Source organism: Pedobacter vanadiisoli (assembly GCF_042684385.1).
Classification (GTDB): Bacteria; Bacteroidota; Bacteroidia; order Sphingobacteriales; family Sphingobacteriaceae; genus Pedobacter; species Pedobacter vanadiisoli.
Genome location: NZ_JBHULL010000011.1, coordinates 115,343 through 173,013, shown reverse-complemented (window position 1 = coordinate 173,013; position 57,671 = coordinate 115,343). Strand labels below are relative to the sequence as shown.

Genomic DNA, 57,671 nt, shown 5'->3' with positions numbered 1-57,671 from the left:
CAACAGGAGAGGTAACTGCTGTTTTTCCTACCGGTTTACCTGTTGCTTTTGCATTTGTGTCTGTTTTCTTCTGAACCTGATTGGCTTTTAAAATGCTGTCGGTTTTGGCAATAGAATCGCTTTTTATTTTGGCCGAGTCGACAGTCACTTTTGGAGAATCGATAATAACAGGTGCTGCTTTTGCTACCTCGGTTTTTCTGTTAAAAATCTCAGGCTTAATTAAATACGTAATGGCAGCAATAATCACCAAAATCAAAATAACGATGGTTACTTTTAACCAGGCAGACATACCGGGTTGAGGTTCCTGATCGTGTACAATCGGATCGTGGCCAAAACGGTTCGGATGCTCGGCATGTTGCTCCTTAATAAAGGCAGGTGCTTCTATTACTGGTTCGGTATGTTTAACCTCTTCTTCCAGGTGAAGGTAAGTTTTTGGCGCTTCAGTTTCTGTCCGCAGTGAGAAACGGCCAGTATATTCCCTTTGCGGTACAACTGTTTCGATAGCCTCAGCCGGATCTTTTTCCCCTTCCGATTCCGGTGTATGTCCAAAACGTCCGGGATTTTCTTCGTGCTGCTCCACAACAGATTCGGGAACTTCAACTGTCGGCTCATCAACAGTTGCCAGAGCTTCAGGTACTGTTGCATTTTCTTCTACTTCACTTTCTGTTTCAACAGGTGATGTAGTTTCGTCAACCTGAGGCTCTTCTGAAATATTTTCTACTTCCTGTTCTGTTGTATTTTCAGGAGTTTCTATTTTATTTTCCTGCTCAGTAAGTGGTGCAGCTTCAGCTGCCAGTTGTTCAGCGGCGACATTTTCTATTTCCGATTCCGGTGCATGTCCAAAACGGTTTGGATGTTCTTCATGCTGTTCCTTTATAAAATCTGGTGCTTCGGTAATTTCTTCTGCATGGCTTTCTGAATGTTGTAAAGTATGTTTAAGGTCATCCTTTACTTCATCCAATTCTATATTTTCAATTACAGGATGATGGTAAGATTTATTTTGGAATGGAGAAGGTGCTGCTGGTGCTTCGGCAATTTCATCATACACTTCTTCCTCATCTTTCGTTAAATCTGCTTTTAATTCTTCTGTTGCAGTTTCTGGTAAAGTGGGCAGGCCGTAATACTCAGATCCATAATTGATGTTCTTTATCGGTTCGAAATCAAGTCCCTGTTCGGTAAAAAATAAACGACCGGTTTTATCCAGTTCGATTTCATGGTCTAACTCCAGTTTTTGGTTTACCTCATTAACAAACTGTTCAATATAATATTTGGCACTCTCATTAGAGATATTTCTCTTAACGGAAATGAAATCCACAAGGGCTTCTTCTCCGGTTACTTCGGTCGAAAACTGCAGTGTATATCCGGGAGGTAAAAACGTTTGTTTTTCCTTATCGTATCTTCCAGGGTATTTTTTTTTATAAAAAGTGCCCAAGCCGGTAATACCAACTTCTTTGCGTTGTTGCAAGAGTTCTAATAGGTATGATAAGATATCCATTCGGATAAAATTAAGCGTTTTAAAATTAAAAATTGTATTCTACCTTTAAATAGTGTTAAGGGTGTATTAAACATCCTATCCCAAAAAGGAAATAAAACGGGTACAGTTTTGTTATTTTGATCCTGAGAAAAATCAATTTTCTAAACCAATACCTGTATCCGTGCAAAGATAACGGTTACAAAGATAGAAATGGTATGCTAGTAAGCAAATGGCTAAATCGATATAATAGCGAATTCGGAGATAAGGCCTAAGCAACAGAAGCGTTTTGCGGTAAAAAAGCTTGTGTAGAAATAAAGATTGTGTTATCAAAATAGGCTGTATCATATTAACCTTGCAGTATACTACAACTTCTACAAAGTGTCTTTATCCTGAATTTATTCGAGGATATTTCCTGCTCATGTAAACGTTATGCTCGTCCCATCAACGAACCTTATATACCATTTGATCTTTGATACAGCCTATTAAGTTTTCGCGTTAATTTATAGGTGTAGGGGCTACAAACAAGGAACTGTTGTAGACCAATCGCTACTCTCCATGTTCAGTAAACTAGCGGTGTGGCCATGTCCGGTTGCATCGGCCACAGTGGTTCCGGTTCCTTCATCAAATTTCCAATAAGCCTCTAAATTGGCACTCGTTGCACTCACACTGCACTTATTGGCCGAAATTGCCGACTGTGCCAACGCTGATTTCCAAACCCGCAATTCGTCGAACTGGCCGTTAAAACCACGGTTGGCATCCCAGCTTCTCGAAATCTGGAATGTGCCATTGGCGACGATAGTACCCGTTGCACTCATGCTGGCATCTAAAGTTCCATTGATATAGATTTTCATAGTTGAGCCATCATAAGTGGCTGCAATATGATACCAGGTATTGGCACTTAGTGCGGTGGTAGAATTTAGTTTTTTAGGCGTTGCACCACCTGTATTGAGCACAAACTGAACTTTATTGTTGGCTAAACCGGCATCACCTAAACGGAGCAAAGCCACATTGGCGTCGCTCACTTCGACACCCATAATGGTGGAGATATTTGGAGCAGTAGTTTTAAAGGCTGTTGGCTTAATCCATGCTTCGTAAGTTAAGCTGGTCCCTGCAAGGTTAAAGGTATTTGAATTTAAGTACTCATTTGTACCATCGAAAATCAATGAGCGGTTTGCAGCTGGTGGAGGGGTACCTCCATTACCATCAATACAATTTGGTTTCACATCAGTTGAAGCACCGTAAAGTACGTTAGACATGGCAGATAATTTAGTTTGTGAATTGTTGGCCACATTGTAAACCATCGCACTGGCCAAACCATTGTTTTTTACATAGGTGGCTACTGCAGCCTGGTCGCTATTGCCTAAATCGGTACCTAAGCCTAATTTACTTTTTGGCACACCGGCGTTGATATAAGGCTGCAAACGACCAGCGTAATTGGTCGAGAAATAAGTTTGCTCAAATACATAATCTAATATATCACCCAGTTTTTGGTTGTTATAGGTAGAAGTAAAATAATTGGCCTGGTTAAATGCAGCCATAGTAATGAGTTTGCCGGTCCCCATGCGTGCCCTGAGTGCTGCTGCAGCAAGAACCAATGAACCATCATTTGCGGTACAGGTAGAATATTCATCATCAATATCAATTCCATCTAAACCATATTGCTGTACTGCATTGGCGCACTGAATGGCAAAGGCATCGGCCTGGGCATAAGAGGTAAAACAGCCCCAGCCCGCATTTTGATGGTTTCCGAGCACATCGAGTAGAACTTTTATTCCTAACGATTTAAGGTAAGCTACCTTGCCAGAATTTAAAGTTTCCTGTACCTGTGGATTGAAGTAAAGCGTAGGTGTGCCATTTACCGAATTGATATTGGCTGCGAAAATTACAGAAATACCAAATAGCTGGTTGGCAGAAGTGCCATAGGTATAACAACCCGGATTTACAAAATTGTTGCTGTTTACTTCTACATAAGCGGTCATGAATGGACCGGTTAATGTCAGGGCAGAGGCATTGGTTGCGGCTCTGGCTGTTCCCTTGGCGTTAAGTAGGTTGTCTTCTTTTTCAGAACTAGCTTTTTTACAAGCATACAACAAGGCGAAAGCTGTTAACAGCAGTACGCCGAAAACGGTTAGTTTTCTCATAGGTTTAAAAAATTTTGGTTAGAAATTGATTTTATAAAACGGTAGGATGATGCAAATCACCCTACCGGTAATGCTCGTTGTGATTAGAAATTTCCTTTATTCACATCCCACCATAATCTGGTACCGCCATTGTCAAGTCCACCTAAAAGGCCAACCGCTTTAACAACCTCGGCGCTGTTTCCGTTACCATATTCGGTTGCAGGATATGGTAATCTTCTGATCTGGGTTTGTGTATTTATAGCTCCACTGCTGTTATTATTAGCTACAGTGAATAATTTAGGATAACCTGTACGTCTGTATTCGCTCCAGGCTTCCTGTCCGTCAGGGAAAATGGCCAGCCATTTTTGGGTGATAATCCGTTCCAGTTTTTGTTCATTGGTAGCTGTAGGGTCCCATTTAATGGTAATATTACTTACCGCTGCAGCATTATTTGCAGGGTTTTTCGGATCTGTATAACTAGTTTGCTTGCTGCTTGCATCAGCAAGATAACTGCCAACGGCAACATTCCATTGCTGGAAAGATGTGGTAATACCCGTTTCATAATTGGTTTGCGCATCTCCGGCACCGGTCCAGCCACGTAAGGCGGCTTCGGCTTTCAAAAACCATACTTCTGCAGCGGTCATTAAAATCTGTGGTGCTTTTTGTCCGATAACTGATTTCGTCGGATCTGTAGAATTCAGGCTGGAATAGGTTTTGTATCCTGGTTTGCCCAAACCGTTAGATGAAGTGTTTGCCCCCGATCTGATCCCCACATATTGGCCCTTAAATAAGGGATCGGTAGCAGGTGTAGCATAAACAGGCAAACGCGGATCATTATACCCCACTAAATAGGTTTGCAAGGCTGCACCCAACGCATTATCGCCATCGTAAGCAACGGTAACTATCCATAAGTCATTATCTCTTGTGCCAGACTGTGCTACTGCAGCATTATCTGCTGCAGTGGTTAATAAACCACCAGGTGCACTCAATGCTTTTTCACCCTGTAATTTGGCTGTAGTGGCATCGGCTTTAACAATACGCATAGCTAAACGTAAACGTAAGGAATTGGCCAGTTTTAACCATTTTACAGGATCACCTGCATAAATCAGATCACCTTTGTCGTAAAAAGCAGTTTTGCCCGGATTTGCGCTGATGTATGCCTGTAAGTTATTGGCTGCTGTATCTATTTGCTTAAAAAATGCATCATAAATTGTTTTCTGATCATTGTACGGTGTCGAAACCAGTGATGATCCGGCCGTAGTATACGGAATAGGACCGAACTTATCCGTTACCCTGCTCATGGCCATTACCTGAACCAAAAGGGCAATTCCCCAGGCCTCGGGCGATTTGGTTTTAACCTGGCTCTGACCAATTTTGGCGATCGGCGCCATTACATAATTGTACTGGTCGTTAAAACCGGCACTATTCCAGCCATCATTCAGCGAGTAGTTCATATTATTAATCCCTCCGCCAAAAGGTGTAGGTGCCATCATATAACCACTAAAGGCATCAGCACCCAGGTTTTGTGCAATCTGATAGTTATGGAAAATCTCCTGCTCAATCGGGCCAATCGCCGATTTTAAAAGCGAAGTGGTCTGCTCAGGAGAAAGTGCTGTCGGATTGGTGTTAAAATCTTCAAAGTTTTTTGTACATCCAAAATTTAAGGCCATTAAAGATGCCAGCAAAACAGCCGACAATCCTTTAATCCTGTTATTTGATGATTTATATATAGTTTTCATGTTGTTTTTTGAATAGAATTAAAATGATACGTTTAGATTGAAACCTAAACTGCGGGTAGCAGGCTGGTTAAAAACGTCTATACCCGATAAGCCATTCCCGGTTGACATGGTGATCTCTGGATCGAAAGGAGCTTTTTTATAGAAATAAAACAGGTTTCGGCCGGTAACAGAAAATTTAACACTTTTAAATGTTTTACCAGTTAAAGGCAGGGTATAGCCTAAAGCAGCTTCTCTTAAACGTACAACCGTTGCACTATAGATATATTCGCCTGATACGCCTGATCTGCCACCAACAAACGAATAATAAGCTTGTGGGTTAACTGTTGTTGATACTGCATTACCTTTGGTGTCTACTCCATTAATTTTAACACCACCCTGAGCCCTTGCATTACCGGTCGCTTCAGATACACCTGCTTCGTCCATTAAGGCTTCGGTAAGCGATAATACCTGACCGCCGAATTTGCCGTCAACCAGGAAACTTAAGCTAAAATCCTTATAATTGAAACTGTTGTTCCATCCCAACTGGAATTTTGGATTAGGATTGCCTACGTAATTAAATTCTGTACTTTTTAGCGGTGTATATGGCGAAGCAGTGGTCCCATCTCCACCTAATATGATGCGGTTCTGTGCATCTCTTTGCAGAGTATAGCTATAAATATCGCCATAAGAACCACCTACTTTTAACCTCGAAATATAAGAAGTATTACCGGCACCAGTTAAATCTACACTGTTGATTTTATCGGCCGAAGCGATATCGATTATTTTGTTTCTGTTTAATGAACCGTTTACTGAAGTATTCCAGTTTAATCCGTCACCTTTTACAACATCGGCACCTAAAATAAACTGGAAACCTTTGTTTTCTACATTACCTGCATTCAGGTATCCTGTTGATACCAGTGAAGAAGGAGGCGCAACTACAGGGATATATTGGTTTTTGGTATTGGTTTTATAGTAGGTGAAGCTGAAATTAATTCTGTTTGATAAGAAACGTAAATCGGTACCAACCTCGAATGATTTTGTTCTTTCAGGCTTTAACTCCCTGAATGCTGCATTGGTATTAAAATTTAACGCACCGTCTGATTTTAAGGTGTTTTGGATAAAAGTAAGATACGGAGGTACAGTATTTCCAACTTCTGCATAAGTGCCTCTTAATTTGGCATAAGTAATGGCTTCAGGAAGTTTGAACATCTGCGAAACGATAAATGATAAACCTACTGATGGATAGAAATAAGAATCGTTTGGTGTATAAGATAAGTTAGAAGACCAATCGTTTCTGCCGGTTACAGTTAAGAAAGCCCAATCTTTATAAGAAATATTGGCGTTACCAAATACGGCCTGTAACTGGCTATGGTTAGGAACAATTGGTACCACATTACTCAATGTATTTCCGGTAAAGGTACCCGGCAGGGCAACAATGGTGTTAGCTGGCGAAAAGAAATCGACTGCCGAAAGGTTGCCTGCCAAAGATAAACCTGAAGTTTTCTGATCGTTAATACTTCCACCGATTAATCCATTCACTTTAAAATCAGATCCAGTCATCGGAACGGTAAAATTGGCAATTGCATCTACATATTTCTGTACATAAGTTTGGTTGCTCTGTGCAAAATAACCTGTTCCGGTAGAGTTGAAATTGGTTGCAATACCCGAATACCTACGGTTTTCATAATCATCCGTAGTGCGGTCCATATTTCCCCTAACCTGTACATTTAACCATGGAGCAACATCGTATTTAACACTTCCACTCAATAAAAAACGGTTACGGATTGATGTATTTGGGTTCAAATTAGTTAGCCACCATGGATTTTGGTTAATGTCTTGCGGACCGCCCAGCCAGTTTTGGCGTGCGCTGCCTGTATTACCAGCCAATAAATACTGATCTTTATATGGGGTAATATCAACCCCTCTGGGGAAAAGGTATAAACCCAATAATGGATTTAAATATAAACCTAAAGAAGGGCTGTTGTTGATCCGTTGATTGATGTAGTTCACACTTCCATCTACCGTTAACTTATTATTGAAAAACTTGGCCGTTTCGCGGAGGTTTAAGTTGTTCCGGTTTAACTTATTGCCCGGTTGAATACCACTGGCATAGGTGTTTGAATATGAAAAATAGGTTTGTGCTATTTCAGAACCGCCCGATAGATTTATCGCATTTGAGGTATTAATCCCCGTTTTGAAAAAATCTTTTAAATTATCCGTTGTATTGCTGATTCCTCCACCCCAGCTATCCCTTACCGTCGTAGATGATGGTCCGTAACTGTTCTGGAACTTTGGCTCGTAAGCAATATGATCAATGGTTATGCCCGATGAAAAACCTATTTCGGTTTTACCCGCTTTTCCCTGTTTAGTAGTAATTAAAATTACACCATTCTGTGCCTGACTACCGTAAAGAGCCGCTGCTGATGCACCTTCTAAAACCGTAATACTTGCAATATCATCAGGATTAAGGTTAGATATACCATCGCCACCATCCTGACCGCCTCCAAATACACTGTTCTGCTGGCCATTGGCATTACCGTTATTACTGATTGGTACCCCATCAATTACATATAGGGGCTGGTTATTTCCACTTACTGAACGGCTTCCTCTTAAAATTACTTTTGCCGAACCACCAACACCCGATGCACTTGGGCTAATGGTCAAGCCTGCAACTTTACCGTTAAGGGAGTTCATTAAGTTGGGGCTCTTTACTTTTGATAATTCTTCGCCCGATACCTGTTGCGTATTATAGGTTAATGATTTTTCTGATCTTTTTACCCCTAACGCCGTTACTACAACCGTTTCAAGATTTTTAGAATCAGGGGTTAAAGTAACATCAATTGTACCCTGCGCCCCCACGGTAACTTCTTTGCTCTGGTAGCCGATAAAAGAAAACACCAAAACATCGCCTGTTTTAGCGGCAATACTGTATTGCCCTGAGGTATTACTTTGAGTGCCGCCCTGTGCTCCCTTTATGGTAATGGTTACACCCGGTAAAGTTGCGCCGTTTTCGTCTTTTACGGTCCCTTTTATCACATCCTGGTAAACCGAGTGGTAGGAAACTGACCGTTTAAAATGATCTGCTGGAGTAGCTGCATACAGACCCGCCGATGCATAAAGCAATAAGCATGTGAGCTGTAGAGATTTTTTCATATTCATTATGAATAATTTTGAATAAGTATTTGGTTAATTATTTTTCGCCTTACGGATTTCCGTCCGGGCTGTTTTATAGATAAGAGTATTATGCTCACATAAATTGCCTACAAGAAAATTGAAATATTTTAAAATATTTTTTTCGTGGCGATATGGAGTGTCTTAAATTTCTCTATTGCGATCAGGCGCTCTGAGCGGTACCATTTACAGATGTGAAGAGGAAAGTTGGCTTTAGGGGTAAGAAATAAATAATCTGCACATAATTGCTCATCAATTGAAGAAGCTTTTTTGGATAAATGACCAAAATAATACGGATTTTTATAATTGAATATTTTTATTACCTTACATTTGATTCATCAAACTAACCAAGTTGAAAGCAGCTAAGCCAGATCTAGTCGTTTTATGGAATAAGATTTGCCTCGAGGATGATATAAAATCTTTTGAGCAGCTTTACCGCTTTCTGTACACCCGGTTAATCAGATTTTCTATTTACTATGTGATAGATAAACAGGTTGCAGAAGACCTGGTTGCAGAGGTATTCGTTAAATGCTGGGAAAACAGGACCACAAGTGCCCACGTGCTAAACCCGGAAAGTTACCTTTTTATCGCGGTAAAAAATCAATCGCTAAAGTACCTTAAAAAAAATTCCTCCATTACGTTTATCGATTTAGTTGATGCTGAAGATGATGTTTCGGTAACAACGCTAACGCCGGAGTATATTATGGAAACCAAAGAACTGCATCGGCAACTTGATTTTGCCATTGCAGGTTTGGCACCACAGGCGGCCACTGTTTTCAGGTTAATAAAAGAAAGCGGAATGAAGTACAAAGAAGTGGCAGAGCTGTTGGATATCTCACCCCGAACCGTGCAGACCCAATTGTTCAGGGCCATCGCAAAACTCCGTATGGTATTGCTGCCTTTAAACGATAAGGGGACCGACGAAAAAAAACTGGGAAAACTGATCTCCCTGATTATCTTAGCAAGTAATTATCTTTTTTATATTATTTGTAGGCAATTTTAACGGAAAAAGGAACATACAATAAAGGACGGGAAAAAATGACAGATCAAAGATTTACAGAATTGCTTGGAAAACAATTGGCCGGTGAAATTTCGCCGGATGAATCTGTAGAACTGAAATCTATTTTAGCTGACAATGCCTCCTTTAGAATGGAATATGATCGCTTACAAACTTATTTTGAAGCTGAAACGGCTGAAGATGAAAATATTGATCAGGTATTTGACCGGATCAGATCCCAAATTACAGTTCCAGGTGAATCGGATTTAAAAGTTGTCAGAAATAAGCCTTACCACACCTGGTTAAAAATCGCAGCAGTTATAGCTGTTGTTATTGCTGGTATACTGATATACAGCAGAGAAGCTATTTTCTTTAATAAAACAGGCCAATTGGTTTTAACACAGGTGATAACCAAAGCCACAGAGGTGAAAACCATCATACTGGCCGATGGCTCTACTGTAAAAATGAATTCGGGAAGCAGCTTAAAGTACCCAAATCATTTTACTGCAAATACCAGAGATGTTTACTTATCAGGTGAAGCATTTTTTGATGTTAAAAAGGATCCCGAACATCCTTTTATTGTACACACAGAACAACTGGCTGTAAAAGTGCTGGGTACTGCATTTGATGTTAAAGCTTACCAGAACGATACTTTTACCGAAACTACCCTAATCAGGGGGAAAGTATCTGTCACAATAAAAAATAATGCAGCACAAACTTTTATTTTAAAGCCAAACGACAAATTTACGCTTACAGGTGGTAAAGCAAGCATGGGTCAGCTCAGCCACTTTAACGATACCGACCGTATATTGGAAACTGCATGGACAAACCATGAGCTTATTTATAAAAACAATAGTTTTGACGAAGTTGCTAAGCTTTTTGAACGTTGGTACGGTGTAAAAATAGCCTTTAAAGATCCTGGGCTGAAAACGGTTAAATTTACAGGGCACATAGATAAGGAAACCCTTACTGAAGCCTTAAATGTATTAAAGCTGATCGAAAATTTCAATTATTCAATTGAAGGCAAAAATGTGTATATCTACCGTTAACACAAACAATTAAGCAATGTATATTTGTAGCCATGAATTGTGCGCAGAGAACCATATTGTTAATTGCATTGATGTTTCCGCTATGTGCCAGTGCGCAAACCAAAGTTACCTTAAATTTTAATAACGCAAGTTTTGAGCAGGTTGTAGAAGCCATACAGCAACAAACTATTTATCATTTCGCCTACAGCGAATCTAAAATCCCTAAACATCAGGTATCCATTAAAGTAGAAGAAGAAGAGGCCATAAAGGTAATCGGTCAACTTCTGCTGCATAGTGGTTATGGCTACACTGTTCTTCCCAATAATTTAATTGTAATCAGGAAAGATACCGAGGTGAAAACAGGATTAGATAGTGTCCGTTTTTTAAAAGAGGTAGTAATTACAGCCTTGGGTATCGAAAAAGATAACCGGAAAGTAGGTTATGCCCTCACTACTATTAAAGGGTCCTCTATTACCAAAGCAAGAGAAAGCAATATGATTATGATGTTGCAGGGTAGGGTAGCGGGACTGAATATTGTAGGGGTAAATGGCGGTCCCGGGTCTGCGGCACGCATACTGATCCGTGGTGTTTCCAGTATGACGGCTGCCTCTCCGTTATTTATCGTAAACGGAGTGCCCATAGATAACAGCATCAGGGGCAGTGCAAATGAATATGGCGGGGCCGATTATGGCGATGGAATTAGTAATATCAACCCTGATGATATTGAAACCATTACCATACTGAAAGGTTCGGCCGCTTCTGCTTTATACGGTGCCAGGGCTGCAAACGGGGTGATCCTCATTAATTTGAAAAGTGGTGGGGAAAATGCTAAACCAAAGCTTGAATACAATACAAATTTAGCCTTCGATGTGCCGGTTAATTCAACCGGTTTTCAATATCTGTATGGACAGGGTACTCAGAACAAGCGTCCTGCCGATAGGTACAATGCCATTTCAACAGGTTTATTAAGCTGGGGCGAAATAATGGATGGCAAATTAACCGCGCAGGTTGATGGTTCTATGCAACCCTATTCGCCTGTTAAAAACAACATCCAAACCTTTTACCGCACCGCCCCCGCTTTTATTAATACACTTTCAGTGGTTGGCGGAAATACCAGAAATAATTACCGTGTTTCGGTTTCTAATCTAGATTACAATTCTATTTTAACCAATGGATCTTTAAACCGTAAAACATTAAACTTTTATGGTATGGTGGCATTAAGCCCTAAAATATCGTTAAGTTTTACCGGGAATTATATTTACGAAAAAAATAAGAATAAAAGCTACCTCAGTGATGGTCCTTTAAACGCAAATTATGGTATTTCGGCGCTTGCCACAAGTTTAAATCAATCGATACTGGCGCCAGGTTTTGACGCACAAACGGGCTTTGAAAGCCGGTGGAATGCAGATGAATATAAAACCAACCCTTATTTTTTAATGAATAAGCAGGCAGATCATGCCAATAGAAACCGCTACATCACTTCTGCCGTATTAAAATATAAGCTGGCCAGCTGGGCATCATTTCAGGGGCGGATAGGTTACGATTCGAGTAAAGACGAGGTGGTGAGTGTGCTACCTACCGGGATCGCATTTTCAATTAACAGGCAGGGCGGAATGAATGCTTACGATCAAATCCAAACTTCAGAATTAAATAGCGATATTTTGTTCAGCGCTACCCGGAACTTCGGCGATAACTGGAATCTCGAATTTTCGGCAGGTGCAAATTACCGCGAAAGAAGGGGGAACAGCGAAAAACTGAAAGGATCGCAGTTTAAAGTGCCTTATCTTTATATTCCCGAGAACCTGATTACGAGTACAAAAACGCGGACCATTTCCAGAATTGTAACCGAATCGGCGTATTATACAGCTGATGTGAGCTATCAACGTTATCTTAATTTTTCTGTTACCGGACGTTACGATATTTATTCCACCTTACCTGCAAACAACCGGGGTATATTTGTACCGGGTGTATCAGGAAATTTTATTTTTTCGGATCTATTGAACTGGAAAAGTCTGGATTTTGGTAAACTGCGTTTAGATTTTGCCAAAACCAGTGGTGAACCCATCGTACCCTACACTACACAAATCTACTACACCGTAGATAATCAGGTAAACGGCACTCCTGTTGGCAGCTTTTCCGGCGATTTGCCCAACTACAATCTAAAACCCTTTACCTTAAACGAAATAGAAGCAGGCCTCGATCTTAAGTTTTTCAACAGCCGTATCGATATCGATTTTACCTATTTCAATCGCACTACCCGAAATGAAATTATCAATGCAAAACAATCTGTTACCACAGGCTTTACTTCGGCTTATGTTAATCTTGGCGAAACCCGCAATGCAGGTATGGAACTTGCATTAGGTTACACCCCCATCCTCACTACAACCAGCAAATGGAAGGTTAACTTTAATTTAACCAAAGTAAAAAATACCCTACTTTCTATTGATGGAAACAGTAATTATACCCTTACAGGCACATACAGGCCCTTAAATGCCAATACGGCCCTTGTGGTAGGTAAACCTATTACGCAAATCATGGCTTATGATTACCTGCGTGATGCCAATGGGAATATTGTTATCGGATCGGATGGAATACCCAAAAGAGGTAATTTTATCCCAATGGGCGGTACCATGCCAACTTTATACGGAGGAATCACCAATAGTTTTAATTACGGGCAATTCAGTTTTTCTTTCCTGGTCGATTACCGTTTCGGTAATAAAATCCTATCGGCAACAGAATACTACAGTTATGTACTTGGTTTAAATAAGGCTACTTTGCCAGGCAGGGAAACAGGCATTGTGGCCGATGGAGTGATGGAAAACGGACAAAAAAACACCATTAATGTTCCGGCTTATGCCTATTACCCGGAACTTGCTACCAATATTTCGGCCTTATCGGTGCTTAACGGCAGTTTTATTAAGTTGAGACAGGCAACAATTGGCTACACGTTTAGCGAACGTTTCTTAAAAAAAACGCCATTTAGCAATATAGCGGTCGACCTGGTGGCGCGGAATCTGTTTACCCTCCTTAAATATACTAAAAACATAGATCCTGAGTCGCAGTTTTCCCCTACACTTGGTTATGCAGGGATAGAAGGGGCCTCGTTACCGGCAACACGTATGTTTGGGATCAATTTTAATTTTAAATTCAAATAAGGTTAGCCATGATAAAGTTGTGTATAGTTGGTTTTTTGATCCTGATTTTGATGGGCAGCTGTTCCAAGACGGCGTTGGATCAGATTAATACAGACCCAACCAAACTTACCGAACGTAATTACGATCCAAATAGCCTGCTTGCACAGGCACAGTTAAAATACGCCAATTTGGGTTATTATCAGCTTTTGTACCAGAGTACCATGATGCAGTTACTTGCCTCAACCTACTATTATTACAACAACGGCGATAAGTATATCAATGTAGGCAGTTTTACCGATTATCAGGGGCGTATTTTTGATGAAGGGTATACAGATGCTTCCTATATCAGGGAGATGCAAAGACTGGCCAGGTTAAAAGATACCGAAGCATATAAAAATCTAATCGCGATAGGTGATATCATGTTTGTGCTAATTTTGCAAAGAATTACCGATACTTATGGCGATGTGCCATACTCGCAGGCGGTTAAAGCAATGCAGGGTATTAAGTATCCGGTTTATGACCGTCAGGAGGATATTTATACCCAGATGCTGGCTGACCTTGAAGGTGCCATAGCCAAATTAGATGCAGAAAAACCCGGTCCAACAGCCGATCTTTTTTACAAGGGAGATATTAACAAATGGAAAAGATTTGGGTATTCTTTAATGCTGCGGCTGGCCATGCGATTAACCAAAGCTGATCCGGAAAAAGCCAGAATGTGGACCGAAAAAGTGGCAGGCAAAACCTTTACCAGCATTAATGACAATGCAATTCTTTTAACCGATGCTTCTTCTTTTAATAGCCAGAATGGAACATCACTTGCTTTAAGAACCTATTCAGATTACCTGGAGGTTCGGTGGAGCAAAACCTTAATTGACCAATTACGGAACAGCAGCGACCCCAGGCTGGGCATTATAGGCGAAATACCAAAAGATGGTCTGGCTAAAAATGCAGATCAGGATCTGGGCGGAAATACAGATGAGGCCATACAACTGGGGATGCCAAACGGGTACGACCTGCTGGGTGGCGATACCGATATCAGCCGTTCGCCAGGTTATCCGGGTGGTACCGGTAGTGCCAATGATTTTGCCCCGCTTGGTAAATATTCGAGGCCACGTACTGCTTTATACCTTAAATTAGGTGGACCGATTTTTATTCTCAGTTATGCTGAAATTGAATTTTTGCTGGCCGAAGCAAAGGTGAGGGGCTGGAATATAAACGGAGACGCAAATCTGCATTATACAAATGGGATAACCGGTGCTATACAATCGCTGGCACAGCTTGATCCTTTGGCTTCGGTAGATGCAAAAAAGATCAATGATTTTGTAAACCGGAACACACTTGACGAAAGCAACACGCAAAATGCACTTAATGCCATTAATACACAATATTGGATAGCAACCGGTACCAATTTTAATTTTATAGAAGCCTGGTTAAATTGGAAAAGGAGCGATTATCCAAAACTTACGCCGGTTAATTATAAAGGTAATGTAACCCAAGGTACTATACCTAGACGGTTAATTTACCTTTCAACAGAGGTTCTGAATAATCCCCAGAACTATAAAGATGCGGTAGCTCGTTTAACGGGTGGCGATGTTCTTACAGCAAGGGTTTGGTGGGATAAGTGAAAAACAAGTACTAACTTTTAAAGAAAGCTGTGTGTTGCATGGGGCAGTCTTGTCCTTTGCCAGATTCCCCGCGTAAAAATGCCTGTAAATATCCGTTTTTACCCCGCTGTTATAAGTACCTGATATGTGTTTTTTCTTTCCCAAGGTTAATGCCTTTAATTATGAGGTATATGCCCATAAATAAAAGAATGGCCGCAACAAGAATACCGGTTGCAACAGGCAAAAATATAACTGCAGCATTAAAAAACTCATTCCAGTTTACGCGTAAATAGACAAAGAAAGTAAGCAGTAAAAAACCTAGCAATATCAGGGTAGCAAAAAAATAACAGGTTCTGGGAGTGGTATTGATTTTCATGTATTGTTAAAATAACTAAATGGTGGAACAATGAGCAAGATTCAATGGAGGTAAGGGTTTTGAGGAATATAAACCAAACGATAACCATTTTTTTTAAGAAGGCCAATGGTTTGCTCATCAGGGAGCTGTTTAAAAATAACAGTAGTTAATACCTGTGCAGGTAGAAACCTTAACTTTACCAGTGTATCAAAAAGAAATTTCTTCATTTTGATCAGGAAAAATTGTTTACTGTACAGATTGGTTGATATCGATTCTGCTCCCTTAAACCAGTAATTTGGATTAATTTTTTTGAAGGCGACCATAGGCAGGCCTAAACCTGCAGCCAGCTTTTCAAATTCACGCTCAGAAACTTTGTACACAAAATTTCCAACAGGTTCAAATGAAAACCGGTTTTTCCATAGCTTATTTAAAAAAAATACATTTCGCGAAAAAATATTGCTTAACAGTAATAACAGCGGCATTTTAGTTATTGGGTCTTGTGGTTCTATCACCACCACACCTAATTTGGTTACCCTGATCATCTCGTACATAGCAGCATAAGGCCTTGGAAAATGGTGGTAGGACTCTTTACAGAGTACATAATCGAAACTGTTATCATGCTGCGTGAGTTTTTCTGCATTCTCTGCAGCACAGGTATTAATGATCCCCTCTTTTAATGCAATGGTTAAAAAATCGGTATTAAGATCGGTTGCCAGTGCATGGTTACCGGAGCGCAGGATGTACTGTGCATCAAATCCGTAGGCGTCTCCAACGGTGAGCCAATTCATGTATTTTTTAGCCAGGAGCGGATCGAGGCAGCTGAAAAATAGCTGTTGAAGCCAGTAGTCAACATTGTTTTTTCCTGTAGCCTTTATTTTTTTATAATGATCGCTTTTAGCACTTTCAGATGGGAAATGTTCATTGTACCATTCGTTGTGTCTGTTATAGCTTTCATTGTGGCGCATAGTTTTTTGATTTATAGAGTATACGGCCCCATCGCGCAAAACGCTTGGTAGAAAAATAAAATGCAGAAATAAAAAATAAATTAATTTTAACCCAGCGTTTTTAATACTTACTGCGTAACCTTATTAGCATACGATGAAAAAACCGCTTACCGAACCAAATGGATGAACCTTTTTTTTAAGCAGAATACTAAACTAATCAAAGGTTGCAAAGCCAATGAACGGCAGGCGCAGGAAGGTCTTTATAAACTTTACTATGCAGACATGCTGCGTATTTGTCTCCGTTATTTGAAATCAGATGACCTGGCGCATGACGCACTAAATGTTGGGTTTTTGAAGGTTTTTCAAAATATCCAAACTTTTGATGCTAATAAAGGAGCATTTGGTGCCTGGATAAGAACTGTAATGGTGAGGTCGTGCATCGATATAAGCCGTAGAGAGGCAAAGTTTAATGAAACAATCAATCAGGATGAGATTGAAGAAATTTTTATCCAGCCATCGGTTTTAGACAAACTTTTTGTAGAAGATCTTCTGAAATTGATCAGGCAACTGCCTACAGCTACCCAGCTGGTTTTTAACCTTTCGGTGATAGATGGCTATTCGCATAAAGAAATTGGAGAACATTTGAATATTACCGAGAGCACCTCAAGGTGGCACCTCACAGAAGCAAAGAAACAGTTGAGGAAAATGTTAGTTTCCCCAGCCATTGATAAACCAACTGAAAACACAAAAAAGAGATGAGAAATTCAGCATGGTATCATAAACTCTGGCGAAATAAATTCGATAGTTTTCCGGTTAAGGATACTTCGGATGCCGCATGGGCGGGTATGCACAAGTTACTCAACGAGCAGATGCCGGTCAGTACAGCAGGTGGCCACGGACCTCATGTATCAACAGGGGCAAAATTGTTCAAAATAATTGGTTATACGCTATCTGTTGCGGTTACAGCTTCCACGGTTGGTTATTTCGCCGTTCTGAAACCAAAAAATAAACAGAAAGAACTCCATAAGAAAATCAGGCCCATCCTTGTAGATTCAACACCTGTTGATAGCAATAAGGTGTTAAACTATAATGAAATAGCCGATACCGCAACGATTAAAGATAGCATTAGTGAGGCAAAGGATTCAATAAACGTGGCTTTAGAGCAAGATAAAGCGGTTGACCGCGCTGCTACTGAGCTTTTAAAACAGACAAAGCATATGGAAAGCATAACGTCATCTGCTGATAGAGCGAATGCTGTTTCTCCTTTTAAAAATGGGCATGGTGTTACACAGAGGCAAGGTCAGTTTAAATCACCCGAAAATTTAAGAACGGCAACGCTAAAAGCGACTTCAAAAGTTGATGCTTCCAGAAATATTGTTCAAAAAGCTGATGGCTCGTTTACAAAGGGTGCAAATTTGTTATTGGTACCAAGAGGATTTCAGCAAAGCTATACCTTCTCTCATCTTCCTTCATCCAGTTCTATTTTTAATCAAAATATAGCTTTACAGGTGTACAGGACTAGCGATTTGCAAAATGCATCGTCAATAAATAGCAATAATATGAAGGGACGGAATCGTGATAAAGCAGATCGCCATACGCTTGACAAAAACCAGAAGGTGAAAAATGCCCGATCGGGTAAAAACAAAACAACCAAAACTAAACAAGAGGATAAAACCGAACCGGTCTATAATTATGGCATAAGCACCGGAATGAATGTACAAAAAGACAATAGCAGTTTTTATGCAGGCATATTCGGTACCTATGCGCTAAATAAGAAATGGAAACTTGCGGTCGGTTTAAATCTTAACAGCAATCAAAAAATCGAGGGACAATTTACACATCCTAGTTATTACCGCCCCGATTCGTTACCGCCGTTTACCATTGCAGCTACACGAAAAGTGATTACGATAGATATCCCGTTAACTGCAGCTTATAAGCTATCCAAACATATCGATCTTAAAGCCGGTCCGATAGTTAGTTTTACAGGCAAACCGTCTAAAATAATAACCAGATTAAATCCGATAGCCGATCCGCGTGATACGTTATACCATAGCAAGCAGATCGACTCAACCTTAGTAAATACAAATGCCAATAAGGTAAACATCGGAATAACAGGTGGCATTAGTATTCACATTAAACAATTTGATATAAATGGCAGTTATCAATGGTTAACGCCATACAAGGTGAGCAATAGTTTGGGCTCTTTTAAACAGATCAATCAGGTGTTTAGGATTGGGGTAGGGTATCGGTTTAAGTAGAAACCAGAGTTCGATAGGCCGAAGGTCCTTCGTATGCGCTACCATTGACAGATCCTTATGTAATGCCATCATTGAGAGAAGGCTTTTTCAGTCAACGAAGCAATCTTTCATGCTAGTAAGGACGATTTTTGAGTAAATCAATACCATTGGCTTCTCCTGTCACTCATGTTGATTTTCATACAATAAATTATCCCTCAAGACGACAGCCAGAGAAATAAACGTATAAAAAATGCCTCCCGAAACCGGGAGGCATTTTTTATGGATAAGGGCTTACCCTAAAAAGAATAAGTGAGCCCCCCAAAAATATTAAATCCATTCACCTGGTAATACAGATACCGGCTATAGTTTGTATTTAAAATATTGTTTGCTTTGGCAAAAACAGAGAATTTTTTGTTGATACGATAATCTGCACCAAGACCTAAATCTACAAAACCTTTAACCGTAACGATTGATTCAATTGATGGGTTCGGAATCACATATTGAGATGGAGGAACCGGGTTAGCAATATTTACTTTTGCCTTAACATCATCCTGGATCACGACACCGGCATTAAAGCTTAATTTTTTATTGTAAGTGTAAACCAAATTAGAGCTCACTTTTAAGCCGGGCTTAAACCAGGAGTAGGTTTCAGAAGCCGGTTTCCAGTCGTCGAGGTTTAATTTACCCGTCCATTTTAAGGCATCGCTTACCTGAACAGAAATTTCGCCCTCTAAGCCTGTTAATTTTGTTTTACCGAAATCGTAGATGACATCAAACTTGTTAAAGTCAGTATAGTTATTGATAAACAATGGCATATCATCAAACTGTTTTACGTAAATACGGGCTTTGTAACCAAAACCAGGGCCACCGGTACCTTTAACCCCTGCACTGAAACTTAGTTTTTCAACAGTATTTTTAATTACTGCATTGCTGTTTAACCATGGATTTTCATCTGTAAAGCCTTTTAATGAGTTTCGGTTTACATCTCCTTTAACTTCTCCGAAAACCTGTAAATAATCAGGAATCAAAGTAAAATCTGCGGTAACTGCCGGGAATATCCTGGAGCTGCTAACAGCGCCAAATTCCTGTACGAAATTAATTCCGGCTGTAATTTTAGCTCCTTTAACCTGTAAACGGATATAAGGATTTAAACGCAAAAGATTATTGCCAACGCTTGTAAGCGCATCTTTACTGTTACCAAATTCGGTTGATGCTGCCAAACCCAGGTTTAACGAATTGATACGTTTGTTTACATAACCGTTTAAACTCAGGTAGTTTTCTTTGGCACTAAATTTATCATTCCAGATGTAACCATTGGCTTTTAATGCATAGCTGAAAGCATCTTCATCTTCGGTAAAGTTCTTTACCAACTCGCCTTCCAGTTCGATGGTGGTTAAAGCCTGCTTTTCCGGATTAGGGTTCAGGGTAGGCCGGTCATCATCTATCCCGTAAAAATAGGTGCCGTTACGCTCAAAATTAATCCTGCCGCTCACTGTGTTTTGATCCAGGATACTGCGTCCGAAAATGCTTAACTGTTGGTTGCTGCTGTTTTGTTTGTTCAGCTTTCCTTCCTGGCTAAAATGTTTAAAATAGCCGCCAAGCTGCAGACCTTCGTCTTTTCCGGTATTAAAATAGGCTTCGCCCAAAAGTGTAGCCAGCGAACCGAATGCACCTTTAACATAATTGTTAACCAAAATGCTTTCTTTTTCTTCGGCCAATGCTTGTGCCTGTAGTTTTTGTATATCGCTGTTCAGTTCCAGTTTCCTGTCTAAAATGCTGTAGTTTAGTTTGGCCTTATAGGTTTTAATATCGTCCAGATTCGGACTCCTCCTCAGTTTTACCGCCTCTGCCAGAATGGGTTTATAAGGCCGAACAACTTCTATTTCTTCTTTTACAACACCTTTTTCATCAGTTTTTTTGTCCTGCGCCTGTGCAGTCATTAACCCGGCAGCCAAAAAAAACAGTGAACTATATATATATTTAATTGATTTCATAATGCTACTTCTTCTGGTTTAGTTTTTCAAGTTTTTCTTTGGCTGTAGGAATGATATCATCCTTGCCTTCGTAATTATCAATAATACTGAGAAGTGTGCTCTTAGCCTGCAGATTATCTTTCTGGGCAACATAGTTATCTGATAAAAGGATAAATGCTTTAGCTACCCAATAATCGTATGCGGCCATGTTGTTAATCAGATCAAAACAGGTTTTGGATGAGGTTTTATAATCACCTTTGTTATACTCTACCAAAGCCAGGTTGTATTTTGCCTCGGCAGCGGCAACCGTTTTGGTTTTGGCCACTACGTTTTTAAACTCCTTAACAGCGGTAGTGGTATCGCCTTTTAACAGATAGGCTTTACCCGAGAATAAACCTGAACTGTTTTTCTCTTCTTCAGAAGCTTTTTCTGAATCTTTGGTCAGTTGTGCATACTTAAGCATATCATCAGGCATGTTTAAAGCGGTGTAGGCCTTTAACAGGTTGTTGATGGCAAAACTATAGTGCGATTTATAATCGGTTGTGGTTTCAAGCCTTTTCAGGTAAACAATGGCTTCATTGTATTTCTTCTGGTTTAAGAACAATTGCGAAATGCTTACGAGTGAGCGTTCAGTATAATCGCTGGTCCAGTCGTTTAAGATAAATTCATAATCCGGGATCGCCTCATCCGGACGTTTTAATTTTACCAGCGATTCGGCCCTGATAAATTTGGCTTCTTTCTCATGATTGGCTTTCGGGAATTTATCAAAATAAGCATTAACGGCCTGGAACGCACCGTTGGCATCGCCTTTTAAGTAAAGGTTATTTACAGCAGCAAAAACAATATTATCCTGCTCATTGCTCGAGTAATTGCCCAGTGGTGTGGTATTGGCATAGGCAATAAAACCATTTGCATCGCCACGGTCTACATAAATATTTTTAATCGACTCCATAGCCTGTTTGGCTTCATCAGAGGTTGGGTAATCAGCAATTACCTTTTTAAACGATTCTAAAGCGGCATCGTCCTGATCCTGGTTGTACTGAACTAAGCCAATCGTTACCAGTGCTTTTGCCACATAGCTGCTGTGCGGGTATTTGGCAATTAAGGCTACAAGATCAGATTTTGATTTATCGAAATCTCCTTTATTAAAGTAAGTATAGGCCGTTTCGAAACCGGCATCGTCTGCATAATTCGAGTTTGGAAAAGCCTTTAATAAATTTTGCATGGTTGCGATTTTCGCATCATATTGGTTTTCCAATCCCTGGATCATCCCTTTCTGGAACGTGGCATAATCTTCAGAAGCAGTGTGCCTGCTGATGATTTTGTTATAACTTGCCATTGCGTCGCCATAATTCTTATTCACAAAATAGGAATCGGCTAAACGGATGGTTGCATCATCAATGGTTTTTTGGTCTTTATCGTTGCCTGCCAAAAATTTTTCGAAATAATTTGCTGCCTTACTATATTTTTCATCTTCGAAAGCGGCATAGGCCAGGGCGTAGTTTGCAAAATTATAAACACCGGTTTTATCGGCATCCGGCATTTTCAAAAACTTTTCAAAAGTGGTAACTGCTTCTCCGTATTTGCGCAGTTCGTACATCGATTCTGCTTTCCAGTAAGTGTTTAAAGCATTAATTTCATTGTCTTCAGGGAATTTTTCAGAACGCAAAAACATTGATAATGCGTTAGGGAAGGCCCTTTCGTTATAAAACTCTAATCCACGGAAATAAGTAACTTTCTGATAGGCCTCTTTAGCCTCGAGGTTTTTGTCGGGAATAGGCTCCAGAATATCCACAGCTGCCTGGTAATTTTTCGTGGTCAATAAAACCTCGCCCAATAAAGTTTTGGCTTCGTTTATTTTGCGCGATTTTGGGAAGGTTTTTAAGAAGCCCTGGGTCGCTTCTAAAGCTTGTTGGTGGAATTCTAATTCGTAACTTAATTTGGCGTAGTTTAGCCAGGCTTCTTCCTGTATACCCTTGTCAAAGCTTAAACGCGAAGCCCTGAAGAAAGCACTCTGCGCTTTCTGTTTGTTCCCTAACTGGATAAAAGCTTTACCCAGGGTATGCATACCGTTTTGCAGGTAAATATCATCGGTATTCAGCTTTTCTAAAACGGCTACCGATTCTTTATATTTTTTGTTCTGGAATAAGGAGTATCCGTATTGGTAAATAAAGAGATTGTTCTTGGTTTCGTTTTTATCTTTGGCATAATACTCGGCAAAATACTTTTCGGCATTTTTGAATTCAGATTTTGCAAAATAAGATGCCGCTACCAAACTCAGCATTTCCGGTTCGAATTGCTGTTTGGTTTTTTGAATGGCCGCCAAAGCATAGCTGATCACATCGTCATAGCGCTCGTCAAGATAGTACATCGAAGTGATGTAGTAGGGATAGCTGGCCTCATAGGTAGGAGAACCCTTTAACTTTTCAAAGTTGGCCAAAGCCGTTTTATACTCTTTGTTTAAGTAATTGATATAAGCAAAGTAGTAGGTGGCACTTTCCTGAAAATCGCCTTCTTCTTTTTTAACCTTTTCGAACAAAGGCTCCGCTTTGTCGTAGTCTTTAAGTTCAAAATAGGCATAACCCTGTTTAAACTGGTATTCATTTCTTTGTTTGCCCGAAAGGGTAGAAGGGTCTGTTTTCTCAAACCACTCTAAAGATTTTTTATAGTTTTTCTGGTTAAAATAAGTTTTTCCAACATAAAAATAAGCCAATTTGGTATTGGGGTTTAACGGATAATCGCGGATAAAAGCCTGAAACAAACTCTCGGCATCGCTATTGGTTAACTCCAGCGCGCAAACGGCAGCATAGAACTTGGCATTCTCCTTTAGTAAAGACAGTTCGGAGTTGCTTTCTGTTTGTGTAGAAGGTTTATAGCGTTGCAGCTCAACCAGTTTAAACTGTTGTGCAGCTGCAGTGTATTTTTCTTTCTCTAATAATTCTAAGCCCGTTTGATAGTTCTTGTTGAGGTTCTGCACGGCGCTAACTTGGGCGTAGGTGCTAAAACCTCCTGCTAAAATTAGCGGAATTAATAAGTATTTTTTCTGCATTGGTTTCAAATATGGTTGATACTAAATTAGAAATAGTATCAAAGCTTATCAACAGAAGTAATTAACATCTGTTAATAACACAAATAAACGACAGGATTTTTGGTTTGGTATTAAGGTGTAGACGAATGTGGAAAAGTTGAAGGGTTCATTGGTCATTTGTTCACTAGTCATTGGTACCGCCACTTCCAGTAGGGGTTCATTCGTCAATAGTTCATTGGTACTACCGCATCCGTCATTGTGAAGCGGCTTTTCAGCTAACAAAGCAATCTAGTAGAAGGGGTAACTAGTCAATCATATAAATTGGTTAATTGCCATAAGCTATTAGCAATGGATTATTTACTAATGCATTGCTAAAAAAGATGCTGGACTTAGTCCTTTCGGCAAGATGCTAGATTATGCACTCTGCACTAATGAACAAATGACAAATGACAAATGACAAATGAACTATTGAACTAACACTACCCCTGACTTGCCAACAGATACAGCACTGCCATTCTTACCGCCACACCGTTTTCTACCTGTTCCAGAATGATCGATTGTTTGCTGTCGGCAACATCGCTGGTGATCTCCACGCCACGGTTAATCGGGCCCGGGTGCATCACCACGATTTCTTTATCGAGGTTATCTAAGATCTGTTTATTTAAGCCATACATCATAGCATATTCCCTTAATGATGGAAAATATTTAATGTCCTGGCGCTCCAGCTGAATACGCAGCATATTGGCTACGTCGCACCAGTTTAGGGCTTTAATGAGGTTGTGTTCTACTTTTACACCCAGCTGGTGGATGTTTTTCGGGATCAGTGTGGTTGGTCCGCATACCATTACCTCGGCACCTAGGCGCTGTAAGCAAAGAATATTCGAGATGGCTACGCGCGAGTGTAAAATATCCCCTACAATAACCACTTTTTTACCGGCTACATCGCCAAGTTTCTGGCGGATAGAGAAAGCATCAAGCAAGGCTTGCGTAGGGTGTTCGTGTGCACCATCGCCGGCATTTACAATCTGCGCCTTTACGTGTTTACTTAAAAACTGACCGGCACCTGCATAGGGATGACGCATCACCACCATATCAACTTTCATTGATAAGATATTGTTTACGGTATCAATAAGGGTTTCGCCTTTGCTTACCGACGAAGATGAAGCAGCAAAATTAATCACATCGGCCGAAAGCCTTTTTTCTGCAAGCTCGAAAGAAAGTTTGGTGCGGGTAGAATTTTCGAAAAAGATATTGGCAATTGTAATATCACGTAGTGAAGGAACCTTTTTGATAGGCCTGTTAATCACTTCCTTGAAATTATCTGCAGTTTCGAAAATCAATTCGATATCATTCCGGTTAATATCTTTAATGCCTAAAAGATGTCGGGTTGATAGTTTTTCTGCTGCCATTTTTATTTATTATTGTCCGATATTAAAATCACTTTATCTTCACGCCCTTCACTCGCCCAGGTTACTTTTACCTGTTGTGAGTTTAAGCTATCTACCTGATGACCAATATAATCAGGCTCTATGGGTAAATGCCTGCTAAACCTACGGTCTATTAAAACCAAAAGCTCCACTTTCTCTGGCCGGCCATAAGCAAGTATGGCATCAAGTGCTGCCCTAATGGTTCTGCCGGTCCAAAGTACATCGTCAATTAAGATTACTTTTTTGCCTTCTATAATAAAATCGATTGAGTTGCTACTTGCAGTAACCAATCCGTCTTTACGACGAAAATCATCCCTGAAGAAAGTAATATCGAGATTGCCCTTTAATATTTTCTTGTTTTTAAGGATGGTTTGTAATTCCTGGTGAATACGGTCTGCCAAAAAAATACCCCTGGGCTGGATGCCAATTAAAACGGTATTGGAGAAATCGTCGTGGTTTTCAATTAATTGATGGCAGAGCCTCTTAATTGTAATCTGAATTTTTTGTCCGTCAAGAAGTGTTTTCTTTTGCATTGAAGAAGGATTGGGCAAATATATAAAAATGTTTTAAGCTAAGAAAGTGGAATGCAGATTGTTTATGGCTTTACCCTTAAATTGTTCTGTTACAAGATTAAAAAACTGTTTTTCTTATGCTATTTTTTTGGAAAGCAATGGTTGCTTTTCCGCTTAATGTTAGTCCGGCTGTACACTGTAGTCCCGATTTGCAATCGTGAGCTGCCGTTTCCATCCGGTTTAGGTGGCCAGTTTTTGCAATTATTCAGGGTAAAACCAAACGCATTATATTCATCAATATTCTTATTTTTATAACTTATGATGCAAAAACCTGTAATCTTTTTTGATGGTGTTTGTAACCTCTGTAACTCATCTGTTCAGTTTGTCATTGCGCACGATAAAAAGGATCAATTCAGATTTACTCCGCTGCAGGGTGATTATGCCAAAGAGATGCTCCCGGAATTTAATGCAGATCAGCAAAAGTTGAATACCATTTTATTATTGGTTAATGGAAAACTCTATACCAAATCTTCAGCAGCACTAAGGATAGCCCGAAAACTTAATGGATTAATTCCGCTTTTGTACGTATTTCTCATTGTTCCCAAATTTATACGTGATTGGTTTTACGATATGATTGCCAAAAACCGTTACAAATGGTGGGGAAAGCAGGAGAGTTGCTGGCTGCCAACGCCCGAATTAAAAAGTAAGTTTTACCCTTAGTTTTATTGTTTGTTTTTCTTTCCACGCGGCGACCACAACCAAAGCGATAATACAATTAATGGAATACAGATGCTCAATGAAATTACAATCAGAATCGGACGCTGTTTAACCATGTCTGCTTCCTGGGAGATAAAAACGTATACTGCCTCTTTGATGGCAAATAGGGTAACAATGGTAGAGAGAACAGCCAATAGTTTACGCATGATTTAATTTTTTCTGCAAAGATTGCATAAATTTTTAGAAACAAGAATCATGCTGAACTAAATTCAGCATGACAGGCAGTAAACAAAAATTCGGCCGGATTGCTCCAAACTGATCTGTGTTTACGAACTAAACGAAAATTATTCTGCTGTTTTAACAGGCTCAAGGTTTTTCAGTTCTTCTTCGGAGAACAGGCGGTAGTGGATCTTGAATGTCTTTTGAAGTGGGGTTTCTAAAGAAAATCCACCAACGCCAAAACCATCCAGCACATCTAAAGTGAAATGTGAGGATTTCCAGTATTCAAAAAGGTCCCGGTCTACCCAAAATTCGCAGCCCTCTACTTCGCCCAAACAAACATCACGCATACGGAGGTAATAACCGCCTTTTTCAAAACGTTGGGGTTGTGTACCTTCACAGCAGCCTCCCGCCTGATAGAACATCAGTTCCCCATATTGTTCTTTTAAAATTGCAATCAGGTCTTTTGCTTTTGCTGTGCTGTCTATTCGCTTAATCATAGTGATGTATAGATGGTTTACTGTTCTTCGCATTTCAATAGTTGTATCGTTCATGGTCTAATGGTTGATAGCCGTATTGCTAAATTAATTTTCGCAAGATTCGGCTTTTATGAAACACGAGGCCATGAACTAACCAACTATGAACTATGATCTGACTAAAAGAAACCTAATTTATTTTTATCATATGAAATGAGCATGTTTTTAGTCTGACGATAATGTCCCAACATCATTTTATGATTTTCTCTGCCAACTCCTGATTGTTTATATCCTCCGAAGGGTGCGCCTGCCGGGTAAGAGTGGTATTGATTTACCCATACACGTCCGGCTTGTATGGCGCGCGGTACCTGGTAAAGTTCGTGTGCATCGCGTGTCCAAACACCGGCGCCCAAACCATACAACGTATCATTTGCAATTTCAATCGCCTCTTCGACGGTTTTAAAGGTGGTAACGGCCAATACCGGGCCGAAAATTTCCTCCTGGAAGATCCGCATTTTATTATGGCCTTTGAAAATGGTGGGTTTGATGTAATATCCCCCTCCCAACTCACCAGCTAATTTATTTACTTCTCCGCCGGTTAACACTTCTGCACCTTCTTCTTTACCTAATTTAATGTATTGCGCAATTTTTTCATATTGGATTTTCGAAGCTTGTGCACCCATCATTACCGTTTTGTCCAAAGGATTTCCCATTTTGATCGCTTCAGTTCTTTCAATCACTTTAGCTATAAATCTTTCATAAATATCTTCCTGAACCAATAAGCGTGATGGACAGGTACAAATCTCGCCCTGATTTAAAGCGAACATCACTGCGCCTTCTACCGCTTTATCTAAAAAGGCATCGTCTTGCTCCATTACCGAGCTAAAGAAAATGTTAGGTGATTTACCCCCCAGTTCCAAGGTAACCGGTATGATATTCTCGGTAGCATACTGCATCACTAACCTGCCGGTAGGCGTAGAACCTGTAAAGGCAGCTTTTGAAATTTTAGGATTGGTAACCAGGGCGCGGCCAAGTTCTGCTCCAAAACCATTCACTACATTCACTACTCCTGGGGGCAATAGGTCACCAATCAGTTCCATCAACACCATAATTGAAATCGGCGTACTCTCAGCTGGTTTCAGCACCACGCAATTACCCGCTGCAAGTGCCGGAGCCAGTTTCCAGATCCCCATCAGGAGTGGGAAATTCCACGGAATAATCTGGGCCACCACGCCAATTGGCTCATGTACAATAAGGGAAACAGTGTTTTGATCAAGTTCGGATAAAGAACCTTCCTCAGCGCGGATCACCCCCGCGAAATACCTGAAGTGGTCTATACCAAGCGGTAAATCAGCTGCCAGCGTTTCTCTAACTGCTTTTCCATTGTCGATGGTCTCAACAGTTGCCAGATATTCAAGGTTATCTTCCATCCGTTGCGCAATTTTATTTAAGATAATACTTCTTTCAGTTGAGGAGGTTTTGCTCCAGGTTTTAAAAGCTTCATACGCCGCATCAATAGCCAATTCTAAATCCTCTTTGGTAGAATGTGCCGCTTTGGTAAATACTTTGCCATCAATCGGGGATATATTGTCAAAATAAGCCCCTTTAACCGGTGCTACAAATTTTCCTCCGATATAGTTATCGTAATGGGATTTGAATGATGGTTTTTCCATTAAATTTTCCATAATTATTATTGATTATTAAATTTAAAAAGCCATCATGAGCGGGATTAGGTACAGGACATAATAACATTGCTCATCATGATTTTTGTGGTAATAAGATTTGGTTGATACAAACCTAATGGCAAAGGGGTGGGTATAGATAGGATAATCAGATCAATTGGTAGCATTATTGTTTCAGGTTTTGTAATCTTCTTGAAACAGTATGTATTCAGGTGGCCAGCCCGTGCAGGTTTTCTCATTTAGTAGTAAAAGGAGCGCTTTGGACAAGATTAAAAAACAGATCGAAATTTTTATATTTGGTGATAGTAAATAGATCTAACCAAATTATTTCGGTTTATGCAATATACATTGGACCAGGTAAAGCTCAGTGCTTCGGAAACTTTACAGACTTTGATAGAGAATAGGACCTCATATTCGCTAGAACGCTGCGAATTAAATGTTTTTGAAACCTACACCCAATCTTATAAAGTCCCCTTAACATTTAACGATTTTGTGATTACGAGTATGCTAAGGGGGAGAAAGGTTATGCATTTGTTTGATAAGGAGGGTTTCGACTATTTTCCCGGTCAAACGGTAATTGTCCCTCCGTCGGTTACCATGGAAATTGATTTTCCTGAAGCTACGGATATGAACCCTACTCAATGCATTGCGCTGGCTATTGACCAGGGGCAGATTCAAAAAACAATTGCCTATTTAAACGAATTTTTCCCAAGGGAGGGAAGTAACGAAAAATGGTTGTTGAATGATGATGAATACCATTTTTATAACAATGAAGAAATTGCCTACCTCATTAACAAGGTCATCCGCATCTGCTCTGAAGATACCAGAGAAAAAGATGTTCTGGCCGATTTAACCTTAAAAGAATTGCTGGTACGCATTATGCAGACCCAAAATCTTAAAACCATCGGCGGCGACAGTTATAGCCTCAGTCAAAATCCACTGGCCTTTGTGCTCAATTACATTAAATCCAACCTAAACGAGAAGATCAGCATCAACAGCCTGAGCGACAAGGCCTGCATGAGCAAGGCCACCTTTTATCGATTGTTTAAACGCGAACTTGGCATTAGTCCCAACGATTTTATACAGGCAGAAAAAATAAACAAAGCAAAAATTCTACTTTCCCAGCCCAGGTCAAAAGTAGCTTCGATCAGTTATGAACTGGGGTTTAACGATGCCAATTATTTTATCCGGACATTCAAGAAGATCGTAGGCATTACACCGGGAGCTTACCAGTTGCAAATGGCAAAGCAGATTATTCATTAATTTTCCAAATACCGTTTCGAATAGGTAATACCCATTAAATCGTAGCGTTTAAACTGTGTTTTTAGCCTTTTTCGAAAATCAGGATAATTCCGTTTTTCCTTTGGGCTCCACAAAATTTCGCTCAGCGCATCTAACCTAGGAAAAAGCTGGTACTGTACTTTAGCGGGATTGGTAATGTATTCGCTCCACAAACAGCCCTGTGCACCCCAGATGTATGCTGCCTGTTCGGCATTTAATTCTGCAGGTATGGGTTCGTAGTTGTACACATCGGCAAGTAATGATGGGGTACTTGCCGTTAAACTATCTTCTTTTACAAACTGACCGTGGTTGAAGTAGAATTTGTTTTCGGGGGTCATAATGGCTTTATGATTTTGCTTTGCGGCCTCAATGCCACCTTTTTCGCCCTGCCAGCTCATCACCACCGCATTTGGTGCCAGGCCTCCCTGTAAAATTTCGTTCCAGCCAATAATGGTTTTGCCCTTGCTGTTTACAAATTTCTCCATCCTCCGTATAAAATAACTTTGCAGCTCACTTTCGTTTTTTAAGCCGTTAGCCTTCATGATCTGTTGCGAAACTGCCGATTGTTTCCACCATACTTTAGAAGCCTCATCGCCACCAATGTGGATATAAGGAGCCGGGAATAAGGCCATTACCTCTGTTAAAACATTTTCTAAAAACTTAAAAGTAGTATCAGAGGCTTGCAGTACATTGTTGTATTTGTTCATCATGCCCCAGGTTTCGGCAACTGCATACTTTTTATCCGGTTCGGTACCTAATTCAGGGTATGCCGCAAGTAAAGCCATGCTATGCGCAGGCATTTCAATTTCGGGAATAATGGTAATATAGCGCTTAGCGGCATAATCAACCACTTCTTTAATCTGCTCCTGTGTGTAAAAACCACCATGGCGGATGCCATCGGTTTTAATTACGGCGTCTTTCGGTGTAATTTTAATTTCATTTGGCAACACCTGGTACTTAATGTTTTCATTGCCTTTTCCGGGCCACAAACCAATGATGCTGCCATTGCGCCAGGCACCGATTTCCGTTAGCTTGGGGTATTTTTTGATTTCGATCCGCCAGCCATGGTCATCAGTTAAATGCCAGTGGAAGTAATTCATTTTATGCAGGGCCAGGTAATCGATATATTGTTTAATAAAATCGACATCAAAAAAATGACGGCTTACATCGAGGTGCATGCCGCGGTAAGCAAAGCGGGGATAATCGGTTATTTCTACAGAAGGAACTTCAATAGGAAATGCTTTATTCGAATAAGGAAGAAGCTGAATTAAAGTTTGTATGCCATAAAATAACCCTTGTTCTGATTTCCCTACAATAAAAATACCATTCTTATTTGAAAATAGCGTGTAGGCATCCTTAATATCTGCAGAAGTCGAATCTATTACTAAATTTATGCATGGTTTTTTTTGGGTTGGAATGGGAGAATAGGTGATGAGTAAGGAGAAATTATAATTCTTTTGAAGATAATTATTTAGGAAATCAGCAGAGTTTTTTAGTGAATCATTTTTGATGACAATCTCAATATTTGAATTTAATAAAAAGGATTTATATGCTTTCCTTAGAGTTATATAAGCAGGCTGCGGTATAATATTGATTTCCTGTGCCGAGATTTTGAACGAAATAAGGATTAAAAACAAAAAGACAATTTTTCTCATGCTGAAAAGGCTTGGTTACGCTTTTCAAAAGTAGTGATAATAGGCGGATGAAGGGAAAAGGTTTGTAAGGACGAATTACTTTGTTACATAAACCCGATAGGATGCCGTTTTTCACGGCAGGAAGGATAGCGGGGCTGTGGTTACCGATAAGCAGTTACTTTCGTTTTCTAATTATTATTAACCATATAAGACATTTAAGAAAATATAAGCCCTTTCCAATTCTTAATTGCACTAAACGAGATTGCTTCGGCTCCCTTAAACCCAGCCTCGCAATTGACGATCTGTGAGACTGAAATTCCGTGAACTCCGTGTTTCCGTGGCTAAATGATCAACGGGCGTAACAAAAAATAAACAAAAAAATCCCGATAACTTTCGCTATCGGGATTAATATTTCAGTTAAAAAGAACTAGCCTTTTTTAGCTTTGCTTTCTTCGCCTTCTAATTGCGATTTCAATTGAGCCAATACGTCTAAGTCTCCTAAAGTAGATTTCTCTACAGAATCTTTAACTTTTTTAACCGCAGTTACAGCAGCTTTAGCTTCTTTTTTCTTAGTTGCTCTTTCTTCTGCAACAGCCTCAGCTTTAACCTCTTCCCAGATACGGGCGTGAGATACTACAATGCGTTTTGCTTCTTTGTTGAACTCAATGATTTTGAAGTCATTGGTTTCTTCAGCTTTAACTGAAGTACCATCTTCTTTAACCATGTGTTTAGTTGGTACGAAACCTTCTACACCATAAGGTAAAGCAATAACAGCACCTTTATCAGTTACTTTAACAACAGTACCCTGGTGAACCGAATCTAAAGTGAAGATTGTTTCGAAAGTATCCCAAGGGTTTTCTTCTAATTGTTTGTGACCTAAGCTTAATTTGCGGTTATCAACGTCTAATTCTAAAACAACTACGTCTAATACATCACCAACTTTAGTGAATTCATTAGGGTGGTTTACTTTTTTAGACCATGATAAGTCAGAGATGTGGATTAAACCATCAATACCTTCTTCGATTTCAACAAAAACACCGAAGTTAGTCATGTTTTTAACCGTTGCTTTGTGCTTGCTTCCAACTGGGAATTTAGCAGCAACTTCTTGCCATGGATCGTTAGATAATTGTTTAATACCTAAGCTCATTTTGCGCTCGTCTCTGTCTAAAGTTAAAACTTCAGCTTCGATCTCGTCGCCAACTTTTAAGAACTCTTGTGGGTTTCTTAAGTTTTGCGACCAGCTCATTTCAGAAACGTGGATTAAACCTTCAACACCAGGGATGATTTCTAAGAAAGCACCGTAATCTGCTACAGTAACGATTTTTCCTTTTACTTTAGAACCAACTTGAATGTCGGCATTTAAGTTTTCCCAAGGGTGTGGAGTTAATTGTTTCAAGCCTAAAGCGATACGTTTTTTCTCATCATCGAAATCTAAAACAACCACGTTGATTTTTTCATCTAATGATAATACTTCTTTCGGATGCTCTATGCGGCCCCAAGAAATATCAGTAATGTGAAGTAAACCATCAACACCACCTAAATCGATGAACACACCGAAATCAGTAATGTTTTTAACGGTACCTTCTAATACCTGACCTTTTTCTAATTTAGAAACGATTTCTACTTTTTGTGATTCTAAATCGTCTTCAATTAACACTTTGTGAGAAACAACTACGTTTTTAAACTCGTGGTTAATTTTAACAACTTTGAATTCCATTGTTTTACCCACGTATACATCGTAATCGCGGATAGGTTTAATATCAATTTGAGATCCTGGTAAGAAAGCCTCAACGCCCATGATATCAACAATTAAACCACCTTTAGTACGGCTCTTAACGAAACCGTTGATGATTCTGTCGTTCTCAAGAGCCTCGTTAATTGCTTCCCATGATCTTTGGGTTTTAGCTCTTTTGCGTGAAAGGATCAACTGACCGTTAGCATCTTCTGGTGCTTCAACGAATACGTCAACTGAATCGCCGATTTTTAGATCTGGTGTATCACGGAACTCAGAAGTAGAAACTAAACCGTCTGATTTGAAACCTACGTTTAATACTACATCTTTATTGTTGATAGAAACAACAATACCGCTGATGATTTCACCTTTAGTGATCTGGTTGAATGTTCCGGCATACATATCTTCAAACTTTTTACGGTCTGCCTCATTGTAATTACCAAAAACTTTTTCATCTGCATCCCAGTCGAAATCTTCGCTTGGTGTTGCTAATGATGATTTGATCGATTCGATCGAAACTGAATCAGCTTCTGATTCAATAGTTTCTTTTTCAGTCAGGCGTCCGCCTTCTCCCTGAAGCTCAGCTGTTTTTGCTGCTAATTCTTTTTCTGCTACTTGTTTTTTAGCCATTAATTAATTGTCTCCTTTTTTCCCTGTTTAGGGACTGCAAAGGTAAAACTTTTTTTAATTATAGAAAAGATTTTTTTAATAAATCTTGCTGATTTTTAGCACATTAAGATTTTCCAGTTCGTCATGCTGAATTTATTTCAGCATCTAAATCATAGAATTTTCAAATTGTTAAGATAGTTTTTCTTAATTATTTGAAAATGAGCGCCCTGCATTTCGTCGGGAACAGCAGTCCCGCTATCGCTTATAGTCCTCTCCCGATGAAATATCGGGATCCGGGCTATTCCGCTCTATCGGGTTTACAAACAAGGGGCAGTGCACGAAACTCCCCTCAACCGACAATCGTTCAGCCGGGATGAAACATATAAAATATGCACAATTGTTTATAAATCGTTCCGTCGGGACGATTCGTAGGTGGCACCACGTGTGTTTGGTGTTTTTTCGTTCCTTCGGAACGTTTGGTATAATACGATGATTTATTTTTTAATAAACGTCCCCCTCGTAAAGCCTTCACCAATTAAGGTTTGTTCATCCCTGATCAGCAACATAATGGTGTTTTGCTGGTTGTATAATTTAATCATATCACCATCAATTATATATTTGGAGGTAAAAATAGAATCGTTATAGGCATCACTCACTGTAACTGAATCTTTAGATTTAAAATTAAAGGTTTTATACTGTACATCTTCACTACTGCTGAATGTACCCGTAACAACTTTTTCTGCTATGAACGTAATGTAACAAAGATAACCTACTACTAAAATCACAATTACAGAAAAACTGATAATCAATTTGTTCCCACTGGCATATTTGAATGAAAAATACAGGATAGTGAATAAGATTAATGCCACAACGGCAATAAAAATAATACCGGTATAGTTTTTACTGCTCTGAGGTATTGATGCCGCTATCGTACTTTTCGGCACTGCAGTTTTAACCGGTGATACCCTTACGAGGAATTCTTTGCTTACCCAGCCTTCGCCATTGGTTACCTTAATTTTAAAGAAAGTGGTGTTCGATGAATCAATTACAGCCACATTTTCGTTTTTGGGCAGGTAACCCACAATTTTACTTTTGGGATCAGCCTTTTCGCGTACCCGTAAATCATCGGCGGTTACCCTGTATAGGTCTTCACTGCCTTGCGCTGCAGGTATTTGTGTATTGGGAGGTGTAGTATTGGCTGCAGGGGAGGCGGGTTTAGCAGCAGGGGCAATTTTCTCTAAAAAATCTTTACTGGCCCAGCCTTCTCCGTTCTTAAATTTTATTTTATAAAATTTCGCATCGCTTGCGTCTAAAACAGCCACATTTTCATTTTGTGGAATAAAACCGATAATCTTGCTTTTCGTATCTTTCGATTCTCTTACACGCAATTTATCCGCTGTAACACGGTACATGTCCTGTGCATTGATGCTCTTTGAAAAGATGGTGAGGGCAAAAAATAAGAATAGGATTCTAGTCATGTTGTTTTTTTTGTAGATGCTTTAACAGAGCGTTAAGTCATGCCATTGCTGGGTAATGCCAAAAATAGAAATTCTTTTAGTAATGGCTGAGAAGATAGAAAAAGATTTTTGCACAATCGGATCCCAAAGTATTATCAGGGCTGTTTTACCAGCTTCCCCCAGTACCACCGCCACTGCTGCTGCCACCACCCCAACTGCTTGATGATGAAGAGGAGGAACTGCTGCTGCCACCTGATGAAGAGGATGAAGAACTGGACTCGACCAGCATGGGCAAGATAATCCACTTAATAAACTCGGTTTTTTTACAGAAGCTGCATTCGTTAATTACCTTTGCCTGTCCGCTATGGCTGTAAGTTGCCGCCCTGGTGGTTACCTGTTTATGGAGTTTGAAGGTTCTGAAATAACAATCCGGACATTCGGTGTACTGTTTGTAGGCTTCAGCAGGCCATTGTTTAACCAGGTGTTCCGTACGGTCAGTACTTTCCCATATATCATAATCGTAGGCCTGTAATACTTCTTCTTTTCTTTGCCCCTTGGTTAAAAACGGACTTCCATCAACATTGATATCCCGGTCTACCCTAACCATTTCCTTATTTTTGCTGTCCATTACGGGTTTAAAACGATCATTGTTTTTACTCTTCTTAAAAAGATAGGCAATAAAACTGATCAAAATCAAAGGAGAAAAGATAACGAGCCAAAAGTTCTTTTTATTGAAGCTGCTTACCGAGGTGAAAAAGTTTTGATCATCATTATGAGCCTGTCTCAATGAAGAAATATAGAAGAGGTACCTGAAATAAAGCGCAATAGCAAGAACGGCATATAATATCAGAGGTACATGCTGCCATCCGAAATGATCAAAAAGCTGGGTGCCATCAAAAAATATAAATGCAAATACAGCGATAAAAATAAATAAAATCACACCTGCACATCCCTTGGCAATGGCTTGTTCGCCTGGGTTTTTACCTGTAAAAGTCTTGAAAGGTAAATTTTTCCCCTGCCGGTTAACCAACCTGAATACACCGAAAAAAGCAAGTATAATAACTGCCGTGGGCAGCCAAAAACTTTCCAAAAGACTGTTGCTGTTATCTTTCTGGGTAAATAATTGGTTCAGCTCCGCTTGGTTATTGGGGTTTAAAATCAGCTCGCCAAGGGCATTGATGGTGTTGACAATACCGGTAGCATAATCATTTTTTCTGAAGGCAGGTAAGAGCTGCCGTTCGGCAATATGTTTAAGCTTAACATCGGGTAACACGCCTTCAGCTCCGGTACCGGTGATAAATCTGTATTTGCGGCGCTCTTTCGAAATAAACAAAAGCAGGCCGTTATTGCTTTTTTTCTGCCCGATTCCCCAGGTATTGAATAGTTCATAAGCAAAATCAAAGTCCTCCTTATTATGATCAAAATCATTTACCACTACCACAGCCACCTGGACATGGGTTTTACGTTCAAAGTCTGCTATGGTGGTATTGAGTTCAGCTACTGCACTGCTTCCGAGAATTTTGTCGGGATCACTTACATAACCCCCTCCGTTTTTTTTAGGGTCAGGAATATCTTTTACCAGGTAAGCCCTTTGTGCTATAGCGAAGTTTGTAATGAAAATCAGCAGAAATAAGCTAAACGCTTTAAACAGATGTAATTTGAGCATTGTAAATCAGGTCATGTTTACAGCGTCATGTAACAACTTAAGTGCCAGTTTAATTTACTCTTTCAATATTTTAGTCAGTATTTTATCTAATTTTGAGCTGTCTTTCATATAAGGTTCTAAATCAAACAACTTGACAGTTTTAAATTCGATAGGGTGGCTTTCGCTCTGTAAGGAGATATAACCCGAAGTAAGGGGTTTACCGTCTATTTTTACTTTCGGGTCGAAGTTGGAAACGTTGCCGCCTCCGATCTGAGGTTTGGTATATTCCAATACAACTTCGCCGGCAATAATGTGTTTTACTACCGAATCGCGCAGTACCAGAAATTCTGCCGTTACCCACTGATCGCCTGCATAGGTTTTCGATTTCGAGTCCAGGCAGTGTGGAGTAAATAATTTACCATTATAGTTGATCAGTGTTCCCGGTGTACATACATTGCTGGTATGGCGTTCATGTACGCCATCTCCACCTAAAATCTGCCCCTCAATTGAGATCGGGAAATCCTGGTTTTTTAACATCGTTGCCGGATCCTGGCAGTGTAACATGGCCCCGCTATTGCGCGTTGCCCAGCCTTCGCCACCTTTGGCCTGCTCGCCAACAAAACGATAGGTTACTTTTAAAAGATAGGCTGAAAAAGGTTTTTTATAAAAAATATGTCCGTATTGTTGGTCAAATTCTTTGTAACCATCATAACTTACTTTCATTAATCCGTTTTCTACACGGAAAGTATTGGCATAATTCTCTTTATACTCGTGCTTGGCAATTTTAATGTTCCAATCTTTTAAATCTTTCCCATTAAACAGGTCGATCCAGCCTTTTTGGGCGTTTGCATTTAGAATAAAGAAGGATAAAAATAATACGGTAAGGTTAATTGATTTTAGTTTCATAGCAGCATTTGGGTTCTGTGCTAAAATATAAATTTTTCTCCAATTGTAAACGGATTAATGAATCTATCATTAAATAACTGATCCGGCCAATTACGTACAGATTAATACCGGTGTTTTTTATGCTATTTAACCCAATTAACTAATGACCAGTGAACCAATGAACTAATGACCAATGACCAGTGAGCCAATGAACTAATGAACCAAAAAAGGATTAACTTTTTCTAGTGCAAAATCTAATTGTTCTTGCTGCGTAAGATCAGTGTTATCTAAAATAATGGCATCATCAGCCCTAACCAGCGGACTTTCTTTCCGGGTAGTATCGGCATAATCGCGATGGGCAAGATTTTCGAAAACCTCTTCTAAAGTGGTGGTATTATTGCCTTTGCTTTCTAGCTCCTTAAACCTGCGCTCGGCCCTGATTTTTGGATCGGCAGTCATGAAAAATTTAACCGGGGCATCAGGAAAAACTGTGGTGCCGATATCACGGCCATCCATTACAATGTTTTTCGATTTACCCATGCGCTGTTGCTGTTTAACCATTTCGTGGCGTACAAGTTTATGTGCCGAAACTTCACTTACATTTTCAGAAACGGGCATTAAACGGATCTCGTCTGATACTTCTTCGCCATTAAGGGTAATATGCGATTCGTAATCGCGCGAATGGAAATTGAGTTCGATATGCTGTAAAGCATCAGCAACCTGGGCATCATCTCCAACATTGATGTTATTTCTCAGAAAATACAGCGTAACGGCACGGTACATTGCACCGCTATCTATATAAATGAAACCTAATTTCTTAGCCAATGCTTTTGCTAATGTACTTTTTCCACAAGATGAATAGCCATCTATTGCTATTACCAGGTTTTTCTTCATCGTAGCGCAAAGGTAAAAAATAGAAATAGAATGCTGAATTTTTTTAAATGTATAAAGTAAGATTCTAAACAAGATAATTATTCTCAAATACTTACTTTTGAAACATGTTACCTACAAGAGAAGAAATTTTACGGTCTGTTACTTTCAAAACTTCCAGAAGTGGGGGCAAGGGCGGACAAAATGTAAATAAGGTTTCGAGCAAAGTTGAACTTATTTTCGATCTCGAAACTGCAGTTTCTTTTAGCGAAGATGAAAAAATACTGCTTAGGAGCAGGTTAGAAAACCGTTTGGATGCAGAGGGTTTATTACATATCGTTTCGCAGGAAGACAGGAGTCAGCTTTTAAATAAAGAGAAAACCATTGTAAAACTGATCAATTTATTAAAAAGATCGCTCGTTGTACAGAAAAAGCGAAAACCGACCAAGATTCCTAAAGCTGTAATTGAAAAAAGATTAAAAAACAAGGCTTCTACAGCTGAAAAAAAGAAAAATAGGAAAGTTGTTGATTTATAGTGTTTTAATGAGTAAAAGATGCTGTCTTTTAGTTCTTTTATTTTATTATTCAATAAATCTCATTTCGTTTAATGATTTTGTGCTTTAAGTGGCATTAAAATTGAGTTCAATCCGCACACACACACAAATTAAACCAAATGAAAAGAACAATTTTAGCCTTAGCCCTTGTGGCTACACTTGCCGCCTGCAAGAAAAAAAACGACGGGATTTCAACTCCTGTTCCTGAAGAAAAATTATCGTCTGATATTGCCTTTACAGTTAGTGGAGCAACGCAGGATCCAAAACCTTTGTACCCTGCATCCGGAACTTATAACTTCTTAGGCTTCGGGTATGATGTTACTGATAAATTTAATGATCAAACCTCTATAAGGGCAAATGTAGTCGACATTCCTGCCTACGATGCCAACAAAAATTATAACGTTGTGCTTATGAGGGGCACTGAATCTTCATGGAGAACCATTCAAGCTAATGATGCAGTAGATTTATCAATTAAATTTTCCGACTCTTATGATGCGACAAAAGGCTTAAAGCTCTTTGGAAATACCATTGATCAGGTATTCCCCGGAACAGATGCTAATGATAAAAAGTATGTTTATGGGCATTATTCCTATTACATGATCTGGAAAGTGTATAAATTTTATTATGAACAGTCAGTAAATAACTTTTTAACAGCCGATTTCAAGAAGGATATCGTTCTATTAAATGCTCCGCAGCTTGTGAGTAAATATGGAACACATGTGCTAACCAATATAAAGATAGGTTCAAAATTTGATGTTATTTATCAGGCAGAGGCGCCTCAAAATGAGAGAAGAGGTTCGATTGTTATGGAAGGGTTGCGTTATACCCTAAAAAGAACATTTGGCTTGCCTAGTGGCTATTTGGATGAACCCATCCTTCGCAATTTAAATGATAATACTTCGGCCAAAATCTATTATAGTTCAACAGGGGGCGATATCAGTAAAATAAAACCCGAAAATATAAATAACAGGGTAGTGGTAAACCTTAACAACTGGGTTGCTTCCACTACTGAAGATAAAGCCACTTTTATAGGTGCCTCAGATAAGGGTCTGGTTCAGCTGGATAACTTTATAGATGATGCAGTTAAAAAAGCTGAGGTTAAAGCTTATATAGAACAGTATTTTGCCGCTAAAGCGGTTAAATTGAAAAATTAGCAATAGAAAAAGGGCGGTTTAACCGCCCTTTTTGTTAAGTATGCCTACGGGGACAATATTTCCCCTTGGATCTTATTAGCCTTTTCCAAATCTATAATACAAACTTAAGCCTCCATAGTTCTGTGCTTTAGCTATACTTTTAACCTCTTTTGTCTTAAATATTACGTTAAAATCGGCGGAAAATCTTCTCGAACTGTAATTTACTCCAAACTGCTGTTCGAAAACAAGGGGTTTAACGCCAAAAGTTACCGGACTATCATTATTGAAGAGGCTGCCCTGAATGGTAGCATCATAAGCAACAAAATTAAGCTGTGGTTTTACGTAAAAGAAAAACTCCGAATTGTTCAGGCTTTTGGTTTTCGAATTTCCGATTACCGCATTATGGTAAGCACTGTTGAACAGTTGATTTAATTTGCCAGCCCTGAACAGCACTGATGTGCCCAGACCCGAAAAAGTGGTACCCAGATTGGCATATCCCTGAGCGCTGATATCAACAATCGGATCTTCCGGACGGAATAGCAATTTGCTGTAATTTGCAGCCAGGTTTACAGCCACTTCATTTTTAATCTGGTACTCCCAGCCTGCAGGCGTATAAAAACCTACCGTTTTATGTAAAAAACGCTGTGCATCCTGCGCAAGGGAGTTCGGGCCAACAGTACCCAGCTCTACACTGGTTTTTAAAACACTTTCATTTTTGTAGAAAACAGAATAAGCACCGCCCGCATACAGGTAACCGGCGAAAGGCCTATCCTGATCTGCTTTATTTGGCACTTGTCCCCAATAAGGAGTATACATTTTCTGCCCGGCAGAAATCTCGAAAGTCTTTTTTTCTATTTTATCAGATAGTTTTTCAGTAGGGAGTGCCCTGCGGAAATAAATAAACAAGCCGTTGGTGTAATAACGGTCGTTTAAAGTGGCCAGATAAGCATCGTTTTCGGTTTTAAAACCAAATTCGTTTTTAAAAGATTGTGCAAAACCGGTTGAAACAACCAGACAAAAAAGAATAGTGGATAAAATTGATTTCATAAAAAAGTCCCGATAATTACCGGGACTATAAAAGTATTTAATGTAATTGGATTTTTGACCGTTAATCCAAATTTTTGCCAATTAGTTTACAATCGGAGCAGTTTTAATGCTTAAATCTAAAGGTTTTTTAACCTTGTTCTTGGTTAAGGCCAGGTCAATTACTTCGCTCATTTCGCTTACATAGTGGAATTTTAAATCCTTAATGTAGCTTTCTTTGATTTCTAAAATATCTTTACGGTTGCTTTTGCACAGGATAATTTCTTTAATATTAGCCCTTTTTGCCGCCAGTATTTTTTCTTTAATCCCGCCAACCGGAAGCACTTTTCCACGTAGGGTAATTTCACCTGTCATTGCCAAATGTTGCTTTACTTTGCGCTGTGTAAATGCCGAGGTTAATGCCGTAAGCATGGTTACACCCGCCGATGGACCATCTTTTGGCGTAGCACCTGCAGGAACGTGTACATGTACATCCCAGTTGTCAAACAACGTATAATCGATGCCAAATTCAGCTGCGTGTGCGCGTAAATAAGCCAAAGCAATTATTGCCGATTCTTTCATTACATCGCCCAGGTTACCCGTTAAGGTCAGTTTTCCTTTTCCCGGGCTTAAGCTCGATTCGATAAACAAAATATCACCGCCAACGCTTGTCCAGGCTAACCCGGTTACCACACCTGCAACTTCATTACCTTCATACAAATCTTTATCAAAAATCGGAGCCCCTAATATACGCTCCACATCATCGTTGCTTAAGTTTGCATCATAGGTCTCTTCCATGGCAATTTTTGTGGCTACACCACGTACCAGCGAGCCGATTTTTTTCTCAAGACCACGAACGCCTGATTCCCTTGTATAATCTTCGATTACTTTTTCGATCAGAGCAGGTTTAAGCGCGATATCTTTGGCCTGTAAACCATGGTTTTCTTTCTGCTTTGGCAACAGGTATTTTTTAGCGATTTCAATTTTCTCTTCAATGGTGTACCCGTTTACTTCAATAATCTCCATTCGGTCTAACAAAGCAGGCTGTATGGTGCTTAAAGAGTTTGCGGTTGCAATAAACAGAATATTTGAAAGATCGTAGTCCATTTCTACATAATGGTCATAGAACGCACTGTTTTGCTCAGGATCCAATACCTCAAGTAAGGCTGATGACGGATCGCCGCGATGGTCGGTACCTACCTTATCAATCTCATCTAAAACAAAAACAGGGTTATCTGCTCCGGCTTTTTTAATAGAAGAAATGATACGACCCGGCATTGCACCAATATAGGTTTTACGATGGCCACGTATTTCTGCTTCATCGCGGATACCACCTAAAGCCATACGTACATATTTACGGCCCAAAGCTTTGGCAATTGATTTGCCAAGCGATGTTTTTCCCACTCCCGGAGGACCAACGAGGCATAAAATTGGTGCCTTCATGTCGCGTTTTAATTTAAGCACAGCCAAATATTCGATAATACGCTGTTTAACTTTTTCTAAACCGAAATGGTCTTTATCCAATATACGTTGCGCCCTTTTCAGGTCGAAATTATCTTTCGTAAACTCGCTCCATGGTAAATCCAAAAGCAATTCAAGATAATTTAACTGTACCGAATAATCAGGTGCCGCAGGGTTCATCCGGCCCAATTTATCAAGTTCCTTATCGAAATGGTCTGCAACTGCCTGAGTCCATTTTTTCTTTTTCGCTCTTTCCTGCAGGGCATCAAACTCTAAATCAGCTGAACTGCCGCCAAGCTCTTCCTGTATGGTTTTTAATTGCTGGTTTAAGAAATAATCGCGTTGTTGCTTGTCAAGATCGGTACGCACTTTAGATTGGATCTGGTTTCTCAGCTCCAGCATCTGTAGTTCGACCATTAAAAGTTCCATTACCTTCTGTGCCCTTTCCTGCAATTTGTCCATTTCGAGGATTTTCTGCTTATCGGCCATTTCGGCATTCATGTTTGAAGAAATAAAATTGATCAAAAATGAATTGCTCTCAATGTTTTTAAGGGCTATGCTGGCCTCGCTGGGGATATTAGGAGAAAGCTGGATAATCTGTGCAGACATCTCGCGGATAGAGGCGATCAATGTTTTGAACTCCTTATCACCCTTGTGTTTCTGTTCTTCAAACTTTTTAACAATGGCCTTAATGTAAGGTTCGTTCTGCACCTCTTCAATCAGGCTGAAACGTTGTTTACCCTGTATAATTACCGTGGTGTTTCCATCCGGCATTTGCAACAGCTTAATGATGTTTGCAACTGTGCCCACAGTGTTAAGTTGCTCAAAAGTAGGGTCTTCTATCGAAACATCCTTTTGGGATACCACTCCGATAATCTTATTTCCCTTATAAGCTTCCTTAATTAATTTAATTGACTTATCTCTTCCAACCGTAATGGGAATCACTACGCCTGGAAATAAAACGGTGTTTCGCAAAGGCAATATCGCCAACGTTTCAGGGGTTTCCTCATTGTTCATTTCCTCTTCGTCCTGTTGAGACATAAGGGGAAAAAACTCTGTATCTTCGTTGATGATTGGCATTGCTGATTGGAAATCAAATATATCTTGTTTACTCATTATCACATTTTTCGGCTAACGACAAATTGACAGTTTAATCGTGTGCACTTTGTTTAATTTTGGTATTAAGTTAATAAATTCAACTCTTGTGCCAAAAGTGAAAATAATATTAATCTTATGTTAAAAAGGCAGGGTAACATAAATATTTTTGTTAATATCATATTACGCATATTTTAACGTTAAAGCTAATGTTTAAGGCCTTAGGTTTTGAATGAAAGAAAAATTAAAAACTTTTAAATTATCAGAATAGGATTATATTGCGGAAAAATTCTCCTATAATTTTAAATAGGCGTCTGATTTGTTAAATTTATTACTCATACATGAACGATTTTAAAAAGGCGATTTTAGGGCTCATTATTTTTTCATCAACCACCAGTTTTGCACAGGGGAATTATGAAAGAAGTATGCAGGCCATGATGAAAGGGGACTATAAAACTGCCGCTGCGCAACTGGAAAAGGCTGATACTAAAACTCCTGATAATGCACATGTTTTACAGATGCTTGGGTATTCATATTTCCAGAACCGTGAATATGAAAAATGTATTGCTACCTATAGCCGTTTATTAACCATTAAACCAAGCGAGGTTTCGGCATATTATTACCGCGGTATTGCAAGACTAAAAATTGCTAACGATCCCAAAGAATCGTTAAACACCATGCGTGAAAGCTTTTATCTGGCATCTCTCAAAGATTTTACAAAAGCCATCGAAATTAATGGGGATGAAGATGCACAGATGTTTCAGAACCGTGCCTTAGCCTATAAGGATTACGCAATTTTTAAATCCTTTAAAGTAAAGAAAAAAGAAGAAAAAGCAGCCTGCGTTGCTTTATTCAATAATTCGATTGCAGATTTTCAGAAAGTACTGACCTTGCAGCCACTGAGAAAAGATATTATCGATTGGGTTACTTACGATAAAGCGCAGATTGCAAGTTTAAAGTAACAATAGAAAATAAAAATGGGGCTGAATATTCAGCCCCATTTTTATTTCAGTTTTCCGGTAATGGAATATTTCTTTTCTTTTAAAAGCCTTATTTTTTGATGCTTCCTGATGCTATATAAACTATCTGGGAAATAAATCAAAGTATCTTTCGATTGGTATAAGATATTTTTATTATCGATAATGATCTCTATTTTTTGTGTTTTCAGTCCGTTCCGCGTTACAGAAATCTTCTTGATCGGAATTTTTTTATTATCGGAAGTATAAATATCCATTCCGTTAAGTTCTTTTGTTTTAAAATTTCCTTTCCAGGATGCTTTATTGATGTCTGCATTAACAAAAATGGCTAACTCTTTTGCCCAGCTGGCAATTTTAGATGTTTTGTTTTCAGCAGTACCATTTACACTAACGGTTTTATTTACAATAGGATTTAGCTTTTGTAAACGCGAAATTTCTTTTCCAAAATATCCTTTTACATCAAAATATGACAGATCAGTATTTGCTTCAGCTTCTTTCTGCTGGTTGCAGGAAAAAAAAGCTAAAGCAAATGCCAGGATAGAAATTTTTTTGATCATTATACTAAAACATTTCCGGTCATTTCTGACGGTATATCAACACCTAGAATCTTCAGAATAGTAGGAGCAATGTCGCCTAATTTACCGTCGGCAATTTTTTTGTAATCTTTATCAATTAAGATGCAGGGTACCAGGTTGGTAGTATGCGCTGTATTAACAGAGCCATCGTCATTGATCATATATTCAGAGTTACCATGATCTGCCAACAGGATGAAAGAGTATCCGTTTGCGAGTCCGGTTTTTACTACAGTTTCAGCGCATTTATCGGCAGTTTCTACTGCTTTTACTACGGCTTCGAAAACACCTGTATGCCCAACCATATCTGGGTTTGCAAAATTTAAGCAGATAAAATCAGCCCAGCCGGTTTCCATTTCTTTGGTAATGGCATCAGTAATACCAGCTGCACTCATTTCCGGCTGCAGATCGTAGGTGGCTACTTTTGGGGAAGGAATTAAAATGCGTTTTTCGTTTGCAAATTCAGCTTCCCTGCCGCCTGAGAAAAAGAAAGTAACGTGAGGATATTTTTCCGTTTCGGCAATTCGGATCTGATTTTTATGGTTTTCGGCCAAAACTTCGCCAATGGTTTTGGTCAGGTCATCTTTGGTGAAAATAACATTTACCTTTTCAAAGCTTTCATCGTAGGTGGTCATGGTAACGTAATACAATGGCAGTTTGTGCATTTGTTGCTCCGGAAAATCTTTTTGTGTCAGGGCCGTGGTAATTTCGCGCCCCCTGTCTGTACGGAAGTTAAAGCAAATCACCACGTCATCAGGCTGGATAGTGGCAACGGGTGCGCCATTATCCTGGGTAAGCACAACTGGTTTTAAAAATTCGTCGGTAATGTTTTCTGCATACGATTTTTTGATGGCAGCAAGTGCATCCTGTGTTTTCTCTCCAATGCCGTTAACCATTACATCATAAGCCTGTTTTACACGTTCCCAGCGGTTATCGCGGTCCATTGCGTAATAACGCCCAACTAAAGAGGCCAGTTTGGTATCGGTATGCTGGATGTGGTTTTGTAAGTCGGTAATAAAACCTAAACCTGAGTTCGGATCAGTATCGCGGCCATCTAAAAATGCATGTACATAACTTTTTACTTTCGATTCGTTTGCTGCATCGCAAAGTGCTTTTAAATGTTCTATATGTGCATGAACGCCACCGTTTGATACCAAACCGATAAAATGTACGGATTTGTTATTCTTTTTAGCATAATCAAAAGCATTGACCAAAACAGGGTTGCTGTGCAGCTCGTGGTCGGTAATGGCCTTATTAATTCTGCCAAGTTCCTGATAAACCACCCGGCCGGCACCTAAATTCATGTGCCCCACTTCCGAATTACCCATTTGTCCGGCCGGTAAGCCTACAGCCTCACCTGATGCCTCAAGCTTTGAGTTTGGATAATTTTGTAATAATGAATCGAAAAAAGGAGTGTTGGCAGCATAAGCAGCATCAGAATTGTCTTGTTTTCCGTAGCCCCAACCATCAAGGATTATCAGCGCGAGTTTTTTATCGTTTATCATTTATTGTAAAATTTATTGATGCCTCTTAAAACATTTTCGTGCATCACATGTTTTAGTATTTTGTTTATATGGCAAATATAACTTTATTGAGGCTTATCCAAATGAAGAAATCCTTTTTTTGAGAAGCTAATGGCATAATTTTAGCTATAGGGTTTTGTATAAAATACAGAAATGATCCGGAGCTTATTTTTATTTATCATTAGTTTGTCGTCATTATATCACCCTACAGCTCTTCAGGCGGATATTATTGATGATTTGTCGTCGTATTTTAAGGCTGGTAACGCTAAAGAAATTGCTAAAAGTTTCGCCTCAACCATCGAACTTATTATTGTTGATGAAGAAGATGTATACTCAAAAGCACAGGGTGAACAGATTTTAAGAGACTTTTTTGTTAAGCACCCTCCCGTAAAAACAAGTATTTTTCATAAAATTAATACCAATCCGAATTACCGCTTTGGCGTGATTATTCTAGGCACTGCTAAAGAAACTTTCCGGGTTTCGGTCACCATGAAAAAAATCAATACGAATTTTTCGATTACAGAATTAAGGATTGAGCCAGCTAAGGATTAATATAACTTAAGCCTGCTCAAAAAAGAATGGAAGCAGCGCCCTGCTATTCCAATAAGCCTGTTAAATCAGAAGTTAAGGTCAGCTCATCACTTTAACCCTTCTGTAAATTGCCTGCTAACAAATAATTCTTATTTTTGCGGCATAAAATCTATATTTTGGATAAGCAACTTATACATCAATTCATAAAAAATGCCCTTGCCGAAGATGTTGGCGATGGAGACCACACCTCACTTTCTACCATTCCTTCCGGAACACAGGGAAAAGCAAAGCTGATCATTAAAGAAGATGGTATTTTGGCCGGAATCGAATTGGCGAACGAGATTTTTCATGAAGTTGATGCTGATTTAAAGGTTGAACTGCTGTTGAAAGATGGTGCAGCAGTAAAAGTGGGCGATATCGCTTTAACTGTGGCTGGCAGTACCCATTCTATTTTAATTGCAGAGCGTTTGGTTTTAAACTGTATGCAACGCATGAGTGGTATTGCTACCAAAACCCATCGCATTGTATCGCTGCTAAAAAATACCAAAACCAAAGTTTTAGACACCCGGAAAACCACACCCGGACTCCGTTATCTCGAAAAATGGGCGGTGCGAATAGGTGAGGGGGTAAACCACCGCATTGGGTTATATGATATGATCCTGATCAAAGACAATCATGTTGATTATGCAGGTGGTATTGCCAATGCCATTACTGCTGCTCAAAAATACCTTGCAGATCGAAATAAAAACCTACAGATCGAAATTGAAGTCAGAAACCTGGACGAGCTTAAACAGGTTTTAGCAATTGGGGGTGTCGACCGCATTATGCTCGATAATTTTAGTTTTGAAAACCTGAGGGCTGCGGTTGAGCTGATTGATGGTAAATTTACTACTGAGGCATCTGGCGGGATTACTGAGTCTAATGTTGCAGAATATGCCGCTTGTGGGGTAGATTTTATTTCGATGGGTGAGCTTACACATTCTGTGAAAAGCCTGGATATGAGTTTAAAAGCATACTAAAGTGATTTGCTATAAAATTAAAAGCTTATTTTTTGTATCATTGTAGGCTATGGTTACGGTTTATTCTCTCAGTGCATTATTAATTGCTTATCTTTTTGGGTCTATACCAACAGCTGTATGGCTTGGCCAGGCCTTCTATGGCGTTGATGTAAGGGAATATGGAAGCGGTAATGCCGGTGCAACCAATACTTTTAGGGTATTAGGCAAGAAAGCCGGGATTGCCGTAATGATTATCGATATTGCTAAAGGTTATACTGCAACCAATCTGGCCTATTTAATCGGTATGTCGGTAACCGGACCACAAAATTCAGTTGTTTTCGTTAACTACCAGCTTGCCTTGGGTGTAACCGCAGTAATGGGACATTTATTTCCTGTTTTTGCCGGTTTCAGAGGCGGAAAAGGAGTTGCCACACTTTTTGGAATGGTTTTGGCAGTTAATTTTGAAGCATCTATGCTTTGTGTTCTGGTTTTTGTTGTGGTATTGTTATTAACCAAATATGTTTCATTGAGTTCCATCTGTGCCGGATTTACTTTTCCGCTCAGTGTGGTATTCCTGTTTCAGGTTTCCATCAAATCTGAGGTGCTGTATGGGATGGTGGTTTGCATACTGATTTTGGTTACGCATCAAAAAAACCTCGAAAGATTGCTGAAAGGCAAAGAATCCAAAGTGTATTTGTTTAAGAAGAAAACTAATTAATTTAACAAAACACATTTCATTAAAACTTATTTATAGGCTTACTGTTTAATCTTCGGTTCTGCTTATGGGTATTGGTAATCATTTAAAATCGCATTTATGAAAAAGTTATTTTTAACAGCCAGTGTTGCTGGGATCTTATTATTTAACTCCTGTTCTACCGTTCCTTTAACAGGCCGTAGTCGATTTGACCTGGTAAGTAACGATCAGGTTCTGCCAATGGCATTCCAAGCCTACAGTACATTTTTAACAGAAAACAAATCTGCTGTTTTACCCGCTTCAAATGCACAGGCATTAAAGGTAAAAACCGTTGGAAGCAGGTTAATTACTGCTGTAAAATCTTATATGAACAGCAATAACTATGGTAATTTAATTGCCGATTACCAGTGGGAAGTTAATGTGGTACAGAACAATGAAAAAAATGCCTGGTGCATGCCGGGAGGAAAAATTGTGGTTTACACCGGTATTTTATCTGTAACACAGGATGATGCCGGTTTGGCAACAGTAATGGGACATGAGATTGCGCATGCCATTGCAGGGCACTCTGCCGAGCGCATGTCGCAGGAAATGGTAGCGCAGGGCATTGGTGCTGCCGCAGGTGTAGCTTTGTCTAAAAATCCGAAAACACAATCTATTTTTAATACTTTATACGGGGTTGGTACGCCGGTAGCCATGTTGAAATTTAGCCGTAACCAGGAACTTGAGGCCGATCGTTTAGGCTTGATTTTTATGGCTATGGCCGGATATAATCCACAGAATGCCACTGCTTTCTGGAATAGAATGTCTGCAGCATCTGCAGGTGCACAAAAACCTGCCGAGTTTTTGAGTACCCACCCAAGCGATGCAACCCGTATTGCACAGATCCAAAAATATTTACCTGAAGCACAACAGTATTATAAGAAGTAGGGTTTGAGGTTTGAGGTTTAGGGTTTAAGGTGTAGGGTTTAGGGCTAAAGGTGGAGGGTTTAGGCATTGGTGCAGAAATCTTCCACCTTTTTTATTGTATTGGCAGGTCTTATGGTCTCATTAAGGCCTTTTTGTTTTAAAGATTCTTCACTGCGTTCAGCATAACAGATTGGGTTAGTCTCAATGAACTAATGACCAATGACAAATGAACCAATGACAAATGAACTGTTTTAAAGATTCTTCCCTGCGTTCAGAATGACAGATTGGGTTAGTACTAATGAACCAATGACAAATGAACTAGTGAACCAATGACTGATGAATGAATTGTGCTTAAAGATTCTTCACTGCGTTCAGCATGACAGATTGGGTTAGTGCTAATGACTAATGACTAATGAACCAATGACAAATGAACTAGTGAACCAATGACTAATGAACCAGTAAACCTCCTAAAACCTTCAAAATAGCACTGGCTTTCAATAAACACTCTTCGTACTCTGAAACAGCACTACTTTGGTAAGTAATTGCTCCTCCAACCTGAAAAGATAAATATTGGGTTTCGGAATTGTATAAAATGCTGCGTATCACCACATTAAAATCGAAATCTCCTTCAGGACTGATACAGCCGAAAGACCCCGAATACATACTTCTTTTGGTTACTTCATATTCTTCGATCAGCTTCATGGCTTTAACTTTTGGAGCGCCGGTCATGGACCCCATGGGGAAAGCATTTTTAATGGCATCGATAAAATGGATCTCAGGGTTTAGTTCACAGCTAATGGTAGAAATCATCTGGTGAACCTGTGGGAAGCTATAAATGCCAAATAACTCGTCGACTTTGACCGAGCCTTTAACGGCAGATTTGGTGAGGTCGTGGCGCACCAGGTCAACAATCATGACGTTTTCTGCCTGCTCTTTAATGTCGTTTCTGAGTTGTAATTTTATGGCTTCATCTTCTTTTGGGTCCAAACTTCTTTTGGCAGTGCCTTTTATGGGCTGTGAAGTAAGTTTTGAGCCACGTTTACATAAAAACCTTTCTGGTGTTGCAGATAAAATATATTTACCATAAACCTTAAAATAACCCGCAAATGGAGTAGGAGAAACCTTGTTTAAAGCTTCAAAAGTATGAACAGGATCTATTTTGGCATTTTCGGCAAAAAATTCCTGACAGAAATTGATTTCATAAATGTCTCCTTTCAGGATGTGATTTCTTAAAGCTTCAACTTTATGGATATATTGATCTTTTGACAGTCTTTGCGAAATCTGTATGGCTTTTGCCTGTTTTTTATCTTCAATGGATAAAGATTCAATTTCGCTTAAAATTGACGGATCACCAAGGAGGACTTCAGCTTTACCGTTTCTGAAGGCAATAAGGTACTTTGGAACAAAAAAATATAGATCCGGAAAGTTTAAGCCGTCAGGATTGTTGGATTGAAGATCTTCTATTTCGTTTTTTAAATCATAACTGAAAAAGCCAAAAATCCATTGCTTATGTAAGGCATAAAAGCTTTTTAATTCATTAAAGGCATTTTTTGCATTACATTTTAATTCATGTGCCACATCTGCCGCAACAATGAAATCATAGGCCGAATAGGCATCTTTATAATTGTTTGAGTCTAAAAAGCAACAGACTTCGAACTGATTGATCCAGTTTAAAGCTTTTTGTTTGAAATCGGATATGTTTTGCGGGGTCTTCAATCTGCCGCAAAGGTAAAAATCGGGATGATAATTGTAAGAAATTAATTTTTATCTTTTTGGTGGCAAGCAAAAAATGCCTAATCATTTCGAAAGTTCAGTTTTTAGCAAAATAGGTGGGAAATGACAGGTTGGTATTGAGGGGGATCATATTTTCGTGCGGAGCACAACATGGTCGAGAACCTGGAGGCTTGGCCGAGCTAAATCTGTTTAGATAGATTTCTCCATTTCGCCAGCGGGGAAAATCGGCTGGCTCCAGTCGAAATGACGACTCTATTATTGGATGTGTCAATGATAGTGGAATGCAATCTGATAACTATAATAGTGTTCAGTGAAATTAAATCTGTCTAGATAGATCTCTTCGCTTTTGCTATAGTTGAGATGACGACTCTTAATAAATAGCTAAAACCAAAAAAGCAACCCGTTATGGATTGCTTTTTATTTTATTTTTGTTTCCGTCATTTCGACCGTAGTGGAGAAATCTGTTTCGATTGATCGCCCTTCAGGATATTCTGAACTGTGTTAGAGATGACGGATCTAGTATTTTAATGTAATTCCAAAGTTTGTGCCCTGTCTGGCCCAACTGAAAGAAATTTGATCGGCACTTCCAGTTCTTTTTCTAAAAATGCGATATATTCGGTCAATTTAGCTGGAATTTCATCCACAGAAGTAATTTTAGTTACATCAGTAGCCCAACCTTCTATTGCTTTTAGTACCGGTTTTGGTTCGATCGAAATGATATCGTAAGGCATATAATCAATCGTTTCGCCGTTATATTCATAGTGTGTACAAGCATAAATGGTATCGAAAGTATCCAATACATCGGCTTTCATCATAATTAATTCGGTTACACCGTTTAACATGATGGCATATTTTAATGCCGGAAGATCAATCCAGCCACAACGGCGGGCACGGCCCGTGGTTGCGCCAAACTCATGACCTAAGGCACGTAAATTTTCGCCAACTTCATTATCTAACTCGGTAGGGAACGGACCACCGCCAACGCGCGTGCAATAAGCTTTAAAGATTCCGTATACAGCACCCACTTTGTTAGGGGCAATGCCTAATCCGGTACAGGCGCCAGCAGTAGTGGTGTTACTTGAAGTTACAAAAGGATATGAACCGAAATCGACATCCAATAAAGTTCCCTGTGCACCTTCGGCCAGAACCGCTTTTCCTTCTTTTAGATAGCCATTAACAAAATGTTCGCTGTCTACATGAGGGATGGCTTTCAAAAATTCGATTGCCTCAAAGAAAGCAGTTTCTTTTTCTGCCAGTTCGTATTCGAAACCTTCGTAATGAGAAAGGATTTCGGTATGTTTTTCTACCAGTTTAGCATAACGTTCCTTAAAATCAGGTAGTGTGGTATCGCCAACACGTAAACCGTTACGGCCTGTTTTATCCATATAAGTTGGGCCGATACCTTTTAAGGTCGAACCAATTTTATTTTTACCCATGCGTGCTTCGTTTGCAGCATCCAGTAACTGGTGTGTAGGTAAAATTAAATGTGCTTTACGGGCAATTACCAGTTTACCATCGGCAACCGGATCGTGTCCGGCTTTTTTTAAATTATCAAGCTCTCTTTTTAAAATGATAGGATCGATTACTACACCATTTCCAATTAAATTCATGGTTTTTTCGTTAAAAATTCCTGATGGGATAGTATTTAAAACGAATTTTTTACCATCGAACTCTAAGGTATGTCCGGCATTTGGGCCGCCCTGAAAACGGGCTATAAGATCATATTTTGGACTTAGTACATCAACGATTTTTCCCTTTCCCTCATCGCCCCATTGCAGGCCGAGAAGTACATCTACTTGCGTCATTATTAAAAATTTAAGCTTGTTTTATTTTATGTATTGATTTAATTTGCTTTTAGGTCCGCTGCTGCGGCTGCACTTTCGTTCACTTTTCTTGCAACGCTGCAATCAGAACAGAACCCGTAAAGGTTCAAAGAGTGGTGCTTGATATCGAATTTTAACAGGTCTCCAACCATGGTTTGGATCTGGTGTATACGTGGATCGCAGAACTCTACTACCTTACCGCATTCAATGCAGATTACATGATCGTGCTGACGATAACCGTAAGATTTTTCGAATTGTGCCATGTTTTTGCCAAACTGATGTTTGGTCACTAAATCACACGAAACCAATAACTCTAAAGTATTGTAAACCGTAGCACGACTTACGCGGTACTTCTGGTTCTTCATGTGGATATAAAGTGTTTCCACATCAAAGTGGTCGTTTCTTGAATAGATCTCCTCTAATATGGCGAAACGCTCTGGTGTTTTACGTAGATTTTTGTTTTCTAAATAAGCCTCAAAAATCTTGCGAACGAGCTCATTTGTATTTTGTTCAGACATAGTTTTTAAACTCCATCCAAAGGTAGTTAAATTGTTTGATTGTTCGAGGGTTAGATTGTTTAAATGTTGTAAGATTAGTCTAAAGTCGAAAGTCCTGAGTCGAAAGTCTACAGCAATATGACTCAGGACTTCGGACTCAAGACTCTTGACTAATTAGGCGTCAAACCTCGTAACTCCGGTAACGCCCCTCACTTTTAATAAATTTTTAATCAGGTTTTCGAGGTGTTCGGTATCATTTACAAAAATCATGATTGAGCCCTCGAATATCCCTTCATTGGTATCAACGGTGATGGAACGCATGTTTACTTTAAAATCGGTAGAGATTACCCTGGTGATGTTATTAATTAAGCCTACATCATCAATACCAACAATTTTTAAACCGGTTAAGAAGGTCAACTCTTTTTGCCTGTTCCATTTCGCTTTTACTACCCGGTAGCCATAATTGGCCATTAGCTGAGCAGCGTTAGGGCAGTTGGTACGGTGTATTTTAATACCTTCGCTCACGGTGATAAACCCAAAAACATCATCACCCGGTATCGGGTTACAACAGGCCGCCAGCGTATAATCAATGCGCTGCATATCTTCTCCTATTAACAGGATATCCGATTCGCCGCCTTTAATTTTATTCTTAATCCCGTCTACGGTAAGATTTTCAGGACGTTCCGGTCCACGGTTTTCGATTTCTTTTTCGGTTGTCAGGTACTCCCTGATATCTTTCAGTTCGATTTTTCCGAGGGCTACATTAACGAAAAGCTCCTGTGTTGAAGGGAGTTTGAAGAAATAACTCAGTTTTTGAATGTTATCGGTATTGTAGGTTATTTTTAACGACTTTAGCTTTCTCTCCAGGATTTCTTTGCCATTTTCGGCTATTTTGCGCTTTTCTTCTTTTAAAGATGATTTAATTTTTGATTTTGCCTTTGCAGTAACCACTACATTGAGCCAGTCTTCTTTTGGTGTTTGTTTGCTCGAAGTAATGATTTCTACCTGATCGCCATTCTGTAATTTATAAGAAATGGGAACCAGTTTGTGGTTTACTTTGGCACCGATACAGGTTGCGCCTACGTCGGTATGTATCTCAAAAGCAAAATCCAAAGCAGTAGCACCCAAAGGCAACTGTATTAAAGCGCCTTTTGGCGTAAAAATGAAAATTTCATCAGAGAAAAGATTCATTTTAAAATCATCAAGAAAATCTAATGCATTCGCTTCAGGATTGCTCAGCATTTCCCTTACTTTCTGGATCCATTGATCCAAACCATTATCGTTGCTTGATTCTTTGTATTTCCAGTGTGCCGCAAAACCTTTTTCTGCAATCTCGTTCATGCGCTGTGTACGGATCTGGACCTCAACCCACTGCCCGCGTGGCCCCATTACCGTGGTATGCAAACTTTCGTATCCATTTCCCTTAGGTGAAGAAACCCAATCGCGTAAACGGTCAGGGTTTGGGCGATATAGGTCGGTTACGATTGAATAGGCTTTCCAACAGTCGGCTTTTTCATTTTCAGGTGCCGAATCCAGAATAATCCTGATGGCAAAAAGATCATAAACCTCTTCGAAAGGAATATTTTTCTTTTTCATTTTATTCCAGATGGAGTGGATTGATTTTGGTCGTCCGTAAACATCGGCCACCAAACCCTGCTCATGCACAATCTCGTCGATAGGTTCGACAAATTTTTTAATGAAAAGCGCCCGTTCTGCTTTTTTCTCGTTTAACTTTTTTGCGATGAATTTATAGGTGTCCGGATCAAGATATTTCATCGAAAGATCTTCCAGTTCCGATTTTATCGCATATAATCCTAATCGGTGGGCAAGAGGAGCGTATAAATAAATGGTTTCTGATGCGATTTTAAGCTGCTTTTGGCGCGGCATAAAATCCATTGTGCGCATATTGTGCAAACGGTCGGCCAATTTGATCAGGATCACCCTAACATCATCGGCAAGGGTAAGCAGCATTTTACGGAAATTTTCGGCCTGTAATGAGCTATTGGTATCAAAAACACCCGAAATTTTAGTCAATCCGTCGATAATTTTAGCTGTTTTCTTACCAAATTCGCGTTCAATATCTTCCAGGGTAATATCGGTATCTTCAACCACATCGTGCAGCAATGCACATACGATGGAGGTTGTGCCAAGACCAATTTCTTCGGCAGCAATCTGTGCTACTGCAATAGGATGGTAGATATACGGTTCGCCAGATTTGCGGCGCATATCCTTATGGCTTTCTAGGGCCATATCGAAAGCTTTCCTGATTTCTTTTTTATCGCCCTTTTGCAGGGTAGATTTGCTTGCCCGTAGTAATGCCCTGTATCTTTTTAGAATTTCCTGCTTTTCCGCCTCTAAATCAATCACTAACTCTGTTTTCATTTGTATTTTTTGCGTAAAAATTGCGTCTTATTTCTGAATAAAACTTATATTAGTTTTGTGAAACACCTAATATATGAAATAACACCTAACTTTGTAAAAGTATAAATTTATGAAATTTAAAGGGCTCTTTTTTCTTTGTATTGTAATGATTTGTAGCATTTCGTTACGGGCACAGGATCCTGTTGCCCCAATATTCCCAAAATTGGGTAAAAGCGATACAATCAGGGTGGCCTCAACAAACGATAACGGTGTTATGATCCCATGGATGCAGCTTAACGATGTAACCATTTATGCAGCAAGGATCTGGAAATCGCAGGCAGAACAGGCGGCTTATAACCGGTTAAGGTATAACGTATTAAAAGTGATGCCATATGCACTGTTTGCGAAACGCCGATATGAGCAGCTTGAACAGGATATTGCGCGTACACCTGAAAAAAAAGAACAGAGACAACTGGTTAAACAGTGCGATAAAGAAATTAAAGACATGTTTAACCGCGAAATAAAGGAATTAACCATTACGCAGGGGCAGATTTTAACCAAACTGATCGACCGTGAGGTGGGCAGAACAACTTACGATATCATTAAGCAAACCAAAGGTGGTTTTGCAGCATTCTCTTACCAGATTGTTGCCCGTGTGGTAGGCCATAATTTAAAAAGTACTTACGATCCGACAGAAGATAGGGATATAGAATCGATTATCCGTACCTCAGGATTTTATCAATAAACATCATAATGCACGAAAGCATTCCGAATATTTATCCGTTTAAGGTTAAAAAAATAAACGGCGAAGAACAGCCCTTATCAGTTTACCGTAATAAGGTGGTATTGATTGTAAATAC

General features: G+C 39.5%; 44 protein-coding genes (2 of these 44 running past the window's edge). 17 read left to right on the top strand and 27 right to left on the bottom strand.

Annotated elements, in window-relative coordinates; genetic code table 11:
- The 4 genes from ACFSR6_RS15140 to ACFSR6_RS15125 form a co-directional block, all read right to left on the bottom strand.
- On the bottom strand, positions 1-1,495 hold the 5' portion of the coding sequence (locus tag ACFSR6_RS15140; protein WP_379080297.1) for an SPOR domain-containing protein. The gene continues 287 nt to the left of window position 1, outside the view; 1,495 of the gene's 1,782 nt are visible here — the first part of the coding sequence; its start codon is at positions 1,493-1,495; its stop codon lies off the left edge, out of view.
- Positions 1,496-1,989: 494 nt separating this feature from the next.
- Entirely contained in the window at positions 1,990-3,615 is a 1,626-nt protein-coding gene (locus tag ACFSR6_RS15135; RefSeq protein ID WP_379080295.1) for a LamG-like jellyroll fold domain-containing protein, read from the bottom strand.
- Positions 3,616-3,698: 83 nt separating this feature from the next.
- The gene (locus tag ACFSR6_RS15130; protein ID WP_379080293.1) at positions 3,699-5,333 is read right to left on the bottom strand and encodes a SusD/RagB family nutrient-binding outer membrane lipoprotein; all 1,635 of its coding nucleotides are present in this window, start codon (positions 5,331-5,333) and stop codon (positions 3,699-3,701) included.
- Between the two features lie 18 nt (positions 5,334-5,351).
- Entirely contained in the window at positions 5,352-8,465 is a 3,114-nt protein-coding gene (locus ACFSR6_RS15125; protein ID WP_379080291.1) for a SusC/RagA family TonB-linked outer membrane protein, read from the bottom strand.
- A gap of 370 nt (positions 8,466-8,835) precedes the next feature.
- On the opposite strand from ACFSR6_RS15125, the gene ACFSR6_RS15120 reads away from it, so the two are divergent.
- The 4 genes from ACFSR6_RS15120 to ACFSR6_RS15105 are packed head-to-tail and all read left to right on the top strand — an operon-like array spanning position 8,836 to position 15,267.
- Positions 8,836-9,486, top strand: a complete 651-nt coding sequence (locus ACFSR6_RS15120; protein WP_379080289.1) for an RNA polymerase sigma-70 factor — start codon at positions 8,836-8,838, stop codon at positions 9,484-9,486.
- Between the two features lie 35 nt (positions 9,487-9,521).
- Positions 9,522-10,529: a FecR family protein gene (locus tag ACFSR6_RS15115; RefSeq protein WP_379080287.1), complete on the top strand. Its 1,008-nt coding sequence runs from the start codon at positions 9,522-9,524 to the stop codon at positions 10,527-10,529.
- Positions 10,530-10,561: 32 nt separating this feature from the next.
- Positions 10,562-13,663: a SusC/RagA family TonB-linked outer membrane protein gene (locus tag ACFSR6_RS15110; RefSeq protein ID WP_379080285.1), complete on the top strand. Its 3,102-nt coding sequence runs from the start codon at positions 10,562-10,564 to the stop codon at positions 13,661-13,663.
- Between the two features lie 8 nt (positions 13,664-13,671).
- On the top strand, positions 13,672-15,267 hold the full coding sequence (locus ACFSR6_RS15105; protein ID WP_379080283.1) for a SusD/RagB family nutrient-binding outer membrane lipoprotein: 1,596 nt from the start codon (positions 13,672-13,674) through the stop codon (positions 15,265-15,267).
- A gap of 109 nt (positions 15,268-15,376) precedes the next feature.
- On the opposite strand, the gene ACFSR6_RS15100 is transcribed toward ACFSR6_RS15105, so the two are convergent.
- Both ACFSR6_RS15100 and ACFSR6_RS15095 read right to left on the bottom strand, forming a co-directional pair.
- Complete coding sequence (locus tag ACFSR6_RS15100) at positions 15,377-15,622, bottom strand: hypothetical protein (protein ID WP_379080281.1); 246 nt, start codon at positions 15,620-15,622, stop codon at positions 15,377-15,379.
- Positions 15,623-15,663: 41 nt separating this feature from the next.
- The gene (locus ACFSR6_RS15095) at positions 15,664-16,566 is read right to left on the bottom strand and encodes a class I SAM-dependent methyltransferase (RefSeq protein ID WP_379080279.1); all 903 of its coding nucleotides are present in this window, start codon (positions 16,564-16,566) and stop codon (positions 15,664-15,666) included.
- A 162-nt stretch (positions 16,567-16,728) separates the two neighbouring features.
- Between ACFSR6_RS15095 and ACFSR6_RS15090 the strand changes: the two genes are divergently transcribed.
- Positions 16,729-17,304, top strand: coding sequence for an RNA polymerase sigma factor (locus ACFSR6_RS15090; RefSeq protein WP_379080277.1), 576 nt, complete (start codon positions 16,729-16,731; stop codon positions 17,302-17,304).
- Complete coding sequence (locus tag ACFSR6_RS15085) at positions 17,301-18,803, top strand: hypothetical protein (protein WP_379080275.1); 1,503 nt, start codon at positions 17,301-17,303, stop codon at positions 18,801-18,803. The genes ACFSR6_RS15090 and ACFSR6_RS15085 overlap by 4 nt, the downstream gene beginning before the upstream one ends.
- 275 nt (positions 18,804-19,078) lie before the next feature.
- Here ACFSR6_RS15085 and ACFSR6_RS15080 read toward each other — a convergent pair whose 3' ends face one another.
- The 4 genes from ACFSR6_RS15080 to pyrR form a co-directional block, all read right to left on the bottom strand.
- Positions 19,079-20,776: a hypothetical protein gene (locus ACFSR6_RS15080; RefSeq protein ID WP_379080274.1), complete on the bottom strand. Its 1,698-nt coding sequence runs from the start codon at positions 20,774-20,776 to the stop codon at positions 19,079-19,081.
- Positions 20,777-20,780: 4 nt separating this feature from the next.
- Positions 20,781-23,804, bottom strand: coding sequence for a tetratricopeptide repeat protein (locus ACFSR6_RS15075; protein ID WP_379080272.1), 3,024 nt, complete (start codon positions 23,802-23,804; stop codon positions 20,781-20,783).
- Between the two features lie 458 nt (positions 23,805-24,262).
- On the bottom strand, positions 24,263-25,192 hold the full coding sequence (locus ACFSR6_RS15070; protein WP_183759372.1) for an aspartate carbamoyltransferase catalytic subunit: 930 nt from the start codon (positions 25,190-25,192) through the stop codon (positions 24,263-24,265).
- Positions 25,193-25,194: 2 nt separating this feature from the next.
- Complete coding sequence (gene pyrR / locus ACFSR6_RS15065; protein WP_379080270.1) at positions 25,195-25,743, bottom strand: bifunctional pyr operon transcriptional regulator/uracil phosphoribosyltransferase PyrR; 549 nt, start codon at positions 25,741-25,743, stop codon at positions 25,195-25,197.
- 297 nt (positions 25,744-26,040) lie between these two features.
- Between pyrR and ACFSR6_RS15060 the strand changes: the two genes are divergently transcribed.
- Entirely contained in the window at positions 26,041-26,442 is a 402-nt protein-coding gene (locus tag ACFSR6_RS15060) for a thiol-disulfide oxidoreductase DCC family protein (RefSeq protein ID WP_379080268.1), read from the top strand.
- A 2-nt stretch (positions 26,443-26,444) separates the two neighbouring features.
- On the opposite strand, the gene ACFSR6_RS15055 is transcribed toward ACFSR6_RS15060, so the two are convergent.
- The 3 genes from ACFSR6_RS15055 to ACFSR6_RS15045 all read right to left on the bottom strand — a co-directional run bounded on the left by ACFSR6_RS15055 (position 26,445) and on the right by ACFSR6_RS15045 (position 28,819).
- Positions 26,445-26,645 (bottom strand): hypothetical protein, encoded by a 201-nt coding sequence (locus ACFSR6_RS15055; RefSeq protein ID WP_379080266.1) that lies wholly within the window; start codon positions 26,643-26,645, stop codon positions 26,445-26,447.
- Between the two features lie 138 nt (positions 26,646-26,783).
- On the bottom strand, positions 26,784-27,212 hold the full coding sequence (locus tag ACFSR6_RS15050) for a DUF779 domain-containing protein (protein WP_379080265.1): 429 nt from the start codon (positions 27,210-27,212) through the stop codon (positions 26,784-26,786).
- A gap of 101 nt (positions 27,213-27,313) precedes the next feature.
- Positions 27,314-28,819, bottom strand: a complete 1,506-nt coding sequence (locus ACFSR6_RS15045) for an aldehyde dehydrogenase family protein (protein ID WP_379080263.1) — start codon at positions 28,817-28,819, stop codon at positions 27,314-27,316.
- Between the two features lie 333 nt (positions 28,820-29,152).
- Here ACFSR6_RS15045 and ACFSR6_RS15040 point away from each other — a divergent pair, with 333 nt between their 5' ends.
- Positions 29,153-30,079: an AraC family transcriptional regulator gene (locus ACFSR6_RS15040; protein WP_379080261.1), complete on the top strand. Its 927-nt coding sequence runs from the start codon at positions 29,153-29,155 to the stop codon at positions 30,077-30,079.
- On the opposite strand, the gene ACFSR6_RS15035 is transcribed toward ACFSR6_RS15040, so the two are convergent.
- The 6 genes from ACFSR6_RS15035 to cmk all read right to left on the bottom strand — a co-directional run bounded on the left by ACFSR6_RS15035 (position 30,076) and on the right by cmk (position 38,953).
- Positions 30,076-31,752, bottom strand: coding sequence for a beta-N-acetylhexosaminidase (locus ACFSR6_RS15035; RefSeq protein ID WP_379080259.1), 1,677 nt, complete (start codon positions 31,750-31,752; stop codon positions 30,076-30,078). The two genes, ACFSR6_RS15040 and ACFSR6_RS15035, sit on opposite strands and share 4 nt — an antisense overlap.
- 406 nt (positions 31,753-32,158) lie before the next feature.
- Complete coding sequence (gene rpsA, locus ACFSR6_RS15030; protein WP_379080257.1) at positions 32,159-34,093, bottom strand: 30S ribosomal protein S1; 1,935 nt, start codon at positions 34,091-34,093, stop codon at positions 32,159-32,161.
- A gap of 473 nt (positions 34,094-34,566) precedes the next feature.
- Entirely contained in the window at positions 34,567-35,550 is a 984-nt protein-coding gene (locus ACFSR6_RS15025) for an SH3 domain-containing protein (protein ID WP_379080255.1), read from the bottom strand.
- 145 nt (positions 35,551-35,695) lie between these two features.
- Positions 35,696-37,195, bottom strand: a complete 1,500-nt coding sequence (locus tag ACFSR6_RS15020) for a TPM domain-containing protein (protein WP_379080253.1) — start codon at positions 37,193-37,195, stop codon at positions 35,696-35,698.
- Positions 37,196-37,249: 54 nt separating this feature from the next.
- A complete protein-coding gene (locus ACFSR6_RS15015) occupies positions 37,250-38,080 on the bottom strand; it encodes a 3-keto-disaccharide hydrolase (RefSeq protein ID WP_379080251.1) in 831 nt (276 codons plus the stop codon).
- A gap of 192 nt (positions 38,081-38,272) precedes the next feature.
- Positions 38,273-38,953, bottom strand: coding sequence for a (d)CMP kinase (gene cmk / locus ACFSR6_RS15010; protein ID WP_379080250.1), 681 nt, complete (start codon positions 38,951-38,953; stop codon positions 38,273-38,275).
- A 104-nt stretch (positions 38,954-39,057) separates the two neighbouring features.
- Between cmk and arfB the strand changes: the two genes are divergently transcribed.
- Both arfB and ACFSR6_RS15000 read left to right on the top strand, forming a co-directional pair.
- A complete protein-coding gene (gene arfB / locus ACFSR6_RS15005; RefSeq protein ID WP_379080249.1) occupies positions 39,058-39,465 on the top strand; it encodes an alternative ribosome rescue aminoacyl-tRNA hydrolase ArfB in 408 nt (135 codons plus the stop codon).
- Between the two features lie 137 nt (positions 39,466-39,602).
- The gene (locus ACFSR6_RS15000) at positions 39,603-40,637 is read left to right on the top strand and encodes an MAC/perforin domain-containing protein (protein ID WP_379080248.1); all 1,035 of its coding nucleotides are present in this window, start codon (positions 39,603-39,605) and stop codon (positions 40,635-40,637) included.
- A gap of 75 nt (positions 40,638-40,712) precedes the next feature.
- Here the strand turns inward: ACFSR6_RS15000 and ACFSR6_RS14995 are convergent, their stop codons facing one another.
- Entirely contained in the window at positions 40,713-41,663 is a 951-nt protein-coding gene (locus tag ACFSR6_RS14995; RefSeq protein ID WP_379080246.1) for a lipid A deacylase LpxR family protein, read from the bottom strand.
- 81 nt (positions 41,664-41,744) lie between these two features.
- Positions 41,745-44,216: an endopeptidase La gene (gene lon, locus ACFSR6_RS14990; protein ID WP_379080244.1), complete on the bottom strand. Its 2,472-nt coding sequence runs from the start codon at positions 44,214-44,216 to the stop codon at positions 41,745-41,747.
- A 320-nt stretch (positions 44,217-44,536) separates the two neighbouring features.
- On the opposite strand from lon, the gene ACFSR6_RS14985 reads away from it, so the two are divergent.
- Positions 44,537-45,157 carry a tetratricopeptide repeat protein gene (locus tag ACFSR6_RS14985; protein WP_379080242.1) on the top strand — a complete coding sequence of 207 codons (621 nt, stop codon included), beginning with the start codon at positions 44,537-44,539 and terminating at the stop codon, positions 45,155-45,157.
- A gap of 41 nt (positions 45,158-45,198) precedes the next feature.
- On the opposite strand, the gene ACFSR6_RS14980 is transcribed toward ACFSR6_RS14985, so the two are convergent.
- Both ACFSR6_RS14980 and gpmI read right to left on the bottom strand, forming a co-directional pair.
- Positions 45,199-45,729: a hypothetical protein gene (locus ACFSR6_RS14980; protein ID WP_379080240.1), complete on the bottom strand. Its 531-nt coding sequence runs from the start codon at positions 45,727-45,729 to the stop codon at positions 45,199-45,201.
- Entirely contained in the window at positions 45,729-47,249 is a 1,521-nt protein-coding gene (gpmI, locus tag ACFSR6_RS14975; protein WP_379080238.1) for a 2,3-bisphosphoglycerate-independent phosphoglycerate mutase, read from the bottom strand. Before gpmI ends, ACFSR6_RS14980 begins: the two co-directional genes overlap by 1 nt.
- A gap of 171 nt (positions 47,250-47,420) precedes the next feature.
- Between gpmI and ACFSR6_RS14970 the strand changes: the two genes are divergently transcribed.
- The 4 genes from ACFSR6_RS14970 (at position 47,421) to ACFSR6_RS14955 (ending at position 50,417) form a co-directional block, all read left to right on the top strand.
- Positions 47,421-47,819: a DUF4783 domain-containing protein gene (locus tag ACFSR6_RS14970; protein ID WP_379080236.1), complete on the top strand. Its 399-nt coding sequence runs from the start codon at positions 47,421-47,423 to the stop codon at positions 47,817-47,819.
- A 155-nt stretch (positions 47,820-47,974) separates the two neighbouring features.
- Positions 47,975-48,817, top strand: a complete 843-nt coding sequence (gene nadC, locus ACFSR6_RS14965; protein ID WP_379080234.1) for a carboxylating nicotinate-nucleotide diphosphorylase — start codon at positions 47,975-47,977, stop codon at positions 48,815-48,817.
- A gap of 49 nt (positions 48,818-48,866) precedes the next feature.
- The gene (gene plsY / locus ACFSR6_RS14960) at positions 48,867-49,514 is read left to right on the top strand and encodes a glycerol-3-phosphate 1-O-acyltransferase PlsY (RefSeq protein ID WP_183759393.1); all 648 of its coding nucleotides are present in this window, start codon (positions 48,867-48,869) and stop codon (positions 49,512-49,514) included.
- A gap of 96 nt (positions 49,515-49,610) precedes the next feature.
- Entirely contained in the window at positions 49,611-50,417 is an 807-nt protein-coding gene (locus tag ACFSR6_RS14955) for a M48 family metallopeptidase (protein WP_379080232.1), read from the top strand.
- A 426-nt stretch (positions 50,418-50,843) separates the two neighbouring features.
- Here the strand turns inward: ACFSR6_RS14955 and ACFSR6_RS14950 are convergent, their stop codons facing one another.
- The 4 genes from ACFSR6_RS14950 to ACFSR6_RS14935 form a co-directional block, all read right to left on the bottom strand.
- Positions 50,844-52,112, bottom strand: a complete 1,269-nt coding sequence (locus tag ACFSR6_RS14950) for an anthranilate synthase component I family protein (protein WP_379080230.1) — start codon at positions 52,110-52,112, stop codon at positions 50,844-50,846.
- A gap of 542 nt (positions 52,113-52,654) precedes the next feature.
- Entirely contained in the window at positions 52,655-53,935 is a 1,281-nt protein-coding gene (locus ACFSR6_RS14945) for an adenylosuccinate synthase (RefSeq protein ID WP_183759396.1), read from the bottom strand.
- 38 nt (positions 53,936-53,973) lie between these two features.
- Positions 53,974-54,471 (bottom strand): Fur family transcriptional regulator, encoded by a 498-nt coding sequence (locus ACFSR6_RS14940; protein ID WP_113952197.1) that lies wholly within the window; start codon positions 54,469-54,471, stop codon positions 53,974-53,976.
- A gap of 153 nt (positions 54,472-54,624) precedes the next feature.
- Positions 54,625-56,832, bottom strand: a complete 2,208-nt coding sequence (locus ACFSR6_RS14935) for a RelA/SpoT family protein (RefSeq protein WP_379080228.1) — start codon at positions 56,830-56,832, stop codon at positions 54,625-54,627.
- A gap of 109 nt (positions 56,833-56,941) precedes the next feature.
- On the opposite strand from ACFSR6_RS14935, the gene ACFSR6_RS14930 reads away from it, so the two are divergent.
- Positions 56,942-57,556, top strand: coding sequence for a DUF4294 domain-containing protein (locus ACFSR6_RS14930; RefSeq protein ID WP_379080226.1), 615 nt, complete (start codon positions 56,942-56,944; stop codon positions 57,554-57,556).
- A gap of 8 nt (positions 57,557-57,564) precedes the next feature.
- A protein-coding gene (locus tag ACFSR6_RS14925) for a glutathione peroxidase (RefSeq protein WP_379080224.1) crosses the window boundary here: on the top strand, positions 57,565-57,671 show its 5' end (the start). Its footprint extends 406 nt past the window's final position; the window shows 107 of its 513 coding nt (coding positions 1-107); it begins with the start codon at positions 57,565-57,567; its stop codon lies beyond the right edge, outside the window.

Bases quoted from the DNA above. Each gene is read 5' to 3' on its own strand.
- ACFSR6_RS15000 (WP_379080248.1), top strand. From the start codon at position 39,603: ATGAAAAGAACAATTTTAGCCTTAGCCCTTGTGGCTACACTTGCCGCC.
- rpsA (WP_379080257.1), bottom strand. From the start codon at position 34,093: ATGGCTAAAAAACAAGTAGCAGAAAAAGAATTAGCAGCAAAAACAGCT.
- ACFSR6_RS15135 (WP_379080295.1), bottom strand. From the start codon at position 3,615: ATGAGAAAACTAACCGTTTTCGGCGTACTGCTGTTAACAGCTTTCGCC.
- ACFSR6_RS15050 (WP_379080265.1), bottom strand. From the start codon at position 27,212: ATGAACGATACAACTATTGAAATGCGAAGAACAGTAAACCATCTATAC.
- ACFSR6_RS14970 (WP_379080236.1), top strand. From the start codon at position 47,421: ATGATCCGGAGCTTATTTTTATTTATCATTAGTTTGTCGTCATTATAT.
- ACFSR6_RS14945 (WP_183759396.1), bottom strand. From the start codon at position 53,935: ATGACGCAAGTAGATGTACTTCTCGGCCTGCAATGGGGCGATGAGGGA.
- ACFSR6_RS14930 (WP_379080226.1), top strand. From the start codon at position 56,942: ATGAAATTTAAAGGGCTCTTTTTTCTTTGTATTGTAATGATTTGTAGC.
- gpmI (WP_379080238.1), bottom strand. From the start codon at position 47,249: ATGATAAACGATAAAAAACTCGCGCTGATAATCCTTGATGGTTGGGGC.
- ACFSR6_RS15035 (WP_379080259.1), bottom strand. From the start codon at position 31,752: ATGAGAAAAATTGTCTTTTTGTTTTTAATCCTTATTTCGTTCAAAATC.
- ACFSR6_RS14985 (WP_379080242.1), top strand. From the start codon at position 44,537: ATGAACGATTTTAAAAAGGCGATTTTAGGGCTCATTATTTTTTCATCA.
- ACFSR6_RS15100 (WP_379080281.1), bottom strand. From the start codon at position 15,622: ATGAAAATCAATACCACTCCCAGAACCTGTTATTTTTTTGCTACCCTG.
- ACFSR6_RS15025 (WP_379080255.1), bottom strand. From the start codon at position 35,550: ATGACTAGAATCCTATTCTTATTTTTTGCCCTCACCATCTTTTCAAAG.
- ACFSR6_RS15045 (WP_379080263.1), bottom strand. From the start codon at position 28,819: ATGGAAAATTTAATGGAAAAACCATCATTCAAATCCCATTACGATAAC.
- ACFSR6_RS15015 (WP_379080251.1), bottom strand. From the start codon at position 38,080: ATGAAACTAAAATCAATTAACCTTACCGTATTATTTTTATCCTTCTTT.
- ACFSR6_RS15125 (WP_379080291.1), bottom strand. From the start codon at position 8,465: ATGAAAAAATCTCTACAGCTCACATGCTTATTGCTTTATGCATCGGCG.
- lon (WP_379080244.1), bottom strand. From the start codon at position 44,216: ATGAGTAAACAAGATATATTTGATTTCCAATCAGCAATGCCAATCATC.
- ACFSR6_RS14995 (WP_379080246.1), bottom strand. From the start codon at position 41,663: ATGAAATCAATTTTATCCACTATTCTTTTTTGTCTGGTTGTTTCAACC.
- ACFSR6_RS15090 (WP_379080277.1), top strand. From the start codon at position 16,729: ATGAACCTTTTTTTTAAGCAGAATACTAAACTAATCAAAGGTTGCAAA.
- ACFSR6_RS14955 (WP_379080232.1), top strand. From the start codon at position 49,611: ATGAAAAAGTTATTTTTAACAGCCAGTGTTGCTGGGATCTTATTATTT.
- ACFSR6_RS15085 (WP_379080275.1), top strand. From the start codon at position 17,301: ATGAGAAATTCAGCATGGTATCATAAACTCTGGCGAAATAAATTCGAT.
- ACFSR6_RS15080 (WP_379080274.1), bottom strand. From the start codon at position 20,776: ATGAAATCAATTAAATATATATATAGTTCACTGTTTTTTTTGGCTGCC.
- ACFSR6_RS14980 (WP_379080240.1), bottom strand. From the start codon at position 45,729: ATGATCAAAAAAATTTCTATCCTGGCATTTGCTTTAGCTTTTTTTTCC.
- ACFSR6_RS15115 (WP_379080287.1), top strand. From the start codon at position 9,522: ATGACAGATCAAAGATTTACAGAATTGCTTGGAAAACAATTGGCCGGT.
- arfB (WP_379080249.1), top strand. From the start codon at position 39,058: ATGTTACCTACAAGAGAAGAAATTTTACGGTCTGTTACTTTCAAAACT.
- ACFSR6_RS15070 (WP_183759372.1), bottom strand. From the start codon at position 25,192: ATGGCAGCAGAAAAACTATCAACCCGACATCTTTTAGGCATTAAAGAT.
- ACFSR6_RS14935 (WP_379080228.1), bottom strand. From the start codon at position 56,832: ATGAAAACAGAGTTAGTGATTGATTTAGAGGCGGAAAAGCAGGAAATT.
- ACFSR6_RS15095 (WP_379080279.1), bottom strand. From the start codon at position 16,566: ATGCGCCACAATGAAAGCTATAACAGACACAACGAATGGTACAATGAA.
- ACFSR6_RS15060 (WP_379080268.1), top strand. From the start codon at position 26,041: ATGATGCAAAAACCTGTAATCTTTTTTGATGGTGTTTGTAACCTCTGT.
- ACFSR6_RS15075 (WP_379080272.1), bottom strand. From the start codon at position 23,804: ATGCAGAAAAAATACTTATTAATTCCGCTAATTTTAGCAGGAGGTTTT.
- ACFSR6_RS15110 (WP_379080285.1), top strand. From the start codon at position 10,562: ATGAATTGTGCGCAGAGAACCATATTGTTAATTGCATTGATGTTTCCG.
- ACFSR6_RS14940 (WP_113952197.1), bottom strand. From the start codon at position 54,471: ATGTCTGAACAAAATACAAATGAGCTCGTTCGCAAGATTTTTGAGGCT.
- ACFSR6_RS15055 (WP_379080266.1), bottom strand. From the start codon at position 26,645: ATGCGTAAACTATTGGCTGTTCTCTCTACCATTGTTACCCTATTTGCC.
- ACFSR6_RS15105 (WP_379080283.1), top strand. From the start codon at position 13,672: ATGATAAAGTTGTGTATAGTTGGTTTTTTGATCCTGATTTTGATGGGC.
- pyrR (WP_379080270.1), bottom strand. From the start codon at position 25,743: ATGCAAAAGAAAACACTTCTTGACGGACAAAAAATTCAGATTACAATT.
- cmk (WP_379080250.1), bottom strand. From the start codon at position 38,953: ATGAAGAAAAACCTGGTAATAGCAATAGATGGCTATTCATCTTGTGGA.
- ACFSR6_RS15040 (WP_379080261.1), top strand. From the start codon at position 29,153: ATGCAATATACATTGGACCAGGTAAAGCTCAGTGCTTCGGAAACTTTA.
- plsY (WP_183759393.1), top strand. From the start codon at position 48,867: ATGGTTACGGTTTATTCTCTCAGTGCATTATTAATTGCTTATCTTTTT.
- ACFSR6_RS15020 (WP_379080253.1), bottom strand. From the start codon at position 37,195: ATGCTCAAATTACATCTGTTTAAAGCGTTTAGCTTATTTCTGCTGATT.
- ACFSR6_RS15130 (WP_379080293.1), bottom strand. From the start codon at position 5,333: ATGAAAACTATATATAAATCATCAAATAACAGGATTAAAGGATTGTCG.